The sequence below is a fragment of the Treponema zioleckii genome, assembly GCF_014737315.1.
Lineage (GTDB): Bacteria > Spirochaetota > Spirochaetia > Treponematales > Treponemataceae > Treponema_D > Treponema_D zioleckii.
On sequence record NZ_JPUF01000035.1, the window covers coordinates 1 to 43,494 of the forward strand.

A 43,494-nucleotide genomic window follows, 5' to 3' on the forward strand; every position below is an offset into this window, starting at 1 on the left:
TCAGTTCAGAGGTGGCTTGCTGACGGTGCGGGGCCGGCGGTCCCTGCGGTTATCAGTATGCTCGTGGCGGACCTTTTCGATCGGCCCGCGGCGTAAACTTTTTGGCCACGGTTTTTGACAGTTTTTTTTGAATGGTTTTTGCGTGCGGGAAAGCCTGTCCTGGAACATTCTGAAAAAAAAGGGCATAATCCAAAGTGTGAACCTCTCAAAGTCACACACCCAGTATGGGGCGTGGATTCCGAGACGAGTTCTGAATGACGGGCTTTGCGTTGGAAATTGTGGTTTCGGCGGGCTCAATCACCGGGGGGAATGTGCATGGAGAAAATCTGCGTGTATCAAATAATCTGCGAGCTGTCCGGGTGTATTCGCGTTCATCTGCGTTGAAATGACTGCAGAGAGAAGTTTTTTCTTGAGTCGGTGTATATTAAAAGTAGGATTTATTTATGGTTTTATGTCAAAAGATTTTGGGCGAATTCAAAAAGTATGCGAAAAAAGGACGCGGAAAAGCGTTTTTGATATTCAAAGAGAACCAGCAACTCAATTTTTCAAAAGCCGTTTTGGACTTGTGTTTGCACAATTACGCTTACGACCCGCAATGCGAGGGCGACAGGAGCGAATACGCGCTTCAATTTTTTAGAGAGCTTAATCAAGAGCAAAAGAACGCCGTGGTTTTGAGCATAACCGAGCTTTTAGAGCGATATAAAATCAGCGATGACTGGGATTGCTTGCATTTTTTTATTACTGCGGCAAAGATTTCAAAAGAAGGCTTTTCAAAAGTCGGAAATATTTTGCTAAAACGCTTTGAAGAATGTGATGATTATGAGCTTTTGCACAGCTTTGCTAGTGAATCAATCATTGAGCTTTTGGGTTTTGAGGGACTTGCGAAAGTTGCGGAGAAGCGTGGCGAGGCTTTTTTGCACGACAAAGAAATCGCAGAAGATGATTATCTTTTTTACAGCGTTCACGGACTTGATGGCGAACAAGCGAAGAAAATGCTTGCGGAGAGAGCAAAATCCAACGAGAAAATCAGGGCATTTTTGACTCGAATTGAAGAAACAACAAAAGAGCGAGAAGCATATCAAAAGCAAAAAGAAAGCCTTGAAAGCGCATTTGAGCAAGTAAAAGCCTTAATTAAAAAAAACACGATTGTTCCGCGAAAACTTAGAAAAGCTTTGAGCGATGACGAAGTAAAATACTTTGCAAAAAAGCTGCTTGAACAAAAAAATACAAAAAAAGAGAATAGGCTATATTCGCTTTTTTAATCCGTTTTGGAAAATTGTTTTTCCTGATGCCCCGCACAAATTGCTTCCCTTGTTTTCAGCTCGCAAAAACACTTGGTACAATGAACGCCTCGTCGATGTTCTAACTCCGTTCGCTCTTCCCGAACTTCGCAAAATTGCGCAAAATGCCCTTGAAAGCGACGATTACGCGTTTTTCTACCTTGATTTGCTCAATGAGAATTACCGCGAGGGCGACGGCGAGAAAATTGCGAAAAAACTTGCCAAAGAGAAAAAGCCTCACGATTTTCATCACGCAGGTATTACGGTTCTGAATATTTTTGAAGCGAACACCACAGCAGATTGCCGTTTGCCGCTTGAGCTTTTGATTGAGGAAAGTGTGTGCGGTCAGTGCAGGTTGGACGCGGTGGAATTGCTCGAAAAAGCGGGTGTGCTTTCGGCGGAATTGAGCGAAGAAATGGCTTTTGACTCTTACAAACTGTCGCTGGCATACGGCGATTGATTTTATGTGCGGACAGATTTCCTTTTTGCCGTAGATGCTCACTGATGGGGGATGTGGTTAAATTCGTTGGCGTTTTGCGTAGCGCAAAGCTAGTTATGCGGGGTGGTGCGCAGGGGGCATTTCCCCGAAAAGTGGATTTTATGAGGCCCGGTCAGGGCCGATGGGAGTGCGCTGAAAATGGTGCAGGAAGATTTTTTTTCATCCTGTGTTATTTTTTAGAATCCGCGGGCTTTTAGGTCTGCAACTAGCTGAACGTAAAATTCGCGGACGTCGAAGCCGTTGATGTTTTCGCGGCAAAGGTCGATTATGTCGCCGTGGGAGATTCCTCGCTTTGATTTTTTGTTTTCGAGGAAGATGTAGTTTTCGCCGAATTCGAATGACTTTTCGCCTACGAGTCCGTCGTTCGCGCCGTCAAAGTGTCTGACCAGATAATACGACATGTTCAGGGGGAACTTTCCGCTGGCGCTTTTTTTCATAATCGAGCCGACGCTTTGGGCGTAAACTCCGTGTGCGGCAAAGTCGTAGTCTTTGATTTTTTGGTTCGTTTTTTCGCAGCCTGTTGTGGTTAAATCGGTAACCGCTGCGATAAATGACGGGTTTGTGTCTCCCATTTTCTTGAGTGCAGAATTATAGGTCGCTGAGACGGTTGTTTTTAATCCGGCCGGGGCTTTTTCGAGAAGGTAGTCGGCAAATTCGCAGCCACGGTGCGGCGTGTTGATTGTTGTGAGCGAAGCGACGTATTTTTCTAGCCCGAAGTTTGCGATTGCGTATTTTGCGTCGATTCCGCCTTTTGAGTGCGCGATGATGTTCACTTTTCCGCATCCTGTTTCTTCCGTGATTTTCTTGATTCGCTGGCAAAGTTCTTTTGCGGAATCTGCTGCCGATGCGGCTGATTGCTGTTCGCCGTAAAAAATCTTTGCACCGTTTTTTTCGAGTTCTTTTGGAATGCGTCCCCAATAGTTGAGGAGTTTTAAATCCCTGAAAAATACGCCATGAACCAAAAGCAGCGGGTATTTTGTTTTGCAGATGGAATCTTTTTGCCGTTTTTTGTTAAGCTCGTTCTTTTTTTCTCAAAATGATATTCCCGTTCGGTGACGCAAAGAATGAGCGCGAGGACTATAAGGTTTGCAGCGGGAACCGGGCCTGCCAAAATGCCGATGATTCGGAGTTTTATCCTGAGCTGCACGGAACACACGTAAACAAGGATGATTCCTGCCCAGAATATAATCAGCTCTGTAAAAAAGATAAAAAGTATTTTTCCCCAGTTCTGGCTGAGTGCGGTCTTTAAGCCGGTGGAATAAATTAGGGTTCCGAGCCAAGTTGCGGCGGCGAAGAGAAAAATAATAAAAATTATGAGAAGTCTGTTTCCGAGTGCAAGTTTTCGTAGTTGTTTTTCGTTCATTTTGGCTTTTAATCTATCATATTTTTTGAATCTTTGTTACTGGCGGGAAAATTGTGCTAGAGTTTCAATGTATTCTGGATTGTGTATTCCGCAGGAAGAATCGCTCCTCCTGCGTGTTTTTTTAGAATGAAAGGGCTATTCCAAGTTTTGTGTTGACTACAGAATTTGATTCATCGTCAAGACCGTAGAACAGGTTTGTGGCAATACCGAGATTTTTGGTTGCTTTAAAAAGCAGGTAAAAATCTGCACCGAATGCGAATGTGTCTTTGTAGACTTGTTCGGTGTATGAGTAGTATCCATAGTAGTTCGTCTTTTTGGATTCTTGCGAGATGTATGTGCCTGCGAATCCTAGCGAAAAATCAATATGAGGCTTGTTCACAAGGCTCTTTGCAACGCCGAGTGTGTACTCACTGGTTTCTGTCCCTAATCCGCATTCAATGAAGGCTTGCCAGCCTTTTTTCGTTGTAAGGCGGATTTGAATGAAAGGAATTAAGTCATCGTCGTCGAGCAAAATATAGTTCGCACCGGATATAAAACTTATTTTTAGACCATTCGATTCATCGCTTGTTTCTTTAGTGGCGTTCAGATTCATGGAAAAGTCCGGGCGTAAAGGTGAAAGCCCTTTGAATTGTCCGAAACTTTGCGCAAAAACGGATGATGCCAAAATAAAGAAAATTAGAAAAATTGATTTCTTCATAGCTTGTTAGTTTCCGTATTTGACTACCAATGCAGACATGATGTAAGTCTGTTCTCCGTTAGATTTCTTTTTGCCGTCAACGAGGATGTTGATGATGTCATCTGCCTCTGGGTACTGTTTGAGAGCTTCCTGCCAGAGAATTGTGTAACCTGATTTGTTTGTTGGGCGTTCAACTGTGACTCTTCCGAGGACTTTGAGCTGGTTTGTTGCTGCCGTGTTGTTTCCCTGTAAAGGAACTACGCTGCTGCATCCAAAAAATGCTGTTGCGAGGACTGCTGCCGAGAGAATGCCAAGAATTGATTTTTTCATAATTTGACTCCTTTGATTTGAAAAATATGCTTTACTATACAAAAAAAAGTTGTTGTACAAGCCCTGACAGGAGGCATTACAGGAAGGTTGACCAAAAAATTGTCGGAACGAGAGTAAAAAACGGCTTTTGTGAACGTTTGCAAGGTGAGCCGCTTTGCGGCGTCAATAATTTTCCTTGCACCTTGCACCGCGTGAACAAAAACGTTTTTTACGGTAGTGCAGACAATTTTTTACAGTTGCAAGTTGATAATGCGGAAAACGTGCAATCCCTGCGAGTTTGCTTTCCCCCTTCTTTTTTTAAGAACTTCAAATCAAATTGTGCTATACTTCCTTCCAGTCGTTATGAATATTCGTGTTTTGTTGTTTTTGCATTTGATTTCGATTCCGCTGGTGCTGATTCTTGATTTTTTGTTCGGCGAGCCACGCTGGATTCCGCATCCGGTGGTGATTATTGGGCGGCTCGTTTCGTTTTTGGAACGGCGGCTCCGAAAGTCTTTTACTCCGCGGGCGCTGCGTTTTTGGGGCTGCGTTTTGGTTTTGCTTGTCTGCGCGTTGACTTTTTTTGTGCCATTTTCTGTTCTTGCGGCACTTTCGTTTTCTGCGTTGCATTTTTGCGGGGCTGTGAGCTGGGCGTGCGTGGCACTTGCGTTCGCTCTTGACGTGTTCTGGGGATTTCAGTCGCTTGCGGCGCGATGTTTGGGCGACGAAGCTCTTAACGTATATAGAAAACTTTCGGCTTCGCTTTTTGAAGGCCGTCTTGCGGTGGGAAGAATCGTTGGGCGGGACGTAAAGAACCTTTCGGAGGAAGAAGTTATAAAAGCCTGCGTGGAAACCGTGGCTGAAAATACGACCGACGGAATCGTTTCACCGTTCGTTTTCTATGCTTTTGGTGGCGCGCCTTTCGCGCTTTTGTACAAGGCAATTAACACGATGGATTCCATGATTGGCTATAAAAACGAAAAATATCAGTATTTCGGAACGGCTGCGGCACGGCTTGATGATTTTGCGAATTTTATCCCCGCGCGGCTGAGCGTATTTTTTATGTTTTTTGCGTCGATTTTTTTGCGGCTGAATTTTCTGAACGGCCTAAAAATCTTTTTCCGCGATCGCTACAAACATGCAAGCCCGAATTCCGGGCAGACTGAGTCCTTTGTGGCTGGCGCGCTTGAAATCCGGCTTGCGGGCGATGCCGTTTACGAAGGTCAGATTGAAAGAAAGCCGTTTTTGGGCGACCCGATTCGTGCAGTCGAAAAAGATGACATTTTGCGTACCGTAAAATTGATGCGTCTTTCCGCCGTTTTGTGCATGGCCGGGCTGACTGTTCCTTTTCTGCTGTTTTTTTTCTTTTTGACGTAAGTTAAAGGAAGTTGCAAAACTTACAATTTTTTACGCCTTCAAGTTTATAAACAGTTTGCTATTAATCCCTTTTGCAAAAATTGTTAATTTAGTAAAATCGATTCAATGAGACGTCTTGTTGTTATTATTCTTATTTTATTCTTATTCTTTTTGATTGGATTTTCTCTTTTTACAAAATATGTTCTGAGCGACCGCACTAACCTTTTGACTCAGTTGATTGTTCCTAAAACCCAGAATGCCGAGGAAATTGTTGCGGCACAAAAGGACTCGTCGTATGTTTCTCTCAGCGAGAACGAGACTTTGATTACTTCGCTAAAAATGGACATTGACGATGATGGCTACGAAGACCAGATTGAAGTCATAAAGCTTAACGACAGTCCTTTTTTGAATCTTTATTTTTCTTTATATAATCCGATTCTTTCGTCGTATTCAAAAGAAAGCGTAATTCAGACTTCTGTGACTCAAATTCAGAGTTTTTCTTGCTATGCACTTGATGTTCTCGGAAACAACAAGAATGCATTCGTTTATCAGGGCGTTTCTGATTTGGGACATTCCGTTCTTAAAATTTTGAGCGGAAAGCGCGAGGCGAACGGCGAGTTTTCTATTTTGACGCTGGGGGATTTTGATTCCGTTGGCACAATTTTTATTCAGCAGTCGGCGCGCGAGTCGTCTTATTCCGAGGAGGAAGCTCCAAAAACGTTTGATAGCTACCCGGTGTGGGTTTATGAGGACGTGCCTTCCGCACAGAATCCTTCGCAGACAGACCAGATTCAGACGATGTATGACTGGAATCCTGTCCAGGCGAAATATGTTGAGGTGAATTCCACAAGAATCAACGGAATCAGCGTTGCCGAAAAAAATATGTCGCGAATCCAGGACGGAAAGGTTTCGACTTTCTGCGAATTCTTGAACGGTCTTTGGATTAATCAGAGCAGCGAAAAAGTTGCAAGGTACATTTATTTTGATTACGATGCTTCCGAGATTATCTTTCAGGAAGACAGAACTGAAGAACTTTATTCTTGGACAAACAGCTTGCTCAAAAAGAACGGAATTTATTTTACCGCCGTAAACCAGAGCGTAAAAAATCTCCGGAGAAATTTCGATATAACTCTAATCAATACCGACACCGTTAGAATCAGCGTTCGTGATGATGTTCGCATGAATATTATCGAAAGCAACCTTTGGAACGGCACTTACAAAAAAGTCTCTTCTCAAAAAGAAAACAAGCCTGTAAAACTCAAAGGCGTTGATTCTTTTGCCGAATTGTCTGTGCCTGACGACGGCTGGTCCTTTAAGCTCAGCGACGATGATGAGAAAATCATAAAATTCAAAGAAGATGTTTATGAAGTTTCTGGAAAAAATGGCGTTGAGACTGGAAGATTCCAGAAAACTTCGCTTGACGGAAATCTTATGTTGCAGCTCCGTTCTGATTCAAAAAAATCTTCGCTCACCGGAATCTACATTCCTGCTTTTACGGACGAGACAGACGTTGAAAAAAAGTCACTTGCCCTGCAAAAAGTGATTGTGAATCCTGACGGATTTATTCCAGACAAATCTGCTCCACTGATTCTTACGAAGGTTGTCAAAAAAGACCCTAACGAACTTGCCTCCGGGGAAGAAGTTGTTGAAGTTAAAAAAGCCGGTCCGAAACTTAGCGTAAAAACTTCGCCTCAGTATTTTAGTCCTGACAATGACGGAAAAGATGAATCCGTAACGATTTCTCTTTCGGCTCAGAGCGAGAGCCAGATTAAAAACTGGTCGTTCACCGTTTTGAACCCGAACACTAACAAGCCGTTCTGGTCAACTTCTGGGGCTTCAAAAGTGGAGCCTAAAATCGTTTGGGACGGCCGTTCCGCAAGCGGAATGCTTGTTCAGTCCGCTACGGATTATCCGTACGAGTTCTCTGTGACCGACTCTGACGGTATTACAAACGTTGCCTCTGGAATGCTTCATGTTGACGTTCTTTTGATGCGAGAAGGCGGAAAACTTAAGATGCAGATTCCTTCGATTATTTTCCGAAGCGACCACGCGGACTTTAAGAGCGAGGCTGAGGTTCTTGCAGGTCCTGTGGAGGATCAGGAATCCAAAGGTCTTGACCAGCGCACAATCGAGAATAATATTCGAGTCTTAAAGCGAATTGCCGAAATCCTAAAAAAATTCCAGGATTATCGCGTAACGATTGAAGGAAATGCAAATAACCTTTCTGGCTCGATTGCAGAGGAACGCGAGGTTCAAGTTCTTTCCGAACAGCGTGCTAGATTTGTTCGCGACTGGCTTATCCGAAACGGAATCGAGGCAAAACGCCTTACTGCCGTCGGAAATGGAAGCAAGAATCCTGTTGCACTTGGAGATGACCTGGACAGTCGCCGCAGAAACCGCCGCGTAGATTTTATTTTAAACAAATAGAAACGCACGAGAGAATTATCCTTCTCAAAGGTTGCTCGCAATGCGCCGAGCAACAAGTCTGCCTGCGCAAAACTTGCGGGTAACGCATGGGGGAACTGTTATTTACAAAGGTTACTTGTAGCGTTTCCGAAAACGCCATGAATTTTCTGTTTAACATTAAAGTCAACTTGCGACGTTTCCGTGTTATTGAATAAAACAACTCTTGTCAATAAAATAGAAAAACTATGACTGCTAATGAATTACGCTCAAAATACATTGAGTTCTTTAAATCAAAAAATCACGTTGAGATTTCTGGACAGTCTTTGATTCCAGAAAATGACCCGTCCGTACTTTTTACAATGGCCGGAATGCATCCGCTCGTTCCTTATCTTTTGGGTGAAAAACATCCTTCTGGAACACGTCTTACGGATTATCAGAAATGTATTCGCACCGGCGACATTGACGAAGTTGGTGACCCAAGCCATCTTACTTGTTTTGAGATGCTCGGAAACTGGTCTTTGGGCGATTATTTCAAAAAAGAGTCAATCGCATTTTCTTATGAATTCCTCACAAGTCCAAAGTGGCTCGGTCTTGACCCTAAAAAAATCAGCGTAACCGTTTTTGCCGGTGACGACAACGCACCTCGTGACGAGGAAGCCGCTTCTTATTGGAAAGAAAACGGAATGCCAGAGGATAAAATTGCTTATCTTCCAGCCAGCGACAACTGGTGGGCGGCTGGTCCTACAGGCCCTTGCGGACCTGATACAGAAATCTTCTACTGGGTTGGCGAGGGACTTCCTCCTGTCGGCTCTAACAAAGGCACAGATTCCGCAAACTGGATGGAAATCTGGAACAACGTTTTTATGCAGTATAACCGCGTTGACGAGAAGACTCTTCTTCCTCTCGAAAAGAAAAACGTTGATACAGGAATGGGACTTGAGAGAACGAACTGTATTCTCCAGGGAAAAACTTCGGTTTACCTCACAGAGGTTTTCCAGCCGATTATCGCAAAAATCGAAGAACTTTCTTCCTATAAATATGGCACGGACGCCGAAAAAGACAAGTCTGTACGAATCATTGCGGACCATGCCCGTGCATCTGTATTCATCATCGGAGACCAGCGTGGAGTTAGCCCTTCAAATGTTGGTGCAGGCTATGTTCTTCGCCGACTCATCCGTCGCGCAGTTCGCCACGGAATGAAACTTGGCATTGAAAAGGCTTTCCTTGCAGAAATCGCAGAGTCTGTAATCGAAAACTTCAAGATTGCTTATTCAGAACTTGAGCAGAATGCCGAGAAAATCAAGAAAGAACTTACAGCCGAGGAAACTAAATTCCGTGAGACTTTGAAAAAAGGCGAGAATGAATTCCAGAAACTTCTTCCAAATTTGATGAAGAATCCTAAAAAAATCATCTCAGGAAAGGTCGCTTACAATCTTTACGAGACTTACGGATTCCCGCTTGAGCTTACTCAGGAACTTGGTGCCGAGAATGGCTTTACCGTTGATATTGAAGGCTTCAAGGCTGCCGAGAAAAAGCACCAGGAAGCTTCAAAATCACTTGATGCAGGAAAGGCAAAGGGCGGTCTTGCGGAGCAGTCTGACACTACGACAAAGTACCACACTGCGACGCACCTCTTGCAGCAGGCTTTGGTTGAGGTTTTGGGCGAGCAGGTTGCTCAGAAAGGTTCAAACATCAACAACGAGCGAATGAGATTTGACTTTACTTTCGAGCGTCCAATGACAAAAGAAGAAATTCAGAAAGTTCAGGACATCGTAAACGAAAAAATCAAGGAAGATCTCCCTGTAACTATGCAGGTGATGACTCTCGACGAGGCTAAGGCTGAGGGCGCAAGGGCTTTGTTCGCAAACAAATATGGCGAGCAGGTAAAAGTTTACACGATTGGACGTGACCCAAAAACTGACTGGTTCTCTAAGGAAGTTTGCGGTGGCCCGCACGTTCAGCACACTGCACAGATTGGCGACTTTAAAATCGAGAAGGAACAGTCTTCTTCCGCTGGCGTTCGCCGAATCCGCGCTACGATTTCTGGTGGACTTCCGCTAGAATCATAGAAAATTGTGTAACGAATTTTGTTCATAAGCATTAAATAGTTAAACCATAAAAAAACGTTATGGTCTTAACCGAAATGCCATTGGTAGAATCCCGTTTTCCTTTTTTGGGTGAACGGGATTTCGGCAATAGAATTGGCTTCTGTTTGACAGAATTCAATGTAACAAATTTTATAAGAATTTGTTCTGAAATTGCCGAAATTTATTCTGTGGATTGAAAAAATTCGGTAATAGAAAAATAAATGAAGAGGTTTTTGAAATGAAGCGTTTCGCTCTTGCACTAACATTATTTTTTACTTTAGCAGCAAATTTGATTGCGCAGGCTGATTTAACTCCGTTGGTAATTGTTAAATTGAATAAATCTGAGACAATCACACTAAAACAACTTAAAACAAGAGTTGAGATGTATCAGAAACAGAACAATATCCAGTCTTTTACAGCTGAGCAGAAAAAAGAAATTTTGGATGCTATGGTTGATGAAAAACTTGTTGTTCAGGCCGCACAGAAAGCCGGAATGAATCTTACAGATTCTCAGGTGAATCAGTATTTTTTGCAGAGCTTGAGTCAGCAGGTTGGCCGACAGGTTACAGAAGCTCAGTTTGCTGATTTGGTAAAAAAACAGTATAACAAGACTTTGGATGAATTTTTTAAGCAGCAGATTGGAATGAACACGACTGATTACAAGAATTTCTTAAAAAATCAGTTGATTGCACAGCAGTATGTTCTTCAGCAGAAGAAAGATGAAATTCAGAAAGTTGCATGTACCGATGAGGAAATTAGAAAATTCTATGAATTGAACAAATCATCTTTCGTTCAGAATGATATGGTAAAATTGTTCCTTGTTGTTGTTCCAAAAGGAACTGATGCTAATGGGGCAAAGACTAAAGCTACGAAGATGCTTAACGATGTTAAGGAAAAGAAATTGACTTATGACCAGATTAAGGTTGGTTCTACAAAAGACAATTCTTATCAGGGCGGTGAGCTTCTTATTCAAAAGTCAGCTTTGCATGCACAGCAACTTGGTATTTCTTACAACGATTTGATTGAATTATTTGGTCGTGATGTAGGTTATATATCTGGTTTGAATGAAACCGACAATGATTTTCAGTTCTATTCAATCAGAGCAAAATATACCGCAAAAATGCTTGGTTTGGCCGATGTTGTTCGTCCAGACACAACGATTACGGTGTATGATTATATAAAATCCAACTTGACCCAGCAGAAACAGGGCCAGGCTCTTATTGGGGCTGTTCAGAGCATTACAAAGTCTCTTGACAAGCCGGAAAATGTTGATCGCAAAAAGACTGGCGATGAACTCTTGAAATTGCTTAATTGGTAAATTAATGTCACGAAGAAAAAGTAGAATTATTGCCTTTCAAGGATTGTATTCTCTTGAAGTCGGAAAAATTCCGCTTGATGATGTTTTGGCATTGTCTTGGGTGAACAAAGCGGATGTTGAGTCGTTTAATTCTGAGGAAGGTGCGTTCGCACGCCTTTTGATTGCTGGTACTGTCGAGCACCTTTCAGAAATTGACGAGCTTATAAAAAAGAATCTTACAACCTGGGATTTTGACCGAGTTAATAAGGTTTCTCTTTCTGTGCTAAGGATGAGTATTTTTTCCTTGCTTTATCAGAAAGATATTTTACCATCTATAGTAATTGATGAAGCGATAAATATTTCACGTGAATTTGGTCCAGATGATTCATTTAAGTTTGTAAATGCTCTTTTGGATAATATTAGAAAATCTATGGATGCGAAAAATTAGCCTATGACATTTTCTTTTGTCCTTTTACGAAAAAAGTCTGTATACGCTTGTTTTGTGAGTGCGCTTGTTCTTTTTGTTGCTGGATTTGGACTAGTTTCATGTCAGTCGGAAGACAAGTCTCTCTCGTACATGTCTGCAATTGGTGTTGCTGATAATCTTATTCGCTCAGGAAAGGCTGGTGAAGCGATTGAGCATCTTAAGCGGGCTGAGCGTTATGCTGCGAGTCCAGCTGCTAAGATTGGTGTTTACAGGCGTTACATAACAATTGGCGAAAACAAACTTGCGGAGCAGGTGCTTGTAAAGGGATTGAAGAAAATTTCTGAGAACTTGGAACTTTCGGCAGTTTATGGTCAGTTTTTGCTCAGAACAGGTCGTGTTTCAGAGGCTGTAAAAGTTACCGAGGTTCTATCAGGAACAAAATATGGCTCAATTCATTCTGAGGCTGTCCTAAAGAATAATTTTAGCGATGCGACTGATATCGTTTCTTTTAATAAATCTTATATTGATTCTGATTTTCGGACAGTCTACGAAGATATTTTTAAAAGCACTGAAGACAATCATTGGTTGATGAATGCAGCCCTTATCTATCTTGCAAAAGGAGATTATATTACGGCTGCTAATTTTCAGGTTCCTAACATGCGTTTTGCAGATTCTGAGGAAGCTTATTTTTGGTCTTTGGTGCAGTTTGATTCTGAGAATTATGAGCTTTGTCTTTATGACTTGCAGCAGGTTAAAGCTGGAAAATTCAAGGCTGAGTGCGTTTCTCTCACTTCAGATGCGATGATGAAAATTGGAGAGCCTGAGGCTGCCGCTCATGCCCGCGAAGCATTCTTGGAAGACGCTCTTGCAACGAATGTGGATATTCCGCCAGTTTTGGCCGTAAACAGTGCTATTTCTGAATACAACAAAAAAAATTACTCTTCTGCTTATAATTTATTGCTTTCAACAATGGAAAAATACCCGGAGTATTCTCCTGCGATGATAACTTACGCAAAATTCGCTTGGGAAGAATCTTCTCCTCCTGAAATGACGGATTTGGAGAAGATGGTTCGCGAGACAGATTTGCGTACTGCCCGAATGAAGGCAATGGATGAGCGCCCTCATTTTTTGGTTTCTGATGCACTTGCTCGTATGGAAAAGTGTATTGAAACTCAGAAAAAGGAAGGGCGTGCGACCGACGACGATTTGCAGATGGAGCGGCTTTCGCTTTTCTTGAAGTCAAAGTCTTCTATGCCGTTAAAGGCGCGGGTTTCTGAGATTTGGAAGGAGCTTGAAAAGAATGAAGAAGGGGTAAATCTTTATCCGTCAAAGCTCGTTCAGTTTGCCGTTCAGAAATTCTTGTTTTATGGCATGGTTGATGATGCCCGAACACTTTTTATGAATTTTGTTAGCGCGAAATATTTGAATTCAGAAGAGCAAAGTAGGCTAAAGTCAAAAAAGAAAGCTGATGCTGATGTATATTACGATGTTTTTGGTGGAGAGCGAAAAGTTTCTGTCAAAAATATTCCTGAGTCCGTTATGCGCAGCGCATTTGGCGAACAAATTGCTAAATCGGTGGATTCGCTTGAAGTTTGGGAAGTTGAGATGGCTGCATATTTTGCCTTGCTTGATAATAACCATGTTGTTGCTCGTAAGTTGTATGAGTACGTTGTTTTTAAAACTGGTGGTGTCGTAAATGATTTGAAGCGAGGTGTCTTTGGAGCGATTTCTCCAATGGCGGCTACGTCTTCTTCCGCAAATCTTGCAATGATTTATAGTGGTCTTGGAGAGAAGAAAAATGCGCTTGATTTATATGGTCTTGCCTCTGGAAAAGAAAAAAATAAAACGTCTGAAGGCTGATTTGCTTTATCGAATTGCAAAGATTCAATTTGGTCAGGGGGATACTCAGCAGGCAGTCTTGTCTTTGGATTATTGTCTTGCGCTTGATTCTCAGAATGCTGATGCGAGACTTTTAAGGCGTACTATTGACGCTTCAACGAATAATAAAGTTGAAAATGATACTTTTAGCGGCAAAAATGGTATCGACAAGGCTGATGATAAAACTGTTCTATAAAAATATAAAAAATAGAAAGCAAAAATGATTTTGAGATAAAACAAAAAGGGGTATCAACCGATTTTTAGTTGGTTGATACCCCTTTTGTTTTTGTATGCAAATTACTCAACAACTGCGATGATGTCTGCATTCTTGACGATGAGGTATTCCTCGCCGTCAATTTTAACCTGTGTTCCTGAATATTTGTCGTACATTACGCGGTCACCGACTTTTACAGAAATCTTTTCTTTTTCGGTTCCTGGACCAACAGCTTCTACAGTAGCAGTCTGGGTTTTTTCCTGTGCTGTTTCTGGAATGATAATTCCGCTTGCAGTCTTTGTTTCTGCCTTTTCCTGTTTCAAAAGAACTCTGTCTGCCAGTGGTTTAAGTTTCATATAAATGCCTCCAAAATATTTCATAAAAGATTGCTATTAGCGTAAATATAGTAAGGGTTATTACAAAACGTCAATATTTTTTTTAATTTTTGTTTTACTGGGTCAAAATGACTCATTTATGATTTAATAAAAATGTGGTGTGTCAAAATTTCTTGAAAATCTAGAAGTATATACTAATAAAATGCAAAATCGTCAAGTTTTTTTTTGGAAAATAAGTGATTTTTTAAGGTTGGCTGAAGAAAAATTAAAAATTGTCATTTTTTTTAGATTTTTTTGTCGAAAATCAAAAGTTGGCACGTATCTTGCTATATATAAAGTGACAATAATTTTGAAGGAGATTCGATTATGAAAGACGATATTTTTTCTATTTATATGGCTCAGGTTGGTAAAATCCCACTTTTGTCTGCTGATGAGGAGACCGAACTTCTTAAAAAAGCCTCGAAAGGTGATGTTTCTGCGAAAAATAGGATAGTTGAATCGAATCTTCGTTTTGTTGTAAAAATTGCACGTGATTATTTGAATCGTGGTCTTGATTTTGAAGATTTGGTTAACGAAGGAAATGCGGGACTTATGACCGCTGTGGATCATTTTGACCCATCTATGAATGTTCGTTTTATTACTTATGCTGTTTGGTGGATTCGTCAGACGATTTCTAAGGCCGTTAACGAGAAAGGCAGAATGATTCGCCTGCCGCTTAATAAAGTGAATGAGCTTGTTCAGATTGAGAAGGTTCGAAAAATACTGGGAACCGAAAAATCTGAAGATGAGATTGTGAGTGAGGTTTCGAAACTTTTGAATATGAAAGAATCCAGAGTTCGAGACTTGCTTGCTAGCAGCCGTTCAACTAAAAGTCTTGATGCGCCGAAAAATAACGATGATGCTAGCGACGGTACTTTTGGCGAACTTTTGGCCGATGAGCGTTATGCAGTGCCGGAAGAAGAAGTTATGAATCGTGCTTTGCATTCAGAAATTGAGTCAGCTTTGAAGACTTTGAAACCTCGTGAAGAAAAAGTTATCCGCTTGCGATACGGGCTTAACGGCGATAAACCAAAATCTTTGAAAGAAATTGGCGATATTTGCGGGCTTACAAAAGAGCGAATCCGACAGATTGAAAAAAATGCCATAACGACTTTGAGAATGCCTTCGAGAAGCCGAAGGCTGGAAGGTTTTGTAGCTTAATTTGTCTGTTTGATTGCTGCGAATGCATCTATTCTGGCCAGTTGCATGATCTTTTCGTCGCGGACAGGATCGGCAATCTTGAAGGTAAGTTCGCCACTTTGCGCGGTTCCGGTAATTTCGCCGGGACCTCTTAGTTTTAAATCCTCTTCTGCAATTTTAAATCCGTCGGTGGTTTCGTGGAGTGCCTTCATGCGGGCTATTCCGTTCTCGGTGATATCTTTTCGGTAAATCAAAAAACAGTACGATTGGTCGGCTCCGCGCCCGACGCGCCCGCGGAGCTGATGCAAGGCTGCAAGACCGAATCTGTCTGCTTGTTCGATTACGATGCAGGTTGCATTCGGCACGTCAACTCCGACTTCGACGACTGTGGTTGCCACGAGAATCTGAATCTTATTCAATCTGAAATCTTCAAGAATCCTGTTTTGTTCATCCTCGTCAACTTTGCCGTGTATTAAAGCTGTTTTGAATTCTGGATAAACATTTTTTGAGAGAAAATCGTACATTTCTTCTGCACTTTTTAATGCCGACTTTTGAGTTCCGTCATCCTCACTTTCAAGATTATTTTCGATTGCGGGGTAAACGAAATATGCCTGATGCCCGTTTTGCAATTCTTTGCGGACGGCTTCGTAGGCGTTGTGTTCGTTGCCTGCCCGCACGAGGTACGTCGTAACAGGTTTGCGTCCCTGTGGCATTGTGTGAATCGTAAAAACGTCAAGGTCCCCGAATACCGTAAGCGCGAGAGTTTGTGGAATCGGGGTTGCGCTCATCATTAGCAGGTTTGGTTCGCGGATAATCGAGTCTACGCTTTGGCGGCCTTTTTCGAGAATCGCGGAGCGCTGCATTACGCCGAATCTGTGCTGCTCGTCGATTATTGCGAGCGCGAGGTCGTGGTATTGCACGTTCTTTGAAAAGAGGGCATGAGTGCCGATTACAAGATCTATTTCTCCGTTTTTGAGTGCCGCAAGCAGGTTGTTCCGCCCTTTTGTTTTTAGGTTGCCGGTAAGGTATGCAACGCGGACACCGACGCTTTCGAGCTGTTTTGCGGCATTTTCGGCGTGCTGGCGGGCTAACAGTTCTGTTGGTGCCATAATCGCGCATTGGCTTCCGTAGTCAATTATTCTGAGAGCCGCAAAAAATGACACGAGGGTTTTTCCGCTTCCAACATCGCCTTGTAGCAAAGCGCGCATCGAGAATGTTTTTGAATTTTTTGCCTGGGAAGTGTCGTAGTTTTTATCGATGTCGTAATTCAGCAAGGTGATTACGGATTTTTGATCCTGCGTTGGACTGAACGGCAAACGCCCTAAAAATTGTTTTTGTCGCGGTGAAAGTGAGCCGTTGAATTCATCATCAGAAATTTCTTTTTGATTTTTGATTCCGCTTTTTGAAAGGTCTGGAAGTTCTCCGCGGTGAGCCAGTGCTCGTTCCGCTATGACTTTTTGAAAAAGAAAAAGTTCTTCGTAGACGAGCGTGTTTCGGGCTTTTGCTGCGTCCGTTAAAGTTTGGGGCTGGTGAATTTTTTTGATAGAATCTTTTTTTGATAAAAGTTGATATTTTTTTATTAATTCTTCCGGGAGTTCGTCCTCAATTCCGATGGAAAATTGATTCAAAGCCGAGGCGACTGTTTTGCTGATAATCTTTCCGGTGAGTCCTTCCGTAAGATGATAAATCGGGAATACTTTTGAATTTGGAATGGGACTTGCAGAAAAATCTGCGAGCTTTCCCGAATCAGTAATTTTTTCTAGGTCAAATTGCGTGCATTGATATTTACCGTATTTTACTTCGAATCTTCCGGTGACGGCACAAATCGAACCGATTGGATGGGATTTTTCGAGAAAAGCCCTGTTGAATGCGATAAGTTCCGCACTTCCTGTGCCCTCTGTTATAATCAGTTTTAGGGTGCGCATCTTTCCGAAACCGAACCATTCATGCGCGATTACCTGCGCGATTGTGTGCACTTTTTCGTGCGTTTGAACGCTTTGTGCAATCGTTACCCTTTGGGTTCTGTCCTCATAATCCCGCGGGTAGAACTGCAACAGGTCGCCGATTGTAAAAATGTTCAGGTTCGCGAAAAGCGCTGCTTTTGCTGGTCCCACACCCGGTAACGTGGAAATTGAATTGTTGATTTCGGAAACTTTCATAAATCCTCTGATTTAGAATTTTAATGCGGCTAAAAGTTTGCAAAGATAGTCTATGAGGTACGTTCCTCCGACATATATTGCGATAAGAATTATTACGCTGATAATCAGTGCATTTTTGTACGGAACGGGTCGCTTTCCTGTCAGAATTGACGAAACTCTGTAAACAAGCGTTGAAAGTCCCCGGTCGAGCTGTTCCCAGATTGAACCGTACGAGCCGTATCCGCGCGAAAACAAAATTACAAGAAGTCTGATTACGAGAAGAATAGCAAGGAATCCGAGGATTGAAGAGACGACTCCCCAAAGCAACGAGAGAATCCGTGCCAGAATCGAACCGACTGTTGGAAATTGACCAAGTGAAAAATTGATTAGAAAAAATGATATTGCGTACAGAACGCAGATTGCGAGTGCCGGCGAAAGGTCAAACGCAGAGAATCTGAGGAATCTTATGCGACGGAAGATGTTCAGATACGGGTCGCAGATTGTGCTTAAAATTCTTCCGAAGGTCGAGTAAGTGAGGCTCGGAACCCAAGTGATGATGATTCGTAGGAAGCACAAGAATGTAAAAATCGAAACTGCGCTTGCAAGTATTCTAAAAATGTAGGTTAGTGGCATAAAATCTCCTTAGAGTTAAGCACTGCCATTCTGAATCAAGGCGACTGCGACAACGTAAGCGGTCGAGTTCGGAATGACAGCTAATTAGTTTTTTTAGACTACCCAGGCGTCCTTTACGAATTTTACCGTTTTTACGGTGTCCAAAAATTCTTTGGTGCCAGGGGCGGTGAGCTGGGAATTCGCTTTGATGATATATGAATTTTCAGCTGTATCTACATGTAAATATATAGAACAATTGCCCTGAACGCCAAATAAAAATTCTTTCAAATCAAAAATTTGTCGTTCATCTTTGTAGCCTGCTTCCAGCTGAATGTGAACTTCCTGCACGGCGCGCTCTTCCAGCTGTTTTGGGTCTTCGATTGTGTCAACCAAAAAACTTGGTGTTTCGCGGCTTGCGTCTATTTTTCCTCGGAAGGCATAAATTCCGTCGTTCTGGATTTTGTCTTTTAATGCTTCCCACGTGTTCGGGAAGAAAGTTAAGTCGATAATGCCGTTGTAATCCTGCAATTTTGCAAAAGCCATGAGCGAGCCTTTTTTTGTTGTGATTGTGCGTAATCCCATTACCATTCCGACTGCGGAGTAAACTTTGCCAGCGTCTCGCGGCGCGCGGTGGTTCGGGCTTGCTTCTTCGAGAGCCTGTTTTTCTGCGGCTGCGATTTTTGCTTCTCGTGCCATCGTTAGCGAGTTGACCGTGGCTTTTTCGTAGGCTTTGCGGTAATCGTCGAGCGGGTGGCCAGAGACGTAGCAGCCGATAAGTTCCTTTTCCATGTTCAGTTTGTCGAGTTTTGAGCAGTCCGGGACTTCTTCGTAAACGTAATCGCTGTATTCTTTTTCGTCCGTGTCGCCAAAGAGACTTAACTGACCGTTATCCGAGCCGGAGTGGATTTTTTCGGCATACGCGTAAGCTCGTTCGAGGTTTGCGAGCAGAGTCGGTCTGTTTTTGTCGAGATTGTCGAATCCACCGCATTTTATGAGGACTTCGATTGCTTTTTTGTTCACGCAGAGTTTTCCCATTCCGTCGGAGCGGTTCATAATTCGCGTGAGAAAGTCCATAAAATCCTTGTAAGGGCCATTTGCCTCGCGTTCTTCAACGATTGCCTTTGCCGCCGTGTCGCCCATTCCTTTGATTCCTTTGAAGCCGAATACGATGTGCCCGTCAACCACGTCAAAAATGTCGTCCGAGCGGTTTACGTCCGGCGGGTCAACTGGAATTCCGATTCGACGTGATTCTTCAATGTATGCCGGAAGTCCGTCGGTCGAGGTGATTTCGTTCGTAAGGTTTGCCGCCATGAATTCTGCCGGGTGGTTAGCTTTTAGCCATCCTGTGCGGTATGCGAGAACCGAGTACGCGGCGGCGTGCGATTTGTTGAATCCGTAGCCCGCGAACGGAACCATGATGTCGAAAATCTCGTCCGCATGTTCTTTCGTGAATCCTTGTTTTATGGCACCGTCCTCAAATTCAACTTTCTTTCCCATCATAACTTCAGGCTTCTTTTTTCCCATCGCACGACGGAGCATGTCCGCGGCACCGAGGGAGAATCCCGCGATTTTCTGGGAAACCTGCATAATCTGTTCCTGATAGACCATTACGCCGTAGGTTTCCTTAAGGATTCCTTCAAGACACGGGTCAGGGTAGGTGATTGTCTCTGGCTTCCATTTTCCGTTGATGTAGTTCGGAATGAACTGCATTGGGCCTGGGCGGTAAAGCGCGTTCAACGCAACGAGGTCTTCAAGTTTTTCCGGGTGGAATTGGCGCAAGATTTTCTGCATTCCTGGAGATTCAAACTGGAAAACTGCCGCCGAGTCTCCCCGGCAGAATAGTTCGAAGGTTTTTTTGTCGGTTTCGCTCACGTTCGCACAGATAAAATCCGGTTCGCCTTCTTTTTTGTGCTTGTTGATGATATTCTCAGCATATCGGATTAGAGAGAGCGTTTTGAGTCCGAGATAGTCGAATTTTACGAGTCCGCAAGGCTCAATAATGTCCATCGTGTACTGAACGCCGACTTTTCCCGTTTTGGAATCCATAAAAACTGGTGCCCAGTCCGGCAATTCCGTAAGCCCGATTACCATTCCCGAAGCGTGGAGACCCGTGTTTCGTTTGCAGCCTTCAAGTTTAATCGCAAGGTCAAAGAGTTTTTCGTACCGCGGGTCGTGCCTGTATTCGGCGAGCTGACCTCCGTCCGGGAACTTTTCGTTTGGTGGCTCAAAGCAGTTTTTGAGTTTTGTCTTGAGATTTTCGGAGACTTTTGATTTTAGCATGTTCACTTCGGCAAGCGGGATTCCGAGAGTTCGCCCAACGTCCGCAATTACGTTCTTTGGTTTTAGCGTTCCGAACGTTACGATGTGACCTACTTTTTTGTCGCCGTAAAGGTCTCTCGTGTGCTGGATGATATCCTGCCGATAATCGAAGTCCATATCAACGTCAAAATCCGGCATGGAGACGCGTTCTGGGTTTAAGAATCGTTCGAAAATCAGTTTGAATCTGAATGGGTCAATGTCGGTAATTCCGAGCGAATAGGCTACGAGGGAACCCGCGCCCGAACCTCGTCCCGGCCCGATTGGCATGTACGGCTTTGGTCGGTTGTTCACTTTGTCGTAAGTTGACTTTGACCAGTTGATGAATTCCCATACAATCAAAAAGTAGCCTGAAAAACCCATTTTTAGGATGATTCCCATTTCGTATTCGCAACGCTGGCGGATTATTGGCGTGATTTTTGGGTAGCGTTTTCGGAGACCTTCCTCTACAAGGTGGCGCATGTAATCATCCTGATTTTTCGTGTAATCATCGTGATTCTGGAATTCCTTCGGCAAATCGAAGCGGGGAAGGGTGCCCTTTAACTCTGGAGTTGAATATTGATGAATCGTAAGGTTGCACATGTTTGCAATCTTTATTGTGTTTTCGTAGGCTTCTGGAACGTCCGGGAAGAGCTGCCGCATTTCCTGCTCGGTTTTAAAATACCATTCGTGTTTATCGTCGCCCATTGTCTGGTGCGGTTCGTTCATATTTTTTTTGAATCCGATGCATCGAAGGCAGTCCTGCGCTTCCCAGTCCTCTTTTTCAACGTAGTGAATGTCGTTCGTCGCCACTAGAGGAATGTCTAGTTCGCGGGCTAGTTTGATGAGTTTTTGGTTGACGATTTTTTGGTCTTCAAGTCCGTGGTCCTGAATCTCTATGTAGTAATGATCCGGCCCGAAGAGATTTTTATATTTGAGGGCGAGTTCTTTTGCCTCTTCGTCTTTGTTCGCCAAAAGAAGCTGCGGAAGTTCACCCGCAATACAGGCCGAAAGGCAGATTAGCCCTTCGTGATATTTTTCAAGAAGTTCAAAGTCGATTCGTGGTTTGTACCAAGTGCCTTCTGTATATGCGATTGACGAAAGCCAGCTCATGTTCTTGTAGCCGGTCTGGTTTTCGCACAAAAGGATTAAGTGAAAATATCGTGCCTGTCTGTCGCCGTCTTCGCCTTTGTGGCTGTACGGAACGGATTTTTTTTCGAGGTGAGAGCCGTAAGCAACGTAAAATTCTTCGCCCACAATCGGGTTGATTCCGTTAACGTGGCAAAGATGCTCAAAGTTGAGCGCACCGAACATGTTTCCGTGGTCTGTGAGCGCAAGTGCCGGCATGTTTAAAGACTTTGCCTTTGCAACCAAGTCGTCGAGTTTTGCGCATGAATCCAAAAGTGAATAATCTGAGTGCACGTGAAGATGAACGAAATTCGAAACCGGAGTGCCTTCCGGCGCGTCAGGGAATACGTGATAGTCTGCCAAAGCAGTCCTCCCAAAGTCAATTTGCTATTATTTGAGCGTTTTATAATGCGAAATCCCTAGTATAACGAATAACAAATAAAAGTCATGCTGAACTTGTTTCAGCATCTATATTTAGAGATTCCGAAACCGAGTTCGGAATGACTAGTTATTTGAAATCCAATGCACTAGTTTGATTTATTTTTCTATTATACAAGAATTGATTGAATGTAGGAACGGAGATTTTAGAAAGTTATTTAAAAGATGTAAGGCAGAAACGAGTTGTCTCTGCCTTACGAAGTGCAATTATGGAGGTTTCATTATTACACAATTGACTTAGACGAGGTTGGCATTTTTATTCGTGCAGTCATTAATATTATCGTTTGCCTGTAAAAGATAAATCTTTTAACATTTTGAAAATTTCAGACAAGTTTCAATAAAAAAAATCCCCCGGACGGGGGATTGCCACACGGATTGGATTCCGCTAACGCGGAATCTGGTGGGGTTATTCAACTTTTATAGAAGCAATTTTTGCACTTGAAGAAGTTGTTCCTTTTATTGCGTAAGTTCCGGCAGGAAGCGTGTAGCTGTAGCTTGGCGCAGTTGATTCATTTGTTATGGCAGTTTCAGAAACTGTACCATCTTCGCTGACAGCGTAAAGCGCGGCACCTTTTAAATTTGAATCTGAGAACGAAATCTTTTTTGTAGAATCAATCTTGAAGTAGACTGTTCCGACTGCCTTTGTGCTCAGGTTTGCACCTTTGCTATCAAGCTTTGCTGTTATCAGGATTCCAGATTTTGTCTGAGATTCACCTGCATTCTGACTTGAGAACACGGCAGCGATGTCTGTCCCATCTACATCAATCTTGCTTGTTGTCAAGTTGTACGTTCCTGCAGCAAGTGCCTCAAGTCCGCTCAAATCGTCGGCTGGGGCGGCAGTAACGGTAACCTCACACGTTTTTTCAATCGTGCCGGCCTTTGCGGTAATCGTTACGGTGCCTTCGGCTACCGCAGTGATTTTTCCATTTTTGTCCACGGTCGCGATTGTCTTGGCGCCTGAAGACCATGTAACAGAATCTGTCGCGTCGGCCGGTTCCAAAGTCGCTGTGATTGTCTCTGTCTTTCCGGCAGTCAGTTCAAGTTCTGTTTTGCTCAATGTTAAAGCTGTTGCATGAATCGCTTCTACAGTCACTGTGCAGGTAGCGGTAAAGCTTCCGTCTTTCGTCGTCACGGTGATTGTCGCTTCTCCTTCCTCAACAGCCGTAATTTTTCCGTCGGAAACTTTTGCGACGCCCGTGTTGTCGGAAGACCATGTAACATCCTGTGTCGTGGCGTTTGCAGGCTCGATTGTTGCGGTGAGTGTCTCGCTATTTCCGGCTTTCAGAGCCAACGCCGTCTTGCTCAGAGAAACACCGGTCACGGCGACGTTTTCCTCTGTGGTTGTGCCGCCGGATTCGCCGGCCTCCGAGTTTCCGCCGGAAGAACTGTCATAGACCCATTTTGTTCCGTAGACTTTTGTGAGAGTTGTCTTGTAGTTCGTAACAGCAGATTTCAGGTCGTCGATTACCGTATAATTCGTATCTTCGACAGAATCATTGAATGTGTATGTGAAATCTCCGCCCTCGACGCGACCGGCATATTTTTTGACATTCTCGACCGCGGCCGCAGGCTCATCGGCTTTATACGAATAGAAGCTGCTTGCAGTGTCGAAATTCGAGTAGTAGTTGCTTCCCTGATAAGAAACGACCGTGGCCGGAACGGTGTCGCTTCGGTTTGAAACCACATACGCATCGTAATCAGCAGACGTATCAATTCCCTGCTCAGACGCGGTGACTTCAGCACCTTTTGCAACATACGACGTTGCGCCATACGGAATGAACGTATATTTTCCTTCCATGTAGTTGTTGTATGCTTTTATTACACCTCCGTCCTCTTTGGAGAAAGTTCCCAAATTTGCAGGGTCTCGTTTAGTATCTCCCGCATAGACATCCGTTCCCTGCATAGAAGTCATCATCGGATTCTTGCAGTTCCTGAAATAGTTGCTTTCCATAAAGACTGAACTTCCGAGTGTTGAGCCGGCACCATACTTTGCGTTTCCGTCATAGTAGTTATTATAAACATGCGCATTATAGTAGCGAGTGCGGGGATGACGGCTGTCAGAATGGTCATACCAGTTGTGATGATAGGTAATGTAGTATGCACCGCTCTCATAGCTCTTTGTTCCCTCGCTCAAACCAAGCAAGTTGCACTTTCCGTTGTCCCAGAAATGGTTGTAAGAGAATGTGACATAGTTTGACTTTTTGCAGTCAAGCGCGCCGTCGCCCTTCACCTGGTCATTGTCGCTTCCTGCATTTCCGTAGAAGTAATCGCAGTTGTGAACCCAGATGTAGTTATTATCCTGCTGCAATCCGATGTTATCGCCTTCGTCAGAAGAGCAGTTCAAAAAGCCGAGGTTTCTTGCCTCACAGTAATTTGCATTTTTGAATCGCAATCCCCATTCATTTGCCACGGCATCGTCACCGACACCTTCCATTGTGATTCCAACAGTCTTGTTGCCGTTCTCAATCACGAGGTCGCCTTTTGTGTCTTTCGTGCTTGTCAAAGTGCTCCAGCCGGAAACAGTTCCGACGACGCGGATTGCAAGAGGGCGCGTTTCATATCCCTTTTTGTAGCCGAGAAGAATTTCAATGATGCCGGTCTTCGTTTCCGTCTTATTTTTGTTTCCGATGATGACATCCAGCGAAACAGACTCTTTGTTTTCATCTGTAAGATAAATTACCACGGCATTCTCTTTGAGCGTTCCGTCAGCCTTGTACGCACCCGGAGTCGTCGTTCCCATGAACGCGAATCCGCTCCTGTCATGGCTCGCCACGCTAATTGAAGCTTCTGAATACTCGCTTGATTCCGTTCCGTCGTTCACTGCGTGGATTTTTACGTCGTAATCGCCGGCTGCAAGACCGAGGATATCGGCGCGGACATACGAGCCGTAATTTCTGATGAGAGGTGCATCGAGCCGTGTGTATTCCGTCGCGTTTGAAGATTTGTAGTAGACATTGTAGCTTTCGGCGGTGTCAGCCCATGTGACATACCCGCTTTCGAGCCATCCCTGCGCCTTTATGATTGAGACGCCTGCGTTTGATTTTACAGAGCCGCCGGTCGTACCTGAAATGCCTGTTGCTGCCCCAGAACCAGAACCTGTTACTGTTGGTTCCTGTTTGCTATAGTTATTTCCCTCATCATCATCGCTTCCTGAATCCGATGAACAGCCAGCTGCAAAAATCATAGCCATTATTGATGTTGCAGCGAGCACTTTTTTTATAGAGCTTCTCACCTTTTTCATTAAAATCCCCCTTTATTAAATAAAAACTCGTTACCTAAGTATCGAATATCGTTATCTGACAAAACATTTGACGTTTTGTATTATTCCGAACACGTTAGGTGGTGTGGGGCAAAAAGTTGAAAATATGTTTAAAAATCTTGCATGTGTAGTTTTTTTTGTATAGTAATAACAATCTTTAATAATGAGGAGTTTTTTACTATGAAAAAAATCTTAAAATCTCTTGCTGTGTTTTCTGCACTGGCATTGCTCTCTGGAACTGTTTTGTCTTGTTCGGACGGAGATGACGACAACAAGTCAACATTCTCACCGACCACAGGAACAACTGGTACAACTGTAAGTAACGACACCTTGAATGGAAAAAAATTCAGCTACGAAAATAGTAAAGGTGAAGCCCGTTACATAACAATTCAGGAGGGAAAAATTTATAAGTCTGATTCTAGTGAATCTTTGGGAAATGACAAATCTGACAAGTATTCAATAATATCTTGCAACAGCAAGTATTACCTTTTGGACAAAGAGGATTATCTGCCTCGAATGAGCGGCACAGGGATTTATGCAACATTCGGTGCTGAAAATGAAGGTTCGTTTACTTTATCTTCAAATGGAACTTTCGTAGCCGAATTTACGGAAAAAGGTGAAACTGAAAGGGTCGAGGGAACTTTTGTAAACAACAATGGAATTATCACTTTTTCTTTAACTGAAGAGGGGAAAGATGGTGAACAGGAAGTGGAAACTCAGCTCGGATATTATGATGGTTCTAGCTTGAATCTGTCTATTGATGAATTGACTGAAGTAAATTAAGGCTTTCCAACGCCCTTCAACAATTGTCCGCGAGGCGCGGGCAATAAAGCTGCCCCTCAACATCGCCGCCGTGCTTGTCGCGGCGAGGTTGAAGCCCCTGCAAGAAGTCTAACCCCACGCGCGAGTTTTCTTTAGAAAACTCGTGGGAAACGCAAGTCAACTTGTAGTTGCAAAGCCAACTTCTTCGTGTCCCCCCAATAATTGTCCGCGAGGCGCGGGCAATAAAGCTGCCCCTCAACCTCGCCGCCGTGCTTGTCGCGGCGAGGTTGAAACTCATGCAAGAAGCCCCACCCACGCGCGAGTTTTCCGTTAGGAAAACTCGTGGGAAACGCACAAGTCAACTTTTATCCACAAAGCCAACTTGTAGCGTTTCCCTTTAGACCTTAAATTTATCAATTTCAAAGCCGATTTTTTCTACTACGTCTTTTACTTCAATTGAGAGGGTTGAGAGCGTTGCGCTTGTTCGGTTGATGTCTTCGGCACCAATGCTCATCTGTCCCATGCTCTCGTTTATCTGGTCTGTGGCGAGCTGCAAAAGATTGATTTCGTCAAGAATTGCCTTGTTGCCTTCTGCCATTTCTTTTGAGGCAGTTTTAACTTCGGCAGTGCTGTCGTTCATGTCCTTGAGTGCATCAAAAATTTGCTTTGAGCCTTCGAGCTGTTCTTCCATTGCGCTTTTTATCTGCTGAACCAAAAGGTGAGTTCCGTCGATTTTTGTAGAAACCGATGTGAACGAAAGGTCAGATTCTTTTGACGCGTTCGAGACATTATCAATCGAAGCCATAATCAGCTTTACCTGTTCGTTGATCGATTTTGATTGCAACGTTGAAGTTTCCGAAAGCTTACGGATTTCGTCTGCTACCACCGCAAATCCATGCCCCGCAACACCTGCATGAGCGGCTTCAATTGCGGCATTCATTGCAAGCATGTTCGTCTGGCTCGCGATGCTGGCAATAATCTTGTTGGCTTCTCCCAGCATGTTTGACTGCTGCTTGATTTCTTCAACACAGATATTTACGGCATTTTGCTTTTCGCGACCTGTTCGGGCATCTTCCGAAAGACTGTTGAACTCGCCCGCCATCTTGTCCATTGATTCGTTTACGGCCTTAATGTTTCCCATCATCTCTTCAACAGCGGTTGATGCCTGAATTACGCCGCTTGACTGAACCTGAATCAGCTTTTCGAGAGAATCGATGTTTCGTGCGATTTGGGTAACAGCTGTCGCCGTCTGCGTTACGGAATTTGACTGCCCGTTAATCTGGCTTCCAACGCTGTCAATGTTCGCAAGAATCTCGGTGATTGCTCCGGCGGTTTCAGAAATGCTTTCCTGAAGCTGTCCTTCGGATTCTTTTAGAATATCCTTTGATTGCTTGATGTTTCCTACGATTCCTCGGAGTTTTCCTACGAATCTGTTGAATCCGCCAACCAAGTTTCCGATTTCGTCGTTCGTGCTGACTTTGATTGTCTGGGTAAGGTCTGCTTCGCCGCTTGCGATTATGTCGATTGACTTGTTGACTTTCTTTAACGGTTTGATAGCCCTCGTAATTGAGACCGCAGTGATTATGAGAAGCAAGTTTCCAATAAGGATGACCAAAACGATCATTCCAAGTCTCATTCGGTTTGCGAGTGCCTGAACTTCATTATTTTCGAGCGTAACAACAAGGAACCACGAGGTTCCGATTATCGAGCTGAATGCACCGAGTCGTTTTACGTCGCCAGTGGTGTATTCCTTGCTTCCGAGTTCTTCGCCAAAAATGTAATTTGCCAAATCCTTGTACTGACTGTTTTTAAGAAGATTTTCTTTCATAATCTTTGATTTGTCCGGGTGAGCCATAACGGTTCCGTCCCGGTCGATTATGAATGCGTAGCTTGTGGAGCCTACCGAAATGCTGTTCGAGATGTCTTCGAGCGTTTGCAATGAGACTGCCCCGCAGAAAAATCCGATTGGTTCCCATTCTTCGTCATAAACGGTGCGTGCTACGTAAAAAATTGCAGAGTTGTCCAAAAACGAGGTGTATGGTTTTGAAACGTAAGTGACTGCTTTTGCCTCAAAGACTGCCCTGTACATGTCTGAGTCTTTTACATTGAATTCTCTTCCGTTTTCGAGGTGTGCCACACCGTCTTTTCCAGAGTAGAAAACATAGTCCATGTCCTCGTTCTTTAGGTTATCGTGCTCCAGGAGCCACTGAACGATTTCTTCATCATTTTGAGTTTTTACGACATCCGCTGATGAGAAAATTCGCATGTCGTTCAAATAAATGTCTACCCAGCGAGAAATTTCGTCGGCGTTGCTCGTGGCAACTTTTGTGGTGTAGTCCGTGTAGACATTCAGCATCGTTTTGCGGACTTGCGAGACAAGCAAGACTATGAGGACTGTGAACAAAACGAAAAACGCGCTTGCGATTATCGTGATGATTTGTTTTGCCAATTTCTTGGTCTTTTTGCTACTTGAATTAAACTTTTCTTCCATAACTCTTTCCTTAAGGGTTCCCTTAAAAATCAGCTTTTTTGCTTTTTGCCGGCTCGGTCAAGGAGTCGCTGCATTTTTGGTGCAATCCGTTTGCAGTAGCTTTCTGCAGTTTCTTTTCCGTCAATTACAAGTTGAAGCTCGCTGAAGAATTTGAAGTACCACGAATTGTTGTAGGTGTATTGCTCAGGCCAGCTTCGTCCTGTTTCTTTTATGATGCGGATGTATTCCGCCCGGTTTGCGGGATTTCCGCTCTTGCTCGTGTATCTTGAAGACAGCGACTGCAATGTTGGAACCTGCATGTCCAAATCCGTCATTTTTTCCATCGTCGGTTTGTATGCCGAAAGATACAGCGCGAATTCTGCGGCAAGCTCCGGGTATTTTGATTTTGAAGAAACTCCGTAGCCTACAGAACCGAGCCAGGTGGCGGTCTTCATGCCTTCTTTTCCGACCGGCCAGGGAATAACGTCGTAGTCGAATGGAAGTGTCTTGAACGCTATCAAGTCCCACGGTGCTGCCGGAAAGAATGCCATTGAGCCTTCAATCCAGCGGAAGTACGGGTCTTTTTCCTGCTCTTCCTTGGCGTTTGGCGCAACTCTGTGTTTTGCAACAAGGTCGCACCAGAACTGAACGGCTTCTATGAATTTGGGATCCGTTACGGTGACTTTTGTTTTTGTCTCGTCAAGGTAATCTGCTTCGTTTCCCCAAATGAACTGAATCATCGAGTAAAATCTGTTCAGCCCTGTTCCGAACTGGTCAATTCTTCCGTCGCCGTTCGTGTCTTTTGTTGTCTTTTTGCAAATGTCAAGAAATTCTTCAAAAGTGAGCGGTTTTGTTGCGCTAGGAGCCTTGACGCCTGCTTTTCTCAAAATGTCTTTGTTGTAGGCCAGAGCGAACGGGCCTAAATCTTTTGGGAGTGCCCAAATGTCACCGTTTCCGAGGGTTGTGCCGTCGTAGCGGTATTTATTTACTGCGTTGGGATACAAATCGTTGAATTGTGCTCCACGCACATTGTTTACGTATCTTGTAAGGTTCAAAAGTCGTTTTTTATCAACGTAAAAGCGAATGTTTTCTGGTCCCACATAAAAAATGTCTGGTGGGTTGTTCGTTGCGAATGCGGCGTTGATTTTTGCTGCAAACTGGCTTTGTTCTACTGAAATCAATTTAATATTTACGCCAGGGTGACTCTCTTCAAAATCTTTTATGAGTTCCTCAAAAATTTCCCTCTCCTGAGGGTTTGCATAGTTCATCCATGTGAGCACTTGTGCGGACAGTTTGAATATTGATAAAACTGTCAGCAAAAAAACTGAAAAAAATAGTTTCTTCATAGAAATCTAATAATCTCCGTCAAAATGAATGCATGATAAAAATCTGCGGGGCTGTCGTGAATCCAGTCGTCCGCAGATTTTTATCAAGTCCTGCTATCTATAATTCCTTTGGTTTCCAAAGAAATACTCGCCGTTTGCCGTGCCGGTCGCGTCGTTGCAGAGCGTCGTAAACGTTACGGTGTCTCTTATGATTCTGTCGTTCCTTGAAAAGTCCGTGGCAAAAAGCACGTAGCCTTCAAAATGACCTTTGCCCTGCAAGTCGATTTTTATTGCAAGTGCATTTTCAAGTCCCGAAGATGAAGAAACTGACCATCGTCCGCTGTAGGCTCCGCTTACAGTTCCGTCCGCGTTGAGCTTGATTCTTACGCTAGGCATTACCCAGCCGTCGCTCGCGCTCAAATTGTTGTTTGAAGTCATATCCGAAAAATATGAGCCTTTCTTTACTTCTGAGCTTCGTTCCGTAAGAATCACGTCGTAATTTCCAAGAACGTCTTCCCGCGTGATTGCCATTTCGGCTTCCCCGTCGTACTCGTTCTGATTGAGCATAGGCCAGCCGCTTTTTGAAAAGAACATCTGGTGAATCTGCATGTAGAAAAAGTAGCTCGGCAAGAACTGCGTTCGGGTGTGGTTTGCGAACATGATTTTTCCGTCGTTCGTCCGCAAAATCGACTGTCCGCCCGGTGAGCGCCATCCACGCTCGTCCTTGAACTGGTAGGCTCCGATGATTTTTCCGCCCACGTTGTGGAAGAATTCTTCGGTTCCTGCGTTGTAAGTAACTTCGTTCATGTTGCGTCCGCTCGTGTCAAGGTACGGGCCTGTGATGCTTTTTGAGCGTCCTACGCCAACTCGGTATTCGTAAGTCAAATCTCCCATCGAAACGAATAGGTAGTAATATCCTGTCTCGCTGTTGAAGATGAGCTGAGCACCCTCGTAAGCTGCTCCCTCGCCGCCAGCGATTTTTACGCCAAATGCTCCCTCTTTTGTGTCGAGTGGTGCGTCAAGAACGTGATGATTTCCGCTCTTGTCGATGTAGGTTGGCTTTAGGGTTTTTGAGTCAACTGTTATGAGCGCGATTCCGCCTTTCCAAGAGCCGTAAGTCATGTAGTAATCGCCGTAGTCGTTTGTAACTACTTTGTTGGTTGCAACGTCCGTAACGAATTCCGGGTCGATGCAGCCAAAGCCGTATGCCCACGGATCTTTTGAAGCGGTTTTCTTTCCGATTGTTGTTGCGGTGTCGAACGATGAAGTGTTCAATGTGTCAAAAACCGTGTCGGAAGTGAATCGTTTTCCGATTGCGGTGTAAATCACTGTTCCGCCGTTCTTTGCCTTTACGGTGCAGTTTCCCGCGTTCCAGTCATATTTTGCTTCGATTGTGAGTCTCATTCCGTCGCGGTAGAGAGCGGCAACTTCGCGTCCGTCGCGGGGAGTGTACTCTACGCTCGCGCCAAAGTCTGAGCCGTAAAAATTTGATGCGGCTCCGAATGCCGTCGCGTTGTTCGAGTAAGAGTCTCCGCGAAGATACCAGCCTCCGCGAGTCGTCTCGTCGTAAAGGACAAAAGCCCATTTTTCCCAGTCGTTAGGACCTACTGAATCGAGTTTTACGTCAAATTCCACAGTCCAGTCGCCTGTCAAATCAGAAGTCCCCGTGTACGAAACTCCGTGAATGTCTGTCCAGTTGCCTTTTACGAGTTTTTTTGGCGATGAGAGTTTGTTTTTTCCGCCGTTCACGCGAATTGCGCTAACGGTCATCTGGTTCATCTCGCCACCGATGTAGGCAGAGAATTTGCTGTCTTTGTTAGGCTCGTAACGTACAGGCGCGTCGTGTGCCTCCCATGCGTAGCGCACGAGTGCTGACTGCTTGTAAGTCGCCGGGTCATATTTGTGAGCTGGCTCAAACGGGCCAAAAGGCGAGTCTGCGATTGCAAGACCAATCCATGCCGTTGGCCCAGAAGCGAGCGCACCTTCCGCAATAAGCCCGTGGAACATGTAGTATTTTCCGTTTTGCTTGAGCACTGTCGGTGCCCAGGTTGTTGCGGTAGCCGGAGTCTGGTTCATCCATGCGAGCATGTCTGGATCCCAGTTCACGATTACCGGATTCGGTGAGGAAGTCCATGTTACGAGGTCTTTTGAGGTTCTTACCTGCAAACCTCGTTTGTGTACGTTCCCGATGCTCGCGTCAGTGGAGTAAACGTAATATGTTCCGTCGTCGTCCTGAAAAAGCTTCGGGTCGTGAGTGTTCAGCGCACCCCAGTTTGCCTGAATGTCGGCATTCTCGGTATCGCTTGTATACTTTGTGTACGGCGTGTAGGTCGCGCAAGAAACTGCGAGAAAACAAGCCGCAAAAGCCGTCAACTTAGATTTTTTCATTTTTTCTCCATAAAAGTTAGAAAAGATAGAAAGCTAAAAATCTAGAACCTAGAACCAAAAGCACAATGCGAGAGGAATTCTGTAACCTACTGCCTGAGTGCTGTTCGTTGTTTCAAATTTTGTGTACTGAACTTCCACACCTGTGCGGAGGTAGCCGTTCCTAAAATTCTTCTGGAAGTATGGATATGCGTAGGCTCCGTAGTAAGTTCCTTTTGAACCTGCTTCCGGGGCAGCTGCATACGGCATCCAGTCAACGGTCATTGCAAAGTCGTCGCTGTATTTTCCCTTGATTCTTGCTTCTGTCTTAAAGAGAGTTCCGTTTGCATCGTAAGCCAATGCTCCCACAGTCTTAAATCCGAGCACGAAAGTCGTGTTTGGAATGTTGTAAGTAAGATGGAATCCCAAAGAATCGTAAAAAAGTTTTTCGTTCAAGGTGATGTAATGCTCTGTTGAATATGCAGTTCGGTTTTCTGCGCTCAAAGTCCACTTGTCATCAAAACGGTACTGTCCCGAAACTCCAATGTAGTGCATGAATGCTTTGTCGCCTATGGCTTCAACGTCGCGGTATCTAAAATCGTATGTTGCGTTTACGTCGAGCTTGTCGAACAAGCGTGGTGAGCTTACCTGAAAGAATGCTTCTCCAAAGTAGCTTTCGTCAGAATAGTCTTCTGTTCCCTCGTAGTGTGTCTCTGGTCGCCAGCCTGCCGCAAAAATCTCGCCGTGGTTGAACTGATATTTTGCGAGAATCTTTCCTTTTTTGTAGAGTTTTTCCCAAGTGTTGTATTCTGCGCTGTTGATTCCGTTTCCGTCCACCGGAAGAATCGGGAATCCGCCCATAAGGCTCAAGCCCGGAACCGCGTAAGGAAGAATCTCAAGTCCTGTAAAGTGCTGACCCATTCCGCGGTCTGCGATACTCTTTATGTTCTGACCTTCCATTACAAAGCCGTCTGCAATGTAGCCGTTGTTCCATTCCTCAAATTTTCCAGTCCAGATGCGTGCCTGTCCGTTAAAAAGGTCAACCCGCATGTTTCCCTGATGAAAATATGTGAGCCCGCCTGCGAGACCTTCGTTGTCATCGGCTGTTGAGTAGCTGTCGTACCAGCTGCCTAAAGAAGCGTCGAGCCGAACACCAAGGATAAAGTGAAAATTCGCTGCGTCAACGTATGCGTTGATTTCTGAGCGTCCGTTGTAAAAAGAACCGAATTCTGCAGCCGGGTCTGTGTGCTCCCAGTCAGCGTCGTCAGTTTTTGAGAAAGTCTGTCCCACCGGGAAGTTTGTGTAATCGAGATATCCGTGAAAATTTACAGTCTGTGCATAAAAAGCCGAAGCCGCTGTCAAAACTGAAAGAGCCGAAATGATTTTCTTAATATTCATAATTTTGATTCCTTATTTTTTCGTGATTTACTGTTTTTTCGAAGAAGCCTCGTAATAAACGCTCTCGTCGTCCGAACGCCAAGCTTTTACGGTGTAAGTTGCCTCGCCGTCAAAAGAAACCGTAACAGTGTCGTAAACGTCGCCAGTGCAGTTGTACATATCTGGTGTTGCATATGAATTCGTTGTTCCTGTATAAGCCGGTGCATTCGTGAATGACTCATTGCTCCAATTGTCTGCTCTCAAAGCCCAGTTTTTGTTTTCATCAGAATCGAACAAAATCGTAACAAAGTTGTTGTAAGCTTCAGCACCTGCTGTATATTCAGTCAGTTTGTAAGTTAATGTGAAGGCTTCTGAACCTGGAATCGAAGTCATAAGGTAATTACCGAAATCCCAGTATGCAAGATTTTTCTGTTCAAGCGGTGTTGCCAAAAGTTCCTGCTCACTGCCTTTCATGCTGAGTTTTGCGCTTTCTACGGTGAATGTTGCATTGTCAGAACCCAAAGTTACGCGTTTTGTAATGGCATCTTTAGAGGCTGATGAATAATAATAAACTGTTGGATCATCTGTTTTTGAAACATGAACGCTTGCAACCTCAGTTAGAGGATTCCAAACCATTTTTATCGTAAGCTTTCCGTTCCACAATGAGGTGTCACCGTAAGTACCTGCGAGATATGTGTTTGGAGTCGCTGCATTTCCTTCGTAATAAACATTTGAAAGTGAATTTATTTTTGCGTTTGAATAATGGTCTGGGCGCAAAATCCACTGCTCAGCGTTACCTGTGGTTAAAAATGCTACCCACTGATTGTAAGCTGTTGGCTCAATATCATCGCTGTCATCGTCTGTTCCGTAAGCGACATAGTTTTCAATCGTAAAAGTTACGGTTGTGTACTCTTCAGAATCAAAATAATAGGTCAAATAATTCGTAAGTTCTGGTGAGTAAGAAGTTTCTTTGTATTTGTAGCTTTCTGTAAGCTGCTCAACGCCATTCTGCTTAACGCTGGTAACTGTAAAAGAAGCTTTGTCAGAGCCGAGGCTCCACGAATAAACAGGCTTTTCAATGTCCATTGAGCATCCTGCAAAAAATACACTCAAAGCAAGTGTAAGAGATACAAATATCCCTTTAAGACTTTTGGTTTTCATATAATCCTCCAAAAAGACCAAAAATGAGTAAAATTAAAACTTTTTTAATGATTGCTTGTTCTGGAAAATCCTAAATTGCTAGCCGAGGAACCAAAACATTCATGTGACTTTTTTAATAGGTAAGTGCGTTTAGTGTTAGCGGTAAGTCAAAAAGATGCTAATGAATAATCATATCTTATACAATATTATTTTATCCAATACTTCATAATCCCATGTTATCTAACGTTGTTTTTAAAACTCAAAAAAATTGATTTTTTAAAGACGTTATACTAGAAGGAAATTTTTATACTCACTGCTAGGCTAAAGTTGCTTACAAATAACGAGTTTAACTTGTATTGTGCTTTCTATTTTGTTGTATGAAGATTTAAAAATACTGAAATATATGCGAATTTTTTGGACTATAACGAACTATAACTAAAAATTCTATAATTTTTTATTAGATTGATTCCAAAATATCGCTTTTTAACAAAAAAGGCCGCCCAAAGGCAGCCTATGAAGTTGAATGAATGAATTGCGAAGTAAAATTACATCGTTGAAAGTTTTTTAGAAACTAACTCCGTGGCAACTTTCGGGTTTACTTTACCGCCACTAGCTTTCATCACCTGACCCATGAGCCAGCCGACAACGTTTGTTTTTCCGGCTTTGTAGTCGGCAACAGCCTTTGGATTTGCCGCAACAACCTGATCAACAATTGCTTCGATTGCACCTGTGTCAGAAACGCTTTCCATGCCTTCTTCTTTGATGATTGCAGAAGGCAATTTTCCGTTCTCAAGCATTTTTGCAAATACTGTTTTGCCCTGTGCGTTGCTGATTTTTTTGTCGGCAATCGCGTTTACAAGTTCTGTAATATGATTTGGCGTTATGTTAACGTCGTTAATTGTAATGTTCTTTTCGTTAAGAACCGCAAGCAATTCTGCAAGAATCCAGTTTGCAACTTTCTTAACGTCTTTTGCGTCCTTTGCGGCGGCTTCGAACCAGTTTGCAAGGTCGCGTGAAGAAGTGAGAGTCTCAACGTCAAAATCGCTGAGCCCGAATTCTTTCTTCAAACGGATTCTCTTTGCTTCTGGAAGCTCGCCTACACGTGCGTTTGCGCGGCTTATAAGTTCTTCGCTTACGCTGAAAGGCTTAATGTCTGGTTCAACGACGAAACGGTAGTCAACGAACGAGTTTTTTGTACGCTGAACGACAGTCTTTCCGTTAACGTCGTCCCAACCCATCGTAACTTTGAATCCTGCGTTGAATTCCTGACGGTCATTTATAAATTCTTCGAGCTGACGCTTAGCCTCGTAAGCACAAGCATCCTTGATTTTCTGGAATGAGTTCAAGTTTTTGATTTCTGAAATCGGCGTGTGGTACAATTTGCCGTCTTCCCAAACGTTCAGGTTGATGTTTGCGTCACAGCGCATGTTTCCTTCTTCAAGGTTTCCGTTCGTAACGCGAACGTAGCGAAGGATTTCCTGCACGGTCTGCATAAAGAGCGCCGCTTCCTCCGGGGAAGTCATGTCTGGCTTCGTGACGATTTCTACGAGCGGGGTTCCGCATCGGTTGTAATCGATGTAAGAATGTGCACCCTGCAAGTGGAGAGACTTACCTACGTCTTCCTCCAGGTGGATTCGCTCGATTCTTACGCGGCGATATTTTTTTCCCTGAGACTCGATAATGCAGTCTTCGCCCTTAAAATTCTTCGGACGGTAATTTGAGCCGCCTTCAAGTGATTCTTTAGGGTAGTGAGCCATCGGCAAGTCAACGTGTCCGTCCGTGCAGAGCGGAATGTCGTACTGCGTAATCTGGTAGCCCTTTGCAAGGTCTGGGTAAAAATAATGTTTTCGGTCAAATTTTGTAAATCGTGCGATATTGCAGTTGAGTGCAAGTCCGGCTACGGCACCAAGTTCAACGTAGCCTTTTGAAATACGTGGCATAGCTCCTGGAAGTCCAAGACAAACCGGGCAAACTCGTGTGTTCGGCATTCCCCCGTAACGATTCTCACATGCACAGAAAGCTTTGGTTTTTGTAAGAAGCTGAGTATGAATCTCGCAGCCAATCACAATTTCGTATTTATCGATAGCCATTTAAATCTCCAAAAGAAATGATCCCAACGCGGTTCGAACGCGCGACCTTTCGCTTAGGAGGCGAATGCTCTATCCAGCTGAGCTACGGGATCAAAAAAGCGTTACTAAGAATATCAGATATCTGCATTTTGCTCAACTATCGCGATTAAAAATCACGAAAGAACGTCTTCCAGTTGCCATACGTCCTCAACGCCGTTCACGAGAACTCCGCCCATTCCGAGCGAAATCGCAAGTGAAAGGTCAATGTCGAATCTGTCGCCCACCGAGACGCATTCAGAATAGTCAACTTGCCTTCCCAGTGCGTCGCTTGCTTCCTTTACGGCGCGGTCAAGAATCTTTTTTGAAGGCTTTGAGGCCATGCACGTGTCAAGTCCGACGATTACTGGAATCAAATCTGAGATTCCGATTACGTCGAGAGTTTTTCTTGCAGGCTCCACTGGATTGTTCGTCACGCAAATTAAATAGAATTTTTTAGAAAGATTTTTTAGAGTTTCAATTAACTTTTCGTCGCGTTTTAAGTAGTCTGCCGGGTCAAAAAGCGTTTTTCGCCATTCGATTGACGTTTCGATTGAAACCCCGAACGAACGGAGAAGATTTCCGAGACTGATTTTTTTTCCGTCGTGGTCTTTCGCCCATTTTCGCCTGTAATCCGCAATCATGTTTCGCGCGCCGTCCGCACTTAGATGGTTGAGTTTTGCAAAATGGCGCACCTGCGCATCTATCTGCTCGTGAGCATATTCGGGGCACGTGTAAAGAGTCGAGTCAATGTCAAAAATCAGAACTTTTGGATTTGTTGGCATGTTAAAAGTTTCCACTGGAATCACCTCTCTTTGTTTCTGTTTTTTTGTGCCTACCTGCAAAGCACAAAGCAAGCTTCCTCAAAATCGTCATAGTCGCCAAGACCGACTCTTGCAAGAATCAGGTCGCCTATAAGCTCCGCGTCTCTACACCACGGAACCCTGATTTTTACGCCGCACGCTTTTTCCTTTTGAAGAATCCATTTTTCGTCCAGGCATTGTCCGCCCGTCATCGTCATAAATGGCGGAAAAACTTCTCCCGCGTTTTCGGCTGTATTTTTTAGCCGTTCCAAAGATTCTTTTAGTATTAAAGAAAGCTTTTCCGGGTTCTCGTCTTTTAGTCGCCCGCTGTTTTCCACAAGAACGGAAGCGTTCCAAAGCCCCGGAATTGCGCTCGGAAGCGTTCTGATTCCCTCGCCGGTAACTCTCGAAGCCGTGCACAAATTGATTCCTTCGCTGGAGCCAGCCCTGTCGCACATCGTTCCTGGGTAAATCGTTCCCGTGCCCAAAAGCGCGACCACAAAATCCGGCGCACCGCAAAAAACGAGCGTTCCTTCCAAAAGCCCGGTCTCAAGTGCCGCCTTTGCTGTGAGCTGCCCCGCAAAACTACCCATTTTTACAAACGGCGGAAGTTTTTTTGCGTCCGATTCAGAAAATCCCGAAGCTTTGAGCGAGTCAAAAGTCCAGTACGCGTCGGTAAAACGTTCTTCTGGCAAAATCGTAAGTGCTTTTCCTGTAAGACGATAGATTAAATATTCCGGCCCTGAAAAAATATATTCCGAGCCATTCCATTCGGATTCAAAATTGCTCTTAAAATGCGCGAGCCGGGGAATGTAAAGGGAGCGTGTAGATTTTAGGTTGAATTCTGGATTCAATTTTTGTGATAAAATTTCCTCGTTCCACAAAAAAGTCGTTCCGTTTGATTCTGCGACTAAAGTTGGACCGTTTCCGCTTACGCAAATTGCTTCAATTGCGGCTTCGGAATTCTGAGCCTTCATGTCTAAAAGTGCATTTTTTAGCGCGGTGAGCCATACTTGAGAGATTTTCGTTTTGTCTTCGGCAAAAATCTCTTGCCGAGAGTAAGCCTCCACTGTCCGCTTGTCGGAGAGCAATGCGGCTTTTAACGAAGTCGTTCCAATATCAACGCAAAGAATCGTATCCATGCCTTCAATTCTACAGTTTTTTTGCCCCTGCGAGAAGAGAAACTATTTCGCATTATAAACTTGTAGGGGGTAAAAAAATTGTCTGCACTACCGTAAAAAAACGTTTTTGTTCACGCGGTGCAAGGTGCAAGGAAAATTATTGACGTCGCTTTGCGGCTCACCTTGCAAACGTTCACAAAAGCCGTTTTTTTACTCTCGTTCCGACAATTTTTTTAGTCCACATTCTCGTAATGCGGAATCCTTCGAAGTATAATAAAAAGTATCTGCGTTCTATCAGCGTCTATCCGTGTTCATCTGCGTCAAAAAATTATTCTCGTGCACATTTTTGAAGTTGAATTATCGGAAGTTCGGTGTACAATTATAAGGTAATATTTTCATGGAGGAGAATTTATGGTTATATCAATTGGAAATTGCGTGAATGTACAGACCGAGTATATTCTTTCGGTTCTGGGATACGATGATACAGGAGTTGAAATCGTATTGAACGGTGCATCGCTCTGCTTTGAGATGGCGGACAGCAACATGCAGAAACAGGTGATTGAGCTTGTTGGAATTGCCATGCATGCTGAGGCTGAGCAGGCAAAAATTATTGCGGACGGTCTAAAGGATATAGCAGTCAAATCTTTCCAGAGTTTTAGTTCTCGTACGCTGAACAAGCGTCTTCAGGAAATCGCGTCGGATATTGCCCTTACAAAATAAGCTTTATGAATTAAAAAAACTGGTGTGCGTGCAAAGTCAACACACCAGTTTTTTTGTCTAGGCTCAATTTTGAGTTTTTGTTTTCAAAGCCTGCCTTGCTTTATAAAGTTTGTAATGACAGGCTTTGCAGAAACTTTTCGTTCGTCCTATTTATTATCAGCCTTGGAATCTGCTTTACCATCCTGCTTTGCAGTAGCCGCAGTTCCGTCGGTGTCAGACTTCTTTATGAGCTTGTCGATAATTGTTCTGTTGTCGAGAAGGTCGCTCAAGCCCTGATCGTGGTGGATTCTCGTGATTACGTTTGCGAAGAGACCCGTAACGTTCGTAGAGATGAACCACTCTTTGTCTTTCAAGTTCGAGTGATAAACGGCATTCGTACCGATTACGCGGTAGAAAAGCCCGTCTTTGTAAGCCTGATCAAAAAGCTCGATTGCGTTTCCTGTAAAGAACGGAAGAGAAATCGCGGCGATGACTTTTGTGGCACCCTGTTCCTTCAAGAATCCCATTGCTTTGAGGAGCGTTCCGCCAGTTCCGAGCATGTCGTCAGCGAGGAATGCAACCTTGCCCTTTACGTCGCCCAAAAGTTTGATGCTCTTGATGTTCGTGTTTTTTGCATCCTGTGTGACTACCGAGTAGTCTCGTTCCTTGTAAATCATTGCGAGAGGCACTTTGAGACCAGAAGCATAGAACTTGTTTCGGTCAATTGCCCCTGTGTCGGGAGAGACTACAACCAAGTCCTCCTTGTTAGGTCCCGTAAGATTTACGACTTTTGTAAGCTCCCGGATAATCTGGTATGAAGCGTGAAGATTGTCGAGATACGTCGTGTTGAATGCGTTTACGATTTCGCGTGAGTGAATGTCGAGCGTTACGATTCGGGTAACACCTTTCATTTCGTAAATGTGACCGAGCAGGCTTGCAGTGAGTCCTTCGCGGCTCTTCTTTTTGTGCTGTCTGCTGTATGGATATGCAGGAACTACGAGTGTGATTGATTTTGCACCTGCCTGCTGAACTGCGTCGATTGTGACGAGAAGCGTCATTACGTGGTCGTTTACGGAGAAAGTCACTTTGTTCTTTCCGCCGTTCATGTCGATTGGCTCGTGGTTTTCAACGTCCTGGAAGATATAGATGTCTTTTCCGCGGACACATTCAAGAATCTCGGCTTTTACCTCGCCGTTCGCGAACCAAGTGAACAAAGTGTCTACCTTGAACTTTGGCGGTCGGTACTTGTCGATAGCTCCACGAACAACCAAATCCGAAGTGACCATATCGTTTCGGAAGTTCATGTCTTGAACCAACTTTTCTTTTTCAAGATTGTAGCGTTTAGAAATAACATCAGTTTTTAGTGCAAAACGATGTTTGTACATGTGTCGAAGATGCGCGATTACTTCGTCGGCAAAAACGGCTCCACCAGGGCAAGCGATTACGCCCAGATTGGTTGGTTCTGAATAAGGCATTTCAAATTCCCCTTACTAATAATTAGTAAAAAATTTTATAAATCTCTGTAGTGCAACCTAAAAAACGGTTTTGAATGACTAAAAGTCAGTTTTTCCTTCGATAGAATTCGGGAACTACTTTTTCCAAGGAGCAAAATTGCACCGTTTTTTAATGCGCTAGAGAGCGATATTTTTATTTTATATTTTTCAAACTTTATCGTCAATCGAATGAATTGAATTGCAAAACTTGCGCTTTAATAGAAAAATTTGCTATTTGCTTTCATTTTGTTTTGCTTCGTTCCAAATATTCATCATTGCGGAAAGTTTTTCTTTTGAAAACGGAATTCCTCGCTCGGCCATCTTTTTTTCGACGTATGAAAAGCGTCTGTAAAATTTGCGGTTTGCCCTGTCGAGCGCGAGTGTCGGGTCAACACCCAGATAGCGGGCGTAGTTTACCGAGGCAAGAAAAAAATCCCCGATTTCTTCTTCTAGATGCAGCTGTGCGTCGTTCAAAGCTTCGTTTCCGCCGCTTAAAGTGAACGGCTCGTCCGACGGTAATTTTTTTAGCTCCCGGACTTTACGCGCGGCTTCCTGAACTTCGGAAATTTCTTCGCTGATTTTTCCGAGAAACTGAGACGGGCTTTGCCAGTCAAAATTCTTTTTGGCGGCTTTTTTGACCATTTTGAACGCTTTCAATAATGGCGGAAATCCTTGTGGCACTTGGTCAAGGACGGAATCGGTCTTTCGGCCTTCAACGTCATCCTTGATTTTGTCCCACTGGGTGAGCACTTCGCCGGTCGTAATTTTTTCGCCTTCGTTCTTAAAAACGTGCGGGTGCCGGCGGATTAATTTTTCGTTCACTTCTTCAAAAATCTCGCTGAGCTTAAAGTCGCCGTTCTGTTCGTACATGTACGCCGTTAGAAGCAGGTTGAACATTACGTCGCCGAGTTCTTCGCGGATATGCGGGGTGTCGTTTTGGGTAATCGCGTCGATTGCCTCAAAGGTTTCTTCCATTAGGTCTCGGCGAAGGGATTCTGGGGTTTGGTCTTTATCCCAAGGGCAGCCGTTTTGTGAGCGGAGGGTCTTTACGGTTCTGAGAAGTGACAAAAATGACTGTGCGCAGAGATTTTCTTCATCATTTTTATTCAATTTTATTTCTCCACGATTTTTCGTTTGCTCCAGCCCTGCAGAAGTTTTTTCTGCCCGTCCTCGTTCGAAAGAAGAAATTTTGCGAACATCTTCGTTGTTTCTCCAAAAACTTGTGCGAGGATTATGCGTTCGTCCTGCGTGAACGATGAGAGAACGTAGTCAGCGATGTCTTTTCCCTCTGGTTTTGTGAGCCCGAAGCGGAGTCGCCAGAAATCTGCCGTGCCGAGTACGGCTTTTGTTGAGCGAAGCCCGTTGTGGCCACCGAGTCCACCGCTCCATTTTAGACTGGCGGTTCCCATTGGAAGTTCCAGCTCATCGTGAACGACAAGAATTTCCTCCGGATTGATTTTGTAAAAGCGGGCAAGTTCGCCGATTGCTTCTCCGCTTAAATTCATGTAAGTGAGCGGTTTTAAAAAATAGATTTTCTCCGGAGCGTCTTCCGGGATGTGCGGGGCAGAGCCGTCTTTTTTTGCGTAAATTCCAGTCTGTGCGAACCATTCTGCGAGTGTCGCTGTTTCTACGACGGCATAGTCGCCTTTGAATTTTTGTTGCCAGTTGAGTTTTTCATAAAAAGGAAGCTGCGACGCGAACTGCCATGCAACGTTGTGGCGTGTGTCCTTGTATTCAGCTCCGTAATTTCCTAAAAATGTAACAAGTTTTATCATTGTAGAAAAGATTTTACTTTGTTCGCCGACTGCTTACAAGTGCATAAAATTTTAAAAGTGTGGTAAAATTTCTTTTCAGAAAAATTTTGAATCATTCTTTTTAGTGAGGAAAATATGAACGAAAATAAAATGACTCCGCACAGCGCAAAGACTCCAACTCCGCACAATAGTGCGAGCAAGGGCGAAATTGCAAAGACAGTGCTTTTGCCGGGCGACCCGATGCGGGCAAAATACATCGCGGAGAATTTCCTTACGGACGCTCGTGAAGTTACTTCCGTCCGCGGAATGAAGGGCTTTACGGGAAAATACGCCGGAAAGGAAGTTTCGGTGATGGGAAGCGGAATGGGCGGACCGAGCGCTGGAATCTACTCCTTCGAGCTTTTTAAATTTTATGAGGCTGAAAAAATAATCAGAATCGGAACGGCGGGCGGTTACAAAGAAAGTCAGCTTCCGGGCGACCTGATTTTTGCGATGACGGCTTCGACTGATTCGAATTATGCGTATCAGTATGCTTTGCCGGGAACGTTCTCTCCTTCGGCTGATTTTTCGCTCCTAAAAAAAGCCTCCGACTTTGCGGGCCAAAAAAATATCCGCTTTGAGGCCGGTGCGATTCTTTCGAGCGACATGTATTCCGAGTACAACGCTCTGGGCGAAGAAGCGTGGACAAAGTGGGCGAGAATGGGCGTTCTTGCGCAGGACATGGAAACCTACGCGCTTTACTGCAACGCCGCTTACCTCGGAAAAAAAGCCCTTTCAATCCTTACGATGGTCGCAAACTGCGTTACGGGAGCAACTACGGATTTTTCATTCAAATCCCTGAACCCAATGATAGAAACCGCACTGTGCTTGGTGTAATGTTTAGGACGTCCGCATTATAAACTTGT

General features: G+C 44.1%; 33 protein-coding genes and 1 tRNA gene. 13 read left to right on the forward strand and 21 right to left on the reverse strand.

All coding sequences use genetic code 11. The features are described from left to right. Window positions 1–443 precede the first annotated feature (443 nt). Together JI65_RS10110 and JI65_RS10115 are read left to right on the forward strand one after the other, a co-directional pair. The gene (locus JI65_RS10110) at window positions 444–1,262 is read left to right on the forward strand and encodes a hypothetical protein (RefSeq protein WP_191015990.1); all 819 of its coding nucleotides are present in this window, start codon (window positions 444–446) and stop codon (window positions 1,260–1,262) included. Window positions 1,263–1,311: 49 nt separating this feature from the next. Next, entirely contained in the window at window positions 1,312–1,740 is a 429-nt protein-coding gene (locus tag JI65_RS10115; protein WP_191015992.1) for a hypothetical protein, read from the forward strand. 215 nt (window positions 1,741–1,955) lie between these two features. Here the strand turns inward: JI65_RS10115 and JI65_RS10120 are convergent, their stop codons facing one another. From JI65_RS10120 to JI65_RS10135, 4 genes are all read right to left on the reverse strand, one after another. After that, on the reverse strand, window positions 1,956–2,741 hold the full coding sequence (locus JI65_RS10120) for an esterase/lipase family protein (RefSeq protein WP_191015995.1): 786 nt from the start codon (window positions 2,739–2,741) through the stop codon (window positions 1,956–1,958). After that, window positions 2,711–3,142 (reverse strand): hypothetical protein, encoded by a 432-nt coding sequence (locus JI65_RS10125; protein WP_191015998.1) that lies wholly within the window; start codon window positions 3,140–3,142, stop codon window positions 2,711–2,713. Before JI65_RS10125 ends, JI65_RS10120 begins: the two co-directional genes overlap by 31 nt. A 121-nt stretch (window positions 3,143–3,263) precedes the next feature. Beyond that, the gene (locus JI65_RS10130) at window positions 3,264–3,839 is read right to left on the reverse strand and encodes a hypothetical protein (RefSeq protein ID WP_191016000.1); all 576 of its coding nucleotides are present in this window, start codon (window positions 3,837–3,839) and stop codon (window positions 3,264–3,266) included. A gap of 6 nt (window positions 3,840–3,845) precedes the next feature. Then, on the reverse strand, window positions 3,846–4,148 hold the full coding sequence (locus tag JI65_RS10135) for a hypothetical protein (RefSeq protein ID WP_191016003.1): 303 nt from the start codon (window positions 4,146–4,148) through the stop codon (window positions 3,846–3,848). A 342-nt stretch (window positions 4,149–4,490) separates the two neighbouring features. On the opposite strand from JI65_RS10135, the gene cbiB reads away from it, so the two are divergent. The 7 genes from cbiB (at window position 4,491) to JI65_RS10170 (ending at window position 13,774) form a co-directional block, all read left to right on the forward strand. Further along, the gene (gene cbiB / locus JI65_RS10140; RefSeq protein ID WP_191016005.1) at window positions 4,491–5,504 is read left to right on the forward strand and encodes an adenosylcobinamide-phosphate synthase CbiB; all 1,014 of its coding nucleotides are present in this window, start codon (window positions 4,491–4,493) and stop codon (window positions 5,502–5,504) included. A 105-nt stretch (window positions 5,505–5,609) separates the two neighbouring features. Next, window positions 5,610–7,910, forward strand: coding sequence for a pallilysin-related adhesin (locus tag JI65_RS10145; RefSeq protein WP_191016008.1), 2,301 nt, complete (start codon window positions 5,610–5,612; stop codon window positions 7,908–7,910). Window positions 7,911–8,134: 224 nt separating this feature from the next. Next, window positions 8,135–9,958 carry an alanine--tRNA ligase gene (locus JI65_RS10150; RefSeq protein ID WP_191016011.1) on the forward strand — a complete coding sequence of 608 codons (1,824 nt, stop codon included), beginning with the start codon at window positions 8,135–8,137 and terminating at the stop codon, window positions 9,956–9,958. Between the two features lie 256 nt (window positions 9,959–10,214). Further along, entirely contained in the window at window positions 10,215–11,294 is a 1,080-nt protein-coding gene (locus JI65_RS10155) for an MOSP complex formation periplasmic protein, TDE1658 family (RefSeq protein ID WP_191016013.1), read from the forward strand. 4 nt (window positions 11,295–11,298) lie between these two features. Next, entirely contained in the window at window positions 11,299–11,721 is a 423-nt protein-coding gene (gene nusB, locus JI65_RS10160; RefSeq protein ID WP_191016016.1) for a transcription antitermination factor NusB, read from the forward strand. A gap of 3 nt (window positions 11,722–11,724) precedes the next feature. After that, window positions 11,725–13,560 carry a hypothetical protein gene (locus JI65_RS10165; RefSeq protein WP_191016018.1) on the forward strand — a complete coding sequence of 612 codons (1,836 nt, stop codon included), beginning with the start codon at window positions 11,725–11,727 and terminating at the stop codon, window positions 13,558–13,560. Between the two features lies 1 nt (window position 13,561). Then, window positions 13,562–13,774 (forward strand): hypothetical protein, encoded by a 213-nt coding sequence (locus JI65_RS10170; protein WP_191016020.1) that lies wholly within the window; start codon window positions 13,562–13,564, stop codon window positions 13,772–13,774. Between the two features lie 101 nt (window positions 13,775–13,875). On the opposite strand, the gene JI65_RS10175 is transcribed toward JI65_RS10170, so the two are convergent. Further along, the gene (locus tag JI65_RS10175) at window positions 13,876–14,148 is read right to left on the reverse strand and encodes a co-chaperone GroES (RefSeq protein ID WP_191016023.1); all 273 of its coding nucleotides are present in this window, start codon (window positions 14,146–14,148) and stop codon (window positions 13,876–13,878) included. A gap of 345 nt (window positions 14,149–14,493) precedes the next feature. On the opposite strand from JI65_RS10175, the gene JI65_RS10180 reads away from it, so the two are divergent. Beyond that, on the forward strand, window positions 14,494–15,327 hold the full coding sequence (locus JI65_RS10180) for a sigma-70 family RNA polymerase sigma factor (protein ID WP_191016025.1): 834 nt from the start codon (window positions 14,494–14,496) through the stop codon (window positions 15,325–15,327). Here JI65_RS10180 and recG read toward each other — a convergent pair. The 4 genes from recG to JI65_RS10200 all read right to left on the reverse strand — a co-directional run bounded on the left by recG (window position 15,324) and on the right by JI65_RS10200 (window position 25,158). Beyond that, the gene (recG, locus tag JI65_RS10185; protein WP_191016028.1) at window positions 15,324–17,465 is read right to left on the reverse strand and encodes an ATP-dependent DNA helicase RecG; all 2,142 of its coding nucleotides are present in this window, start codon (window positions 17,463–17,465) and stop codon (window positions 15,324–15,326) included. The two genes, JI65_RS10180 and recG, sit on opposite strands and share 4 nt — an antisense overlap. Before the next feature lie 12 nt (window positions 17,466–17,477). Then, window positions 17,478–18,077, reverse strand: a complete 600-nt coding sequence (locus JI65_RS10190) for a YggT family protein (protein WP_191016030.1) — start codon at window positions 18,075–18,077, stop codon at window positions 17,478–17,480. Between the two features lie 93 nt (window positions 18,078–18,170). Continuing rightward, the gene (dnaE, locus tag JI65_RS10195) at window positions 18,171–21,842 is read right to left on the reverse strand and encodes a DNA polymerase III subunit alpha (protein ID WP_191016033.1); all 3,672 of its coding nucleotides are present in this window, start codon (window positions 21,840–21,842) and stop codon (window positions 18,171–18,173) included. Between the two features lie 481 nt (window positions 21,843–22,323). Then, complete coding sequence (locus tag JI65_RS10200; RefSeq protein WP_191016036.1) at window positions 22,324–25,158, reverse strand: Ig-like domain-containing protein; 2,835 nt, start codon at window positions 25,156–25,158, stop codon at window positions 22,324–22,326. A gap of 198 nt (window positions 25,159–25,356) precedes the next feature. Between JI65_RS10200 and JI65_RS10205 the strand changes: the two genes are divergently transcribed. After that, window positions 25,357–25,959 (forward strand): hypothetical protein, encoded by a 603-nt coding sequence (locus JI65_RS10205; RefSeq protein ID WP_191016038.1) that lies wholly within the window; start codon window positions 25,357–25,359, stop codon window positions 25,957–25,959. Between the two features lie 376 nt (window positions 25,960–26,335). Here the strand turns inward: JI65_RS10205 and JI65_RS10210 are convergent, their stop codons facing one another. The 9 genes from JI65_RS10210 to JI65_RS10250 all read right to left on the reverse strand — a co-directional run bounded on the left by JI65_RS10210 (window position 26,336) and on the right by JI65_RS10250 (window position 38,664). Continuing rightward, complete coding sequence (locus tag JI65_RS10210) at window positions 26,336–28,429, reverse strand: methyl-accepting chemotaxis protein (protein WP_191016041.1); 2,094 nt, start codon at window positions 28,427–28,429, stop codon at window positions 26,336–26,338. Between the two features lie 29 nt (window positions 28,430–28,458). Beyond that, complete coding sequence (locus JI65_RS10215) at window positions 28,459–29,754, reverse strand: ABC transporter substrate-binding protein (protein WP_191016043.1); 1,296 nt, start codon at window positions 29,752–29,754, stop codon at window positions 28,459–28,461. A 93-nt stretch (window positions 29,755–29,847) separates the two neighbouring features. Further along, window positions 29,848–32,121, reverse strand: coding sequence for a family 43 glycosylhydrolase (locus tag JI65_RS10220; protein ID WP_191016046.1), 2,274 nt, complete (start codon window positions 32,119–32,121; stop codon window positions 29,848–29,850). Between the two features lie 48 nt (window positions 32,122–32,169). Then, window positions 32,170–33,495 carry a hypothetical protein gene (locus JI65_RS10225; protein WP_191016048.1) on the reverse strand — a complete coding sequence of 442 codons (1,326 nt, stop codon included), beginning with the start codon at window positions 33,493–33,495 and terminating at the stop codon, window positions 32,170–32,172. A gap of 27 nt (window positions 33,496–33,522) precedes the next feature. Then, window positions 33,523–34,635, reverse strand: coding sequence for a hypothetical protein (locus JI65_RS10230; RefSeq protein ID WP_191016051.1), 1,113 nt, complete (start codon window positions 34,633–34,635; stop codon window positions 33,523–33,525). 524 nt (window positions 34,636–35,159) lie between these two features. Next, window positions 35,160–36,704, reverse strand: a complete 1,545-nt coding sequence (gene gatB, locus JI65_RS10235) for an Asp-tRNA(Asn)/Glu-tRNA(Gln) amidotransferase subunit GatB (RefSeq protein ID WP_191016054.1) — start codon at window positions 36,702–36,704, stop codon at window positions 35,160–35,162. 18 nt (window positions 36,705–36,722) lie between these two features. After that, window positions 36,723–36,796: transfer RNA gene (locus tag JI65_RS10240), tRNA-Arg, on the reverse strand. 60 nt (window positions 36,797–36,856) lie between these two features. Beyond that, complete coding sequence (locus tag JI65_RS10245) at window positions 36,857–37,519, reverse strand: HAD family hydrolase (protein WP_191016057.1); 663 nt, start codon at window positions 37,517–37,519, stop codon at window positions 36,857–36,859. A 35-nt stretch (window positions 37,520–37,554) separates the two neighbouring features. Continuing rightward, the gene (locus JI65_RS10250; protein ID WP_191016059.1) at window positions 37,555–38,664 is read right to left on the reverse strand and encodes an FGGY family carbohydrate kinase; all 1,110 of its coding nucleotides are present in this window, start codon (window positions 38,662–38,664) and stop codon (window positions 37,555–37,557) included. A gap of 390 nt (window positions 38,665–39,054) precedes the next feature. Between JI65_RS10250 and JI65_RS10255 the strand changes: the two genes are divergently transcribed. Continuing rightward, window positions 39,055–39,363, forward strand: a complete 309-nt coding sequence (locus tag JI65_RS10255; protein ID WP_191016062.1) for a hypothetical protein — start codon at window positions 39,055–39,057, stop codon at window positions 39,361–39,363. 146 nt (window positions 39,364–39,509) lie between these two features. On the opposite strand, the gene prs is transcribed toward JI65_RS10255, so the two are convergent. The 3 genes from prs to pth all read right to left on the reverse strand — a co-directional run bounded on the left by prs (window position 39,510) and on the right by pth (window position 42,610). Then, window positions 39,510–40,817 (reverse strand): ribose-phosphate diphosphokinase, encoded by a 1,308-nt coding sequence (gene prs, locus JI65_RS10260; RefSeq protein ID WP_191016064.1) that lies wholly within the window; start codon window positions 40,815–40,817, stop codon window positions 39,510–39,512. Window positions 40,818–41,066: 249 nt separating this feature from the next. Next, window positions 41,067–41,945 (reverse strand): nucleoside triphosphate pyrophosphohydrolase, encoded by an 879-nt coding sequence (mazG, locus tag JI65_RS10265; RefSeq protein ID WP_242457219.1) that lies wholly within the window; start codon window positions 41,943–41,945, stop codon window positions 41,067–41,069. Window positions 41,946–41,947: 2 nt separating this feature from the next. Further along, complete coding sequence (pth, locus tag JI65_RS10270) at window positions 41,948–42,610, reverse strand: aminoacyl-tRNA hydrolase (protein WP_191016067.1); 663 nt, start codon at window positions 42,608–42,610, stop codon at window positions 41,948–41,950. Between the two features lie 114 nt (window positions 42,611–42,724). On the opposite strand from pth, the gene JI65_RS10275 reads away from it, so the two are divergent. Then, on the forward strand, window positions 42,725–43,465 hold the full coding sequence (locus JI65_RS10275; protein WP_242457220.1) for a purine-nucleoside phosphorylase: 741 nt from the start codon (window positions 42,725–42,727) through the stop codon (window positions 43,463–43,465). The last annotated feature ends 29 nt before the right edge of the window (window positions 43,466–43,494 follow it).

What these genes read in the sequence shown, in the direction of transcription:
- JI65_RS10110 (WP_191015990.1), top strand. Translation starts at nt 444, where the DNA reads ATGGTTTTATGTCAAAAGATTTTGGGCGAATTCAAAAAGTATGCGAAA.
- JI65_RS10125 (WP_191015998.1), bottom strand. Translation starts at nt 3,142, where the DNA reads ATGAACGAAAAACAACTACGAAAACTTGCACTCGGAAACAGACTTCTC.
- JI65_RS10130 (WP_191016000.1), bottom strand. Translation starts at nt 3,839, where the DNA reads ATGAAGAAATCAATTTTTCTAATTTTCTTTATTTTGGCATCATCCGTT.
- JI65_RS10135 (WP_191016003.1), bottom strand. Translation starts at nt 4,148, where the DNA reads ATGAAAAAATCAATTCTTGGCATTCTCTCGGCAGCAGTCCTCGCAACA.
- cbiB (WP_191016005.1), top strand. Translation starts at nt 4,491, where the DNA reads ATGAATATTCGTGTTTTGTTGTTTTTGCATTTGATTTCGATTCCGCTG.
- JI65_RS10145 (WP_191016008.1), top strand. Translation starts at nt 5,610, where the DNA reads ATGAGACGTCTTGTTGTTATTATTCTTATTTTATTCTTATTCTTTTTG.
- JI65_RS10150 (WP_191016011.1), top strand. Translation starts at nt 8,135, where the DNA reads ATGACTGCTAATGAATTACGCTCAAAATACATTGAGTTCTTTAAATCA.
- JI65_RS10155 (WP_191016013.1), top strand. Translation starts at nt 10,215, where the DNA reads ATGAAGCGTTTCGCTCTTGCACTAACATTATTTTTTACTTTAGCAGCA.
- nusB (WP_191016016.1), top strand. Translation starts at nt 11,299, where the DNA reads ATGTCACGAAGAAAAAGTAGAATTATTGCCTTTCAAGGATTGTATTCT.
- JI65_RS10165 (WP_191016018.1), top strand. Translation starts at nt 11,725, where the DNA reads ATGACATTTTCTTTTGTCCTTTTACGAAAAAAGTCTGTATACGCTTGT.
- JI65_RS10175 (WP_191016023.1), bottom strand. Translation starts at nt 14,148, where the DNA reads ATGAAACTTAAACCACTGGCAGACAGAGTTCTTTTGAAACAGGAAAAG.
- JI65_RS10180 (WP_191016025.1), top strand. Translation starts at nt 14,494, where the DNA reads ATGAAAGACGATATTTTTTCTATTTATATGGCTCAGGTTGGTAAAATC.
- recG (WP_191016028.1), bottom strand. Translation starts at nt 17,465, where the DNA reads ATGAAAGTTTCCGAAATCAACAATTCAATTTCCACGTTACCGGGTGTG.
- JI65_RS10190 (WP_191016030.1), bottom strand. Translation starts at nt 18,077, where the DNA reads ATGCCACTAACCTACATTTTTAGAATACTTGCAAGCGCAGTTTCGATT.
- JI65_RS10200 (WP_191016036.1), bottom strand. Translation starts at nt 25,158, where the DNA reads ATGAAAAAGGTGAGAAGCTCTATAAAAAAAGTGCTCGCTGCAACATCA.
- JI65_RS10205 (WP_191016038.1), top strand. Translation starts at nt 25,357, where the DNA reads ATGAAAAAAATCTTAAAATCTCTTGCTGTGTTTTCTGCACTGGCATTG.
- JI65_RS10210 (WP_191016041.1), bottom strand. Translation starts at nt 28,429, where the DNA reads ATGGAAGAAAAGTTTAATTCAAGTAGCAAAAAGACCAAGAAATTGGCA.
- JI65_RS10215 (WP_191016043.1), bottom strand. Translation starts at nt 29,754, where the DNA reads ATGAAGAAACTATTTTTTTCAGTTTTTTTGCTGACAGTTTTATCAATA.
- JI65_RS10220 (WP_191016046.1), bottom strand. Translation starts at nt 32,121, where the DNA reads ATGAAAAAATCTAAGTTGACGGCTTTTGCGGCTTGTTTTCTCGCAGTT.
- JI65_RS10225 (WP_191016048.1), bottom strand. Translation starts at nt 33,495, where the DNA reads ATGAATATTAAGAAAATCATTTCGGCTCTTTCAGTTTTGACAGCGGCT.
- JI65_RS10230 (WP_191016051.1), bottom strand. Translation starts at nt 34,635, where the DNA reads ATGAAAACCAAAAGTCTTAAAGGGATATTTGTATCTCTTACACTTGCT.
- gatB (WP_191016054.1), bottom strand. Translation starts at nt 36,704, where the DNA reads ATGGCTATCGATAAATACGAAATTGTGATTGGCTGCGAGATTCATACT.
- JI65_RS10250 (WP_191016059.1), bottom strand. Translation starts at nt 38,664, where the DNA reads ATGGATACGATTCTTTGCGTTGATATTGGAACGACTTCGTTAAAAGCC.
- JI65_RS10255 (WP_191016062.1), top strand. Translation starts at nt 39,055, where the DNA reads ATGGTTATATCAATTGGAAATTGCGTGAATGTACAGACCGAGTATATT.
- prs (WP_191016064.1), bottom strand. Translation starts at nt 40,817, where the DNA reads ATGCCTTATTCAGAACCAACCAATCTGGGCGTAATCGCTTGCCCTGGT.
- pth (WP_191016067.1), bottom strand. Translation starts at nt 42,610, where the DNA reads ATGATAAAACTTGTTACATTTTTAGGAAATTACGGAGCTGAATACAAG.
- JI65_RS10275 (WP_242457220.1), top strand. Translation starts at nt 42,725, where the DNA reads ATGAACGAAAATAAAATGACTCCGCACAGCGCAAAGACTCCAACTCCG.